The following is a 57,671-nucleotide window of genomic DNA, read 5'->3' on the forward strand; positions in this document are numbered from 1 at the left end:
TGTTTCCTGAGGCTTTCAAAAAAAATAATCAGGAAGACCCTCTGAAAACGCTTGATGAATTAATTGGAATGAAGGAAATCAAGCAATATATTCATCAGTATTATCATTATTTAAAATACCAAAAAGAACGAAAAGAGCTTGGCTTCCAAATGGTTGATGAGCCGGGACTCCATATGATTATAAGTGGTAATCCTGGAACAGGTAAAACAACCATTGCCAGACTGTTGGCAGCTATTTATCATGAACTTGGACTATTGGAAACAAACCAGGTCACCGAAGTAAATCGAGCGCACTTAGTCGGTTCCTACGTCGGACAGAGCGAGGAAAATACTGTCAACTATGTAAGGCAATCAGTGGGCGGGATATTATTTATCGATGAAGCATACAGCTTGAAACGGGAAGGTCAAAGCGGCAGTGACTATGGACAAGCTGTTATTGATACGTTGGTATCCAGTATGACCAGCAAGGAATATGCAGACCGGTTTGCGGTTATTCTGGCAGGTTATCCTGAAGAAATGCGACAGTTTCTTTGGGCAAATCCTGGTTTACGCAGTCGTTTTCCTGAGCCGAATCATATTACACTTCCCGACTTTAAAAATGACGAGTTACTACAAATTGCTGAAAAAACAGCATTAAGCAATGATTACTTTTTTACAGAAAAAGCGTTGCGTAAATTTGAAGGATTAATAGAGAAATCCAGAGTGGATGAGACCTTCGGCAATGCAAGGACAGTCAGAGACTTGGTGTTACGGGCTATTTTTCGAAAGGGGGCATATAAACAGCGTGCTGCCGGTGAAAACTGGCTCGACCATATGAGAATTGAGACCGAGGATCTCGAAGACTTGAACGATGAATCAGAAGACCAACAACCGATGCAACGTCTGGATAATCTTATAGGACTGGAAAATGTGAAAGAGGAAGTGAAAAAGCTATCTTCATTTGTCCGGATACAACAACAAAGAAAACAGCAAGGTCTGCCAACTGTTCCGATTCAATTACACGCAATATTTTCCGGGAATCCCGGAACTGGTAAAACAACCGTTGCCAACATTTATTCACGGATATTAAATGAATGCGGCTTGTTAAAAAGAGGACACCTGGTCGTTGCTTCGCGAAGCGACCTTGTTGCTGGGTTTGTCGGCCAAACTGCCATTAAAACAAAGCAAAAAGTCAGGGAGGCCCTTGGCGGTGTGTTATTCATAGATGAAGCATACAGTCTATACCGAGGGGATAAAGATTTCGGGAAGGAAGCCATTGACACCCTAGTTGACGAGATGACCAAGCACAATGAAAATCTGGTCGTGATACTCGCAGGCTATAGCAGAGAAATGGAGCAGTTCATTTCCAGTAATCCAGGGCTTGAATCCCGTTTTAAAAAATACTTTTACTTCCCGGATTATCAGCCCGAAGATTTGATGAAGATTACCAAGTCCCATCTCGAGGAATATCACTATCACTTAGAAGAAGAAGCGGATCATTACTTGAACGAGCAATATCAGGAACATGAAATTGATGGAAATGCCAGATTTGCAGTCAATCTAGTGGACGAAGCTGTTCAATTCCAGGCTCTTCGTATTATAGAAGAACAACAGGACACTGCTGAAGTGAATCAGCTTTTGACGAAAGAAGACTTTGCCCAGGCCTGGAGTACGATTAGGGGGAAAAGACCATGAAAACAGTGAAAACACCAATAAAGGTGAGATATCAAGAGACCGATCAAATGGGAGTCGTTTACCATGCCAACTATTTGGTGTGGTTTGAAATTGGCCGGACTTCGTTTATTGAAGAATTAGGGTTTAAATATCATGAAATGGAAAACTTAGGGGTTGTATCTCCAGTTGTGGATGCCGATTTATCATTCAAACAACCAATTCGTTACGGAGAAGAAGCATTTATAGATACTTGGATAAAAGAATACGATGGTTTGCGGGTTTCGTACGGTTATCGGATTTATAATGCAGAAGGAAGTACAGCAGTCACAGGTTCCACCAGGCATGTCGTGGTGAAAAAGGAATCTTTCCGACCGGTTTCCATAAGAAAATCCCTTCCAGACTGGCATCAGGCATACCTTGACGCCATGAAAGGAGAATAACGGATGGCTTTTGGATTGAAAAGGGAAGAGCTGAATCAGTGGAAAAAGGATGTAGAAAAAGGAAATATCGCTTTTCTTACTCACTTTTGGCTTGATTCCAGATTCCCTGGATGTGATACTGTTACAAAAGCAGGCTGTAGTGATGTGAATAAATTGATAAAGTGGGGGAAGCAGTACGGGTTGGATCCTCATTGGATACACCGCGATGATAAGTACCCTCATTATGATTTATTTGGTGAGAGACAAAAACAAATTTTAACTGCCGAAAAGCAGTGGAGTCAATTGGAAAAATTCCATATTTAAAGTGGTATATTTCCCGTTTGTGCACCTTTCTATTAACAGTGGATGGGGATAAAAGCATAGTGTGCAAAAGCAAAAATCGAACGATGTTTCGAACTACTGAGCATTCGAACTCGTTCGATTTTCTTTTTTGATTTTACTGCAGAATTACTTTCAAATCTTCCTAATGATTCTTTTTATTACTTGTATAGAAATTGCGGTTCCTCGGAGTCCATCTCAACTTGCAGGTCAGCGCCGTCGAAATACCAGGAATCATCTTCTTCTATAAAAAAATGAATCCCATTTACTGTTGAATCGGCAGTCGGGTTTTCAGGATCTTCCCTGGTTACACCGAGTGAAAACCCAGGCTGATGACCTCCGACTCCGCCGTAACGTACAAAGAAACGTACTTGCTCATTTTGATCTAATTCCAATTCTTCAATATACCATTGTGCGGCTGATTCTGAAATGATTAAATCCACTATTATCAAACTCCTTTCGAACCTGTTATCGTTTGTATTAACGAAATAAGTTATCCTAAAACCTATTTATTTCCTGTTCGACTATCGCCTGCTCTATAAAATTTTTGGAAAAACAAAAAGGTTTTTGTTGAAAAAAAAGAAATAGTCAAGAGGTTTCAATCTTTATATGTTTACTATTTATCTTTTTCAGACTGGTAATTCTGCTTGTCAGTCCGTTATGATTGTCAATAAAAAGAAGAAGAGGTGAGTATCATTTTTGACCTGTCATTCCTGCAATGGCTGATTGTGATTCTATGCGGGGTTTTCATCGGTTTTGCGAAGGCAGGAATACCGAGCTTGGGGATATTGGTAGTGACTGTCATGATGTTTGTCTTTCCCGCAAAGCAATCCGTCGGTATTTTGGTACCGATGTTGATTATAGGAGATATTTTTGCTGTTACTTATTATCGTAGGAATGTTGTATGGAAGTATTTGATTTCCTTGCTTCCATGGGTGTTGGCGGGGATTGTGGCAGGCTATTTTGTGTTGGACCATGTAAGCAGCGATCAACTTAAACCGTTAATCGGAAGCATCGTTCTTTCCATGGTTCTTTTACACGTATTTCGGAGCAAGCTGGGGGAAAGATTTAATCAGCTTCTGCCAGAATCGAATTGGTTTACCGTTTTCATGGGAATGTTGGGAGGATTCACCACGATGGTGGGGAATGCGGCAGGAGGGGTCATGGCTGTCTATTTGTTGGTCAAGGGCTTGCCGAAACAAGAGTTTATCGGGACAGGAGCCTGGTTTTTTCTATGTGTGAATGTAATCAAAGTTCCGTTTTACATCTCTTTAGGGTTGATTACCACCGACTCTGCTCTGTTCAACTTATACATGACGGCTGCGATAATTGCCGGAGGTTTTCTAGGTGTCTATCTTTTGAAGTTCATTCCCCAGAAAATGTTCCAGGTTCTTGTTTTGTGCTTTGCTGCACTTGGGGCTGTCAGGTTGTTGTTTTAGGCAGTTTTAGAAGAGGTTTGAATGCTTATGAAGAGGAGTAATCAATTAATGAAACATACGCAAAAAGAAAAAAACAGTAGGAATGATTTTTATGTGAGAAAAGTAGGAGTTGGAAAACCAGTAGTATTTTTGCCTGCGGCCGGATTTTCTGGGATGGAGGGGTTGAATATTGCAGACAGACTGAGTCCATCCTGCCAGTCACACCTGCTTGATCTTCCGGGGTATGGAAATAGTAAAGGAGTGAGCGAAAAGTGTACAGAGAAACGATTGGCTGACTGGTTGAAAGAATATCTTGATCAACAACACCTCCATTCTGCTGACATTATTGCCCATTCGCTAGGGGGAGGCGTTGCATTGTCATTCGCTGTTCATTATCCGGAAAGGGTGAATCGACTTATATTATTGGATGCTGGACATAAATCTTTTCCACGGTTTCCTTTCCAAGAATTCGGGCCCTTTGCGCTTTTGTTTCCTTTGTTAAATGTAGGTTACCATCTGAAAGGCTTTTCGTTTATGGAAAGGCTGACCGGGTTGTTCTCAGGAAGCGGTGCTAAGCAGGAAAACGAGGGAGAGAAGGTCGAGCGATTCTGTGAAATTGTCGGAATTGAAAATAGTACGTATGTACAGGAAGCTTTACGACACTCCCCAGAACTGACTGCTTCCGGTATGAATCTTTTATTCGGTTATTATAATCTCAATTTGCCAAAGCTTTTCAGGAAATTGACTGTGCCAACTTACCTAATATATGGAACTTTTGCAAACAGAAATCTTAAACAATATAAGTTGACCAGAAGAAGCATAGAAAGTCTGCAGAAAAAGCAAAATCTTCCGGTGAAATACGTGCCGGTTAACAGTGGACATTATGTGCACTGGAGTGGGGAAGAGATACTGGATAAATTGGCATTTATTATGGACCAGGATTCAGAAAAAGAAAGAGATCAAAACGAAATGTATCGCTCGATTTAGGCACCATTAAGCTGTAGAGAATACTCTCTTATTGTAGTGCTTCTTAATCGCTAAGGAAGATACTGGGCTTTCACGGTTTCAACTTTCATAAGTTAATTAACAGGAAAAATCAAAAAAGAAAAACCGAACGGATTCGAGTGCTTATGATTTCGAATCCTTGTTCGGTTATTGCTTTTGTCGCTAAATTTTTGCGTCAGCCAGTTTCGTCAAGTGTTATCGGATTGGCTTTGAAAATTTGCCTGTCCGGTTTCTGGTGGAATAGTGTCGGGAGGAACGGTACCATGAATGTATGCTGGTGCAGGCTGAAGTTGAGGGTTTTGCCCCATCGCTTCTGGTTTTGATACATACTCAAAGGAACCTTGACCATCCATGCTTTTTCCTTTTGCCCATCTGCCGTTTGAACTTTCCTCACCCTCTGAGAAGTTCATGAACGAATAAGAAACATCTTGTTTTTCAAGTTTTTGGGGAAAAGTACTCGGTACAATGGCTTTTTGATTAGCCTCCAGTTCTTCGATGGCAGCCATCCATTGATTCTGATGCATGGTATCCCTCGCAATTAAAAAGGAAAGCATATCTCGGACTCCGGGATCTGTCGTCGATTCATACAACCGGACGACCTGAAGGCGGCCTTGTGACTCCGCATTCAAATTTGCACGGAAGTCTGCCAGAAGGTTGCCGCTAGCAATGGTATAACGTGAATTCCATGGATAACCGACACTATCTGTGGGTGTAGCACCAAGTCCGGAAACAATAACATGCTGGGGATTCATGCCACCCAGTACTGCTTCGACAGCAGGGTTTTTGACGGCAGCCTCCTCCTGCTCCTTTGCCGGTGCGCCGTCTAACAATTGGGCAATCATGGTTGCGATCATTTCAACATGTGCTATCTCTTCGGTTCCGATGTCCAGAAGCATATCTTTGTATTTTTGTTCTGCACGGCAATTCCAACCTTGGAACAAATACTGCATCATCACCGTTATCTCCCCAAATTGGCCACCCAGTATTTCCTGTAGCTTTTTGGCATAAACGGGGTCTGGTCTTGTTGGTTTGGCATTGTATTGCAATTCTTTTATATGAGTAAACAATTATATCCCTCCAATCAGATTCACTGTGTATTATTCTTCATTCACACGGAAATATTCCGGAGGAGAGACAAAATAAAAACCCCCCGTTGGTACGAGAGGTTGAGGTCTTACTTTATTTTTCCGTTTTTTTCTCTGGAACCGGATCAAAACCGCCTGGATGGAAAGGGTGGCATTTCAACAACCTTTTGATTGTCAAAAATCCTCCCTTGATGACTCCGAACTGCTCCAATGATTCTAATCCATATTGGGAACATGTGGGATAAAAACGACATGTCGGAGGCTTTATGGGACTGATCACCTTTTGATACACCTTGATAAAAAGGATAAACAATCGTTTCATCCGCATCGCCTACGCATCTTTGTTTTTATCAAAGGATAACGATGCAACCGCGTCATGCAAATGGATTGATTCCTCATTTCGGCAAGAAATCGTGAATCTTTCCACAAACGGCAGTTCATACAAATCTGCAGCAACCAACCGTACAATATCTTCCACAAAACGCGGATTTTCGTATGCCTGTTCTGTCACCATTTTTTCATCAGGGCGCTTCAACACAGGATGGATTCTTGCACTGGCATTGCTTTCTGCAGCTTCCAACAGCGCTTCTTTCCAGTCTGTTTCATTCTCATCAAAATCTTCTGAAAGGACTGCTGTCATTTCCACTCTGCCTCGTTGGTTATGGGCGCTATATTCACTGATTTCTTTTGAGCAAGGGCAAAGTGTAGTGATGGTACCTGCCAGAGTGACTTCGATATAGTGACCCTTGTCTTGATCATAAGTCACTTTTATACCTGCATCCGCGTGATTTAACCCAGCTAATTCCGAGGAAGGGCCTTTCCGTTCGAAAAACCAAGGGAAACTCACTTCCATTTGGGCATCCTTTTGCTTTAACCTGATAGCTAAATCCTTGGTGAATCTCTTCAATGTGTCGATATCAATAGAGTAATTTTTTTTGTAATAGGCATCAAGCTGTTCGGTGAATCGGCTCATGTTCGTTCCTTTGCTATCCTTGTCAATGCGGGAAGTGAAACGGAATGTACCAATGGTTGTCTGATTGTTTGGTATTAAATTGCTTGTGATATTAATGGGATTTTTGACATTGGCAATTCCAACTGCATCTATATCGAACAAAAAATCTTTTTTTGAATTTTGTAGATCAGCCATTTTTTCCTTGTCGACAGGCTTTGTTTTCGGTCCAGGTTCCACAGAACCAAATAATTTATGTCGTTCTGGCTTGCTGGGCAATGTTTTTCTGTTTTTAAGTTCTGTATTGTTCATAGCAGTGGCTCCTTTCAACCATTTCAGCTACTAAAAGTATAGTAAACTGCAATTTATTATTCAATTTTTCAGCTTGTAAGCAGATTAATTTAAAAATTTTTATCAACATGTAATGATTATTAAGTAGTAGGTTGAAGCACAAATGGAAAAGGATCCGGCTGGTGCCTGATCCTCTCCTTTTTACATCCAGGTGATTTTTGGTTCGGTTTTATTGATGATCCGTTTAATATTGGCACGATGCCGGTAAAAAACAAAGATGGTCAATAAAGAAGTCGCAATTAACAACCCTGTTTCCTGGAAAATGATGGTGACCACAACGGTGACGACACCGGTAATCATCGAAGCTAATGATACATATTTCGTTAAGAACAGACTTAGAAAGAACGTTGCCAGTATAACAAGGAACAACAGTGGGTTTACTCCGAGAATTACTCCTCCAGAAGTAGCCACTGCTTTTCCGCCCTTGAATTTAGCGAAGACAGGGTACATGTGGCCAATGACCGCAAAAATACCAATAATTAAAGCATTGACATCATCCGTAAAGACTTGGGGAAGAATAACCGCCAATGTTCCTTTTAAAATATCGGAAACCGTAACAAGCAGGCCGGCTTTGACACCAAGGACCCTGAAGGAATTGGTGCCCCCAAGATTTCCGCTCCCATGCTGTCGGATATCGATTTTAAATCCGAGCTTTCCCACGATCAATCCGAATGGAATTGATCCGATAAGATATGCAATAACTGCAAAAACAATATAACTCATATGCAAAACTCCTTTTTCAATGCACAGCTTGTAATCTCATTTTATCACGAAGAGGAAACAGTTACATTAGAAACTTTGCCATTTGTTCAAAGTTGAAGATGAACCGTTCTGCGACAATGATCGGTTTGTATGAGTTTTCAATTTTATCTGCGAGGGTAAAGGGAAATAATCCATTAATTTAACAAGGGAGAATACCATGATTCAGTTTGAGAATGTTTCGAAAATTTATCCAGACGGCACTGAAGCTGTTAAACAGTTGAATTTGACTGTCGAAGAAGGGGAGTTACTAACCCTCATCGGACCGAGTGGCTGTGGGAAAACGACGACAATGAAGATGATCAACCGACTGATCGAACCATCAACAGGAATAATACGCATACATAACAAAAAGATCAATGACTATAACATCCATGAACTCCGCTGGAATATTGGATATGTATTGCAGGAAATAGCGCTTTTTCCACATATGACAATTGAAGAGAACATTATGATTGTTCCGGAAATGAAAAAATGGGAAAAACAAAAGATCCGGCGCAGAGTGGATGAACTGATGGAAATGGTCGGCCTTGATCCGGAAAACTTCAAAAAAAGAAGACCACAGGAATTATCTGGCGGTCAGCAGCAGCGTGTCGGCGTTTTAAGAGCTCTCGCAGCGGATCCGGATATCCTGTTGATGGATGAACCTTTCAGTGCGCTTGATCCAATAACAAGGGAGCAGTTACAAAGCGACATCCGTACACTTCAAAAAGAAATCAAGAAAACCATTGTATTTGTCACGCACGACATCGATGAGGCGATGGCTATAGGAGACCGCGTTTGCTTAATGAAAGATGGCGAAGTTGTTCAAGTAGACAGGCCCCAGCAGTTGATCCTACAGCCGCGTACTGACTTTGTAAGAAACTTTATCGGGGAGAAGAAATCTCCCTGGCAAACGGCTGTGGATGTGATTATGGATCACACTGGAAGCAGGGTGGTTTCCCGTCTGCAATATGAGCGTAAAAACTTCAAACCCAACGGTGTTTATATCATTGTGGATGAAGAAAATCAGTACATCGGCACTTATAAAGATGGCCAAAAACTGGAACATCCCGAACTACCCAATGACATGCAGTTAGTACAGACTACGGAAATTTTCCTCCGGAATGAGATTGATATATTGCCTGTTGTACAAAATAACAAAGTGATTGGGACACTATCCTACGGAGATATCGTCCATTACCTGGATAGTAAAACGACAATGGAAAACGGGGTGGTTCAGCAATGAGTCGCTTTTTGGAAGTTTTCCAGTCACGCCAATTCATGCTGTGGGAAAAAATTTGGGAGCATTTACAAATCTCCATCGTTTCTCTGTTAATAGCGGTTATTATCGCGGTACCCCTTGGTATTGCACTCACAAGGTCGAAACGGCTGGCAGAGCCAATCATTGGTGTTACTGCTGTTTTACAAACTATTCCAAGTCTTGCTGTTCTGGCTTTTTTGATTCCTTTTTTAGGAATAGGAAGGCAGCCGGCTGTCGTTGCATTGATTGCTTACGGACTTTTGCCCATCTTAAGGAATACATATACGGGGATTAAAGAGGTGAATCCCGCCCTCAAGGAAGCAGCTACTGGTATGGGAATGAATTCTTTACGTCGCTTAGCGAAAGTGGAACTGCCTTTGGCAATGCCTGTCATCATGGCTGGCATCCGTACTTCCATGGTATTGATTGTGGGCACTACCACCATAGCCGCTCTTATCGGGGCAGGCGGATTAGGAGAACTAATACTGCTTGGCATCGATCGGGGCGGGGAAATTAATTTGATTTTACTAGGGGCTGTACCGGCTGCGTTATTAGCTGTATTACTAGATTTTATTTTAAGAATAGTGGAGCGTACTTCCGTCAAGGCTGGTTTCCGTTCATTGGCAGCTGTTATGGTGGCGGCAGTATTGATCATCGTCAGTCCGTTTATCATAAATATGGAACAACGAACAGACTTGGTTATCGGAGGAAAGTTGAACGCGGAGCCGTCCATCTTAATCAATATGTATAAAATCCTTATTGAAGAAGAAACGGATTTGAAGGTGGAGCTGGAAGAAGGGCTTGGAAAAACTGCATTTGTATTCAGTGCCTTACAGGAAGGCAGTATTGACATTTATCCAGAATTCACTGGAACTGCCATTGTAACCCATCTGGAAGAGCAGGCGGTGAGCAACGATGCGAGAGAAGTATATGAACAGGCGAAAGAAGGGATGAAGGAACAGTACGACATGGCATTCCTGGAGCCGATGGCATACAACAATACGTACACATTAGCAACAACTCGTAAATTTGCGGAAGAAAATGAACTTGAAACGATAAGTGATTTGAAATCCATCGATGACGAAGTCACTGCTGGATTCACATTGGAATTCAATGACCGGGAAGATGGCTACCAAGGCATCCAGAAGTTGTATGGAATTGCATTCGGTGAAGTAAGAACGATGGAACCTGGTATCCGTCAAGGAGCGATTGCCAATGGACAAGTAGATATCATTGATGCCTACTCGACGGATAGTTATATGGTGGAATTGGATTTGAAAGCTTTAGAAGATGACAAAAATTTATTTCCTCCATATCAAGGTGCACCATTGATGAGACAGGAAACGCTTGACCGCTACCCAGAACTTGAAGCCATTCTAAACCAGCTTGCCGGAAAGATTACAGATGAACAAATGCGGGAAATGAATTACCAGGTCGATTATGAAGAAAAAAGTTATGAAGAAGTGGCTCGGAAATTTTTAAGAGATCAAGAACTGATTCATTAAAGAAAGGAGAAAAACCATGGCATACAAAGCTCCTGATAAACAGGAAATGAAAAAAATTTTAGAAGAAGCTAAAACCATTGCTGTAGTCGGTCTTTCTGACAAGCCTGAAAGAACTTCTTATCAGATTGCCAAGGCTATGAAGGAAGCAGGGTACCGGATTATCCCTGTCAATCCCGAAGTCGAAGAATCACTCGGCGAGAAAGCTTATGACACACTTGCCGAAGTGGAGGAAAATATCGATATTATCAATGTTTTCCGTCGTTCTGAATATTTGTATGACCTTGCAAAACAAGCAATCGAAACAAAAGCAGATGTTTTTTGGGCGCAGCAGGGTATTTTTGACGAAAAGGCGTATGAACTATTAAAGGATCATGGTTATACCGTCATCATGGATATGTGCATCAAGGTGGCCCATTCGATAACGATTGGAAAATAATTAGTAATACCATCCCCCCAATTTTTGGGGGGGTTTCTTATTATTCCAGCAAATAAAAACTGCGAATTAATTCTCTCATGGCCTCCTTCTATTTTTCACGAGAAGAGGTGTAGAGTGCCGCTGCGGAAAAATGGGAGATCCTCAAAAATGAAGACCGCATATTTTTCGTGCGGTGTAATGAAATGTATAGTTATGTTGCTTCTATTAAGCGTTAGGTTGAGTTTCTATCCTATCCGCATTATTGTGAAAAAATATTCTTTGATTAAAACTTTCATGATATGCTACCAAAGAGCCTTACTTTGTTGAGCATTTAACTTGAATTTATACGGCAGGGATTGACTTTGTTGATACTTTTTCCTTAGGATATAAAAGAGTATGCAGGGAGGTTTTTCCTTCTTGACGATTTGCGTATCTAGAAAAAAAGGCTAAAATAAGAAATACGCTTATTAATATTTCTTTTGGTATAGAGCATCCAAAAGATCGGACGAGGGCCGTTTTCTAAGCAATTCTTTACAGAAGCAAACATTTGTTCTATTATAATGCAAAGAGAGTAGTTGAAAGGAGCCGGTGTTCGATTGGTAAAAGAATCAATGCAATATTCGGATGATTCCATACAAGTCCTAGAAGGTTTGGAGGCTGTTAGAAAAAGACCGGGAATGTATATTGGCAGTACGGATTCCCGAGGCCTTCATCACCTCGTTTTTGAAATCGTCGACAATGCTGTCGATGAAGCACTGGCGGGCTATGGGGAGCAGATCCGGGTAACCATACATCAAGACAATAGTATTTCAGTAGAAGATAAAGGAAGAGGGATGCCGACCGGTATGCATAAAACCGGAAGACCAACCCCAGAAGTTATTTTCACCGTCTTGCACGCTGGGGGAAAATTCGGCCAGGGTGGATATAAAACAAGCGGCGGACTGCATGGGGTAGGTGCTTCCGTTGTGAATGCTTTATCGGAGTGGCTGGAAGTTACGATATATCGGGATGGCTATATTTATACCCAGCGTTTTGAAAATGGCGGAGTGCCTGTTACTTCTTTGGAGAAAAAAGGGGCAACTCGTAAAACAGGGACGACCATTCACTTCAAACCGGATACAACTGTATTCACTTCGACAACCTATCAATTCGAAATGCTTTCGGAACGCCTTCGTGAAGCCGCTTTTTTGCTAAAAGGACTGCAAATAGATATTTTAGACAAGCGCAGTGGCGAACAGGAATCCTACCAGTACCCCGATGGATTGAAGTCATTCGTAGCATATCTGAATGAAGAAAAGGATACATTGCATCCTGTAGTAGCATTTGAAGGGGAACAGCAAGAGATTGAAGTCGATTTTGCTTTCCAATTCAATGATGGTTTTGCCGAAAGCATGCTGTCTTTCGTCAATAATGTCCGCACAAAAGATGGCGGAACACATGAATCAGGTGCTAGAACAGCTATTACGCGAGTGGTTAATGAATATGCAAGAAAAAACAACTTGCTAAAGGAAAAAGACAAAAATCTGGAAGGAAACGATATAAGGGAAGGCTTCACTGCCATCGTATCGGTAAGAATACCGGAGGACAAGCTTCAATTTGAAGGACAGACAAAAGGGAAATTGGGAACGGCAGAAGCAAGATCAGCCGTGGATGCGGTTGTATCGGAAAAGCTCTCCTACTTCCTGGAGGAAAACGCTGATATCGCAGGGATGCTGATAAAAAAGGCAATTCGTGCTAAAGAAGCCAGAGAAGCAGCCCGAAAGGCAAGAGAAGAAGCGAGAACAGGTAAAAAGAAAAAACGAAAAGACGCTTTGTTAAGCGGGAAGTTGACGCCTGCTCAGTCTAAAAATGCAGCCAAAAACGAGTTATACCTGGTAGAGGGTGACTCGGCCGGAGGATCTGCAAAGCAGGGAAGAGACCGTAAGTTCCAGGCTGTTTTGCCTTTGCGGGGAAAAGTCATCAATACAGAAAAAGCAAAACTTGCCGATGTCTTTAAAAATGAAGAAATCTCCACGATTATTCATACTATTGGAGCAGGTGTCGGCGGTGACTTTAATCTAGACGACGTACAATACGATAAAATAGTGATTATGACGGATGCCGATACGGACGGTGCTCATATCCAAGTACTGCTTTTGACATTTTTCTACCGTTATATGCGTCCGCTAATCGAAGCAGGTAAAGTCTATATCGCACTGCCTCCGCTCTACAAGATTTCCAAAGGAAAAGGCAAAAAGGAGACCGTCCGTTATGCCTGGAACGAAGAGGAAATGAAAGTGGCGGCAAAAGAGCTGAAAAACGGATATATTTTACAGAGGTATAAAGGACTTGGCGAAATGAATGCCGACCAGCTATGGGAAACAACGATGAATCCGGAAACTAGAACGTTGATCCGGGTCACAATCGAAGACTTGACTAGAGCGGAACGAAGAGTGACCACTCTTATGGGAGACAAAGTAGAACCGCGGCGAAAGTGGATTGAGTCCCATGTGGAATTTGGACTCGAAGAAGAAACGAATATATTGGAAAATGAAAATATTCACACGTAAAACGAGTCGTTTGAAACGGGGGGAGCCTACTTGGCTGAAACAGAACAATATTTAGATTTACCCTTGGAGGATGTAATCGGGGACCGGTTTGGAAGATATAGTAAATATATTATCCAGGACCGGGCGCTTCCTGACGCCAGGGATGGATTGAAACCTGTACAGAGAAGAATTCTTTATGCCATGCATGAAGAAAGGAACACCCATGACAAACCGTTCCGTAAATCGGCAAAAACGGTAGGAACGGTAATTGGTAACTATCATCCGCACGGAGACAGCTCTGTGTATGAAGCAATGGTAAGATTAAGCCAGGAGTGGAAGGTACGCAATTTATTGGTGGAAATGCATGGGAACAATGGGAGTGTCGATGGTGACCCACCTGCAGCCATGCGTTACACAGAAGCCCGCCTGTCGAGCATTGCGTCTGAGTTAATAAGAGGCATCGAAAAAGAGACGGTTGATTTTGTTCCTAATTTCGATGACACGATCAATGAACCGGTTGTATTGCCGGCAAAGTTTCCGAATTTGCTTGTCAATGGTTCAACCGGTATTTCCTCTGGTTATGCCACCGAGATACCACCGCATAATCTCGGAGAAATTATTGATGCTGTCATCCGCAAAATTGACAAACCTTCTGTCACTTTGGATGAATTGATGCAAGTAATCAAAGGGCCGGATTTCCCAACTGGTGGAATCATCCAGGGTGTAGAGGGATTGAAGAAGGCCTATGAAACAGGTAAAGGAAAAGTTATCGTTCGCGGCCGGGCGACTATAGAAAAGCTTCGGACCAGCCGCGAACAAATAGTCATCGATGAAATCCCATACGAAGTTAACAAAGCAAGCCTGGTTAAACGGATGGATGAACTGCGAATCGACAAAAAAGTCGAGGGGATCGCCGAAGTTCGAGATGAAACGGACCGAACCGGTCTTCGGATCGTGGTCGAATTAAAAAAGGATGCCGATAGCGAAGGAATCCTGCACTATTTATATAAAAACACAGATTTACAAATTTCTTACCATTTCAACATGGTGGCGATCAAGGATAAAACCCCAAAACAGTTAAATCTGCAAATGATGCTGGAAGCTTATATTGATCATCAAAAAGATGTGGTGACCAGGCAGTCGCAGTTTGACTTGCGAAAAGCCAACGAACGTTCTCACATTGTCGAAGGTTTGATCAAAGCAATTTCCATTCTTGATGAGTTGATTGCTACGATCCGGGCCTCCAAAGACAAGCAGGACGCCAAAGCACGTATAAAGCAAGCATATGATTTTTCCGAAGCACAAGCAGAAGCTATCGTAAACCTCCAGCTTTATCGGCTTACCAATACAGATATCACATCTTTGGAGAAAGAAGCGGATGAACTGAGAGCCAAAATCAAAGAACTGGAAGAAATCCTTGGAAACGAAAAGAAGCTTTTAAAAGTCATCAAAGATGATTTAAAAAGCTTAAAAAAGAAGTACACAGAACAGAGACGAACCGTTATTCAACAAGAAATTGAAGAATTAAAGATTAATTTGGAAGTGATGGTAGCAAGCGAGGATGTGCTCGTTTCCGTTACCAAAGACGGTTATATCAAACGAACAAGCCTTCGTTCATATGCTGCCTCGAATGGAGAGGATCTGGCGATTAAAGAGGAAGACCATCTCATCGCCTTACAGGAAATCAACACGACGGATAAGTTACTGGTGTTTACGAATAAAGGAAGATATTTGTATTTGCCGGTTCATGAATTGCCTGATATCCGTTGGAAAGATCTCGGCCAGCATATTTCCAATATCGTATCTATTCAAAAAGATGAAACGCTTGTTAAAGCCATACCTATACGGGATTTCAATACAAGTCAATATCTCGTATTTTTCACGAAAAATGGAATGGTCAAGCGTAGTGAGTTGAAATTATATGAAGCACAACGCTACTCCAAGGCCCTGGTAGCTGTCAACCTTAAAGGAGATGATTTGGTACACAGCGTCCATCTCACGGATGGAAATGCCAATCTCTTTGTTGCTTCTGATAAAGGTTATGGCCTCTGGTTTGAAGAACAAGAGGTTTCACCGGTAGGACAGCGTGCTGCGGGTGTTAAAGCAATGCAATTGAAGGATGGAGAAACGGTTGTCGGTGGTGAAGTGTTTGCACCTGATTCCGATCCCAATATTGTTTTATTGACGCAAAGGGGCGCATGCAAACGAATGAAATTGACGGAATTTGAGCCGACAGGTCGGGCAAAAAGAGGATCGGTTATGCTGCGAGAATTAAAGCGAAAACCACATCGTATTACAGGTTTTTATCTTGTACAAGATCATGAAGCCCTCCAGTTTAAGACTGCGAGTGGGTCAATCCAGTCTGTATTGCCGCTCGACCTACCTAAAAGCGACCGGTACAGCAACGGATCCTATGTCGTTGATTCCGATGAAAAAGGGGAAGTTATAGAAGTTTGGCCGTCGACTAATTATGAACAGCCATTTTTAGAGGAAAATGAATCCTAATATGTGGCCGATTGAAAATGCAAGAAAAAACTCCTTTAAAGGCTAACGCTGTTTTTTTGCCACAACGTCACATAAGTATAGAAGCAGGTCGTGAGAGAAATTGATTTAAAATGTTTTTGGAGGCTGCCTTATAAGTATCTTTGGCTTGTGAGGCAGTCCTTTTTAGTATCGGAAAATTCGTATAAATGATAATTGTTTTTTTACTGATTTATGATAAAATGCTAACTGTGAGGAGGATTTCATACTCCTTCGCTTTATGTGCCGTTTCAGCAGCAATTACACTTCTCTTTGATCTCACCCTAGACAAAACATACATAATACCTTACCAACATTTTTTTTTAATCAATCAGAAAGCGCTTACAAAGTTCGAGGCAAAACGCAGATTTTATTGAACATTTAAAAAAAAGGGGGAAATTGGATGGATTTTGATTTAACAGAGGAACAACAAATGACGCAAAAAATGGTCCGAGACTTTGCACAGTCTGTCCTCGCTCCTCGAGCGGAAGAAATCGATACCTCTGCTATTTTTCCAGAGGATGTCTTTGAAGAGTTAGGCAAACTGGGACTCTTGGGAATTCCCTTTCCTGAAAAGTATGGTGGAGCTGGGGGAGACACTGTAACTTATACACTCGCAGTAGAGGAAATTGGACGGGTGTGTGGTAGCACAGGATTGAGTTACGCAGCAGCAGTGTCCCTGGGTGCAAGTCCGATTTTTTATTTTGGCACGGAAGAACAGAAAGAAAAATACTTAACCCCTTTGGCGACAGGACAAAAACTCGGCTCTTTCGGCTTGACTGAACCTAACGCAGGATCTGACGCAGGCGGTACCCAAACGACTGCGGTTTCTAAAGGTAACAGCTATATCATCAATGGTGAAAAATGTTTTATTACCAATGCTTCTTACGCTAGTACGATTATCGTGACAGCAGTAACAGGTAAGGATAAAAGCGATAAAAATATTATCTCTGCTTTCATCGTGCCGGCAGATTCTCCTGGAGTTACCATCACTAGTAGTTATCAAAAGTTGGGAGTTCGCGGTTCCAATACAGCAGCGATTATATTAGAGGATGTGGAAGTGCCGGCGGATCATTTATTGGGCGATCCGGAAAAAGGATTCAAACAGTTCTTATACACATTAGACGGCGGGAGAATTTCGATTGCAGCCTTATCATTGGGGATCGCCCAGGCATCCCTGGATAAAGCACTAGAATACGCTAAACAAAGAAAACAATTCGGAAAGCCGATAGCTGCTTTTCAGGCAGTTCAATTCAAGTTAGCAGACATGGCAATGGAAGTAGAACTGGCGAGAGGTATGGTACGAAAAGCGGCATGGTTGAAAGATCAGAACCGTTCTTTTGCGAAAGAAGCAGCTTTTGCCAAGTTGTTTGCTAGTGAAACTGCCACACGTGCAGCAAACCAGGCAATACAAATACTTGGTGGTTATGGTTATATGCAGGAATACCAGGTGGAACGTTATCTTCGAGACGCAAAACTGATGGAAATCGGGGAAGGAACCTCAGAGATACAGCGCCTTGTTATCGCGCGTCAGTTGGGTTGTTGAGTAAATCGCTAATCGGGAGGGCAAACATGTTCGAAAAAATATTGATAGCAAACCGTGGAGAAATTGCAGCCAGAATCATCAGATCCTGCAAAAAATTAGGAATAAAAACAGTAGCCGTGTATTCGGATGCCGATAGGCAAGCAAAGTTTGTCGATTTGGCTGATGAAAGTTATCATATCGGACCGGCTCCCGTCAGTAAAAGCTATATGAATATAGAGAAAGTAATAGCAGCGGCAAAACAATCAGGCTCTGAGGCTGTGCATCCCGGTTATGGTTTGTTGAGTGAGCAAGCCTCTTTTGCCGAAGCATGTGAATTGGAAAGCCTGACATTCATCGGTCCGAAACCTGCTGCAATCGAGAAAATGGGCAGCAAGGTGATGGCGAGACAAACAATGAAAGATGCCGGGATTCCGATTGTTCCAGGAAGCAGCAATCCTGTTACCGATGTTGAGGAAGCTGCAGCAATTGCTGAAAAAATCGGTTATCCAGTGATGATCAAAGCTTCAGCAGGCGGCGGTGGAATCGGGATGGTCCTGGCAGATAATCTACATACATTAAGGGAAAAATTCCCGGATACAAGTAAACGTGCTGCGATGCTATTCGGGGATGGCACGATGTTCATCGAGAAAGTCATACCCAGGGCGAGGCATATAGAAGTCCAGCTCCTTGCAGATTCATATGGGAATGTTGTTCATTTGTTTGAACGGGAATGTTCCATTCAACGTCGTCACCAGAAAGTGATTGAAGAAGCTCCATCGGGAACGGTTCAGCCAGCTTTACGCGAGAAATTGGGAATGACGGCAATGAAAGCTGCCCGGGCAATTGGCTATGAAAACGCCGGGACCATTGAGTTCTTGATGGATGAAGAGCAAAACTTTTATTTTCTTGAAATGAATACTCGTCTTCAGGTAGAACATCCGGTTACAGAAGAAATAACAGGAGTGGATATTGTCGAAGAACAGATTAAGATTGCGGCGGGGCACAGTCTCGGCATGAAGCAAGACAGCATGAAAATAAATGGTCACGCCATCGAGGTGAGAATTTATGCAGAGGATCCGTATACTTTTTATCCGTCTCCTGGAAGGATTACCAGCTTGAAATTGCCAGAAGGAAAAGGGATCAGGCATGAATTAGCTGTGAGAGAAGGTTCGGAAGTGACTCCATATTATGACCCCATGATAGGAAAACTCGTTGTCTCAGCTGCGTCCAGAAAAGAAGCTATCCGATTGTTGAAGGAAGCATTGGATCACTATCAGGTAGACGGGATAAAAACCAATATACCGATGCTGAAAGAAATTGTTCGTCATGAACAATTCGAAAAAAGCAACACCCTGACAAGTTTCATTGAAGACTATTACCTTAAGGGTTCCCATAATCAAAAGGAAAAGGAGAAAAGCAAATGACAGAAGTTCAAGCAACCATGGCCGGAAGTGTATGGAAAATCATCGCTGAAAAAGGGGAAACAATCAAGTCAGGAGAGGATATCGCCATTTTAGAATCGATGAAAATGGAAATACCCATTACAAGCACTTCAGATGGCGTGCTAAAAGAATGGAAAGTGACAGAGGGGGACTTTGTCGATGAGGGAGATACAATCGCCATCATCGAGTAACGGATTAGCCAGGGAGGCAAGATGATGAGTGAAATACCTAAGAAAATAAACGTGAAGGAAGTCGGGCCACGTGATGGTCTGCAAAATGAAAAGCTGATTTTACCTTCAAAAGATAAGATCGGCTGGATTGACGCATTATCCTCTACCGGGCTGTCTTATATTGAGATGACCTCTTTTGTTCATCCAGACTGGATTCCTCAGTTAAGTGATGCGCAAGAAGTTGCTGAAAGAATCCGGCGACATCCTGATGTTACCTATGCAGCTTTGGTTCCCAATCAACGAGGGTTGGAACGAGCATTAACAGCAGGTATCGATGAAGCGGCTGTATTTATGTCAGCAAGTGAAAGCCATAACCGGAAAAACATTAATAAAACCATTGAGGATACGTTTCCAGTTTTACAAGGGGTAGTTGACACAGCGAAATCGGAAGGGAAAACAGTCCGTGCGTACCTGTCGACAGTTTTTGGATGTCCTTATGAAGGAGCGGTGGCCGTAGACAAAGTTATGAAAATCTGCGACCGGTTGTTTTCTATGGGAATCGATGAACTCTCGTTAGGAGATACAATCGGAATTGCCAATCCACTGCAGGTAGATGAAATGCTAACAAAGCTGCTTCCCCGTTTCAAGGAAGGTTCTGTCGCCTTGCACTTCCATAATACAAGAGGGATGGCCTTAGCCAATGTCTGGTCCGCTTTGCAGCACGGAGTGACAACATTCGATGCTTCCTTAGGTGGATTGGGCGGCTGTCCTTATGCCAAAGGTGCATCTGGAAATTTAGCAACGGATGATTTGGTATTCATGCTTGAGCAAATGGGAGTGGAAACCGGAATTGACCAATCCAGATTAATGAATGCTGCGAATTTTATAGAAGAACGGCTTGGCAAGCCTTTATCAAGCCACCAAACTCAACTGCAACATTCGAAACAGGGGGGTGACCGGTTTGTCAGATGAACTGATAAGCTTGCAAAAACGGAATGAGCGTATTGCAGTATTGACACTTAACAGGCCAAGTGCTGCTAATGCTTTATCAAGGGAATTGCTCCATCAATTTAATGAGCGGCTAACACAGTTGGAGAGTGATCCGCTATTGCGTTGCCTGGTGATTACCGGTTCTGGAGAGAAAGCATTCTGTGCAGGTGCCGACTTGAAAGAAAGAAGCCAAATGACGGAAGAGCAAACAAGAGAAGCAGTCCAATACATCGGCAGCACGCTGCAGAGGGTCAGTGAATTGCCAATGCCGACAATCGCGGCGATAAACGGAGCCGCTTTCGGTGGTGGGTTGGAACTCGCACTTGCATGTGATTTAAGGATTTCTGCTTCACATAGTAAATTGGCTTTAACGGAAACTTCTTTGGGCATCATTCCCGGAGCTGGCGGAACACAGAGGTTAAGCCGTCAAGTAGGACCGTCCAAAGCAAAAGAAATGATATTTACTGCCAGGCCTGTAGACGCTGAAAAAGCTGAACAAATAGGACTAGTCGAATACGTCCATCACCCAGAGGAATTAATGGAAAAGGCAGAATTTTTAGCGGAAGAAATTTCTAAAAATGCCCCTATTGCTTTGAGACAGGCCAAACTGGCTATTAATAAAGGATTGGATATGGAAATTTCGGAAGGGCTGGTATTTGAGAAACAATGCTACCAGCAAACGATCAAGACAAAAGATCGATTGGAAGGACTACAAGCTTTTAAAGAGAAGCGGACTGCTGTATTCATTGGAGAATAGAGAAACTGGAGGAATGACCATGCAAATGGACAAAGCAGAAATAAAATCCTCACACCAAGATCGCATTAAAAAAGGCGGAGCAGAAAAATACCATGAAAAAAACCTAGAAAAAGGGAAACTATTTGTGAGAGATCGTTTGAAGGAACTGTTTGATGATGATGTTGAATTGGAAGACGGCTTGTTTGCCAACTGTATGGACCCAACGCTTCCTGCTGATGGAGTGGTGACTGGTATCGGCAAAATCCATGGCAAAACAGTATGTGTCATGGCAAACGATTCTACCGTCAAAGCGGGGTCCTGGGGAGCAAAGACTGTCGAGAAGATTGTCAGAATACAAGAAACCGCTGCAAAGTTAAATGTACCAATGCTTTATTTGGTTGACTCTGCCGGTGCCAGGATAACCGACCAAATCGAAATGTTTCCGGGTAGACGAGGGGCAGGGAGAATTTTTCACAATCAAATCAAACTTTCGGGAAGGGTGCCTCAGGTTTGTTTGCTGTTCGGTCCTTCGGCAGCAGGGGGGGCATACATACCAGCTTTTTGTGATATTGTCGTCATGGTAGATGGAAATGCTTCTATGTATCTCGGCTCTCCGCGTATGGCTGAGAAAGTGATCGGGGAAAAAGTTACACTGGAGGAAATGGGCGGTGCTGCGATGCACTGTTCCGTATCCGGTTGCGGGGATGTATTAGCTGCATCCGAAAAGGAAGCAATTGAATTTGCCCGTCATTATCTTCAGTATTTCCCGGATAATTATCAGGGGAGGCCGCCCCGTATATCGGCGCTTCCTCCGAAAACTAGCGAAAAAACGATCGGTGAGCTGATACCTGAAAATCAGAATGCTCCATTTGATATGTATGAGTTAATCAACCACATCATCGACGAAGATTCCTTTTGTGAAATAAAGCGGCTGTTTGCGCCAGAATTAATAACCGGTTTCGCCCGGTTGGACGGGGAAGCAGTCGGCGTAATCGCCAATCAGCCGAAAAGTAAAGGCGGCGTGTTATTTCCTGATTCTGCAGACAAAGCGGCAAAATTCATTCAACTCTGTGACGCCTTCCATATTCCTTTGCTGTTTTTAGCCGACATCCCCGGTTTTATGATCGGGACCAAAGTGGAGAGGGCAGGGATAATCAGACATGGCGCCAAAATGCTCGCTGCAATGAGCGAAGCGACAGTGCCCAAAATATCGGTTGTCGTTCGAAAAGCGTACGGAGCAGGATTGTACGCCATGGCCGGTCCTGCATTTGAGCCGGATTGCACACTGGCGTTACCTGGTGCACAAATCGCAGTGATGGGACCAGAAGCTGCTGTCAACGCCGTCTATGCCAACAAGATTGCAGAGCTGCCAGCAGAAGAAAAAGCTGAATTTATTCGTGCTAAACAGGAGGAGTATAAAGCCAATATCGATATATACCGGCTGGCATCGGAATTGGTTGTTGATGCTGTAATTGAACCAGAGAAACTAAGAAGGGAACTAATCTCTAGATTTGCTTTTTACAAAAACAAATCCGTACAATTCACGGAAAGAAAACACGGCGTTTATCCAGTTTGATAAAAGAGGAGAAAGAGTCTGGGACAAAAGCATCGTGATCAAAATAACAACCGAACATTCCACCATTCGTTCGGATTTATTTGATTAGCAAAAAGCAAACGTTCTACCCTATAAAAATTGCAACTTCCCACTCCGGCAAGGTCCTTCGCTTTCCGCGGGCACGGCTTCAGCTAACTTGGCAAAGCATACCGCTTTGCCAAGTGGATCTTCAGCTCGCACTCATCCCGCTGGAGTCTGCGTACCTTGCCTCCGTTGAAGGAGATTCCTTTTCTTCGGATGTGATTTCCGTTTTGCCTATTTCCGTTACAGATAGAAAGCTGAGCTGCATGGAAACCGCCTTTTTATGCTATTGGCCAATTTCCAAAGAATAAAGGAACTCTCATGCTGAATTTTCGTCTTCGTTCCTGTTTAGAGATACCTATCATCCAATAAAAGAATACGGTTCTATTCACTGTCTTGATCACGTGGAAATCAGAGCCCAAAAACATAGCGAAGGCAAGATACGGAGACTTCAACGGGAACAGCACGAGCTGAAAATCCCGCAAGAAAGCGGTTAGTGCTTTCTGAGGAAGTTGAAGCCGTGCCCGTGGACGCGTAGTATCTTGCCGTAGCGATTTGAAGCACACATCAAACGACAGGATAAAAGGAAGTCTAACCTTACAAAAAAACCGAGCGAATTCAATCAGCATTTAGAATTCGCTCGGTTTTTGCTTTGGTGGCCATGTTTTTGTCCCGGCCTCTTTCTTAATATGATAAATCATTTTAATTCCTTGAGTGCCTCTTTCATGGTTGCTATTCGACTATTATGCTTTATCAAGGTGGGGAAGACCATCCCATCGCTTTCCTGATTAGTTTTCTCGAAGAGCGGTTATTTCTTCAAGGATTTCCGGGTTGACAAGAGCGCTAAGATCACCCTGGGATTCACCGAGGAATACGGTCTTTAAAGCGCGTCTCATCACTTTGGCATTCCGTGTTTTCGGTAAATCAGATAGGAAATACAGCTGCTTGGGAGCTAGCGCTTTACCTAAACGGCTTCTCATATAGTTGAGTATTTCCTCTTTCTTCTGTTCGGTTGGTTGACAGCTACTATGGAGTACTGCAAAGGCCGCAGCTATTTCCCCTTTCAGCTCATCAGGCAAGCCAATCACTCCGGCTTCTGCAACAGCTGGGTGGCTTACTAAACAAGATTCGATTTCAGTGGGACCAATCCTTTTTCCGGCAATGTTCAATGTATCATCAGAGCGTCCGGTAATGGTGAAATAGCCATCTCTATCCTTGATAACCCAGTCTCCGTGAACCCATGTATCCTCCCAACGGTGCCAGTACGTATTCTCATATCGATGATCGGTATCCTTGTAAAATCCCTTAGTCATTCCCACCCATGGCTGTTGGATCACAAGTTCTCCGACTTCACCGGTAACTGTCTGCCCCTCTTGATTGAATACATTTGCTGCCATCCCGGGGAGTGCTGCATTGAAATTAGCAGGTTGGATCGGTTTTACCAATACATTTCCCAAGATTCCTCCTGAAGTCTCTGTTCCGCCAGAATAATTGAAAATAGGGACGCTTCCATTGCCGACTTCCTCGAAAAGCCAGTGCCATGGTTTTTCGTTCCAAGGTTCGCCCGTGGAAGCAAATAATCGCAGACTGCTCAGTACGTATGGTTCAATTGGTTGTGTACCGTGTTGCATCAAACTTCGGATTAGGGTAGGGGAAATACCTAAATGGGTTAGCCGGAGTTCATCCGTCAACTGCCAGAGCCGATCTGGCCCAGGATAATCCGGGGTACCTTCAAATAAGACAATAGCAGCTCGGTTTAGCAACCCGCCATATACTAAAAACGGACCCATCATCCATCCCATATCGGTAAGCCAAAATAATTTATCATCTGGTCTGACATCCATGCAAATTCCCGCATCGAATGCCGCTTTAATCGGAAAACCTGCATGGGTATGTACCGTTCCTTTCGGCTTCCCGGTAGTACCAGAAGTATAAATGATCATGAAAGGTTCTGAACTGTCTGTTTCTACAGCTTTGAAATCGCTGCTATTTTTCATAATGGTTTTCCATGCCACGTCTCTGCTTGTTACCGATGATTCCATCTCTCCAATTCTTTCCACAACAATCACTTTTTCGAGTGCATCGGATTGACCGACTGCTTTATCTGCTTCCTGTTTCATATTGACTATTTTTCCACGGCGGTAATAACCGTCTGCAGTAATTAAAAATTTTGCGCCAGAAGCTTCGAGTCGGGCTGATACAGCATCTGCCTTGTAACCGGAAAAAGCAGGTGTGAACACAGCCCCGATTTTCGAAATAGCCAGCATTGCAATTACCGTTTCTGGTATCATCGGCATATATAAAAAAATGACGTCTCCACGCTTTGCACCTAATTGCTTGAATCCGTTCGCTGCTGCATTTGCTTCTGCATTTAACTGCTCGAATGTGTAAACCTTTTTTTCCTGTCCGTCCCCTTCCCAAATGAGTGCAGTTCGGTGGCGGGTCGATGGGTTATCCGCCCATTTTTCCACTGCATTATAGGCAACATTTATTTTCCCTCCCACAAACCAATCGGGATACTGGACCCCTCTGGATAGATCAAGAGTGGTGTGGGGACTGGAAAACCAGGAAATATCCAGTTCTTGTACAGCCTCCTGCCAAAACCAATCAATTTTTTTAATTGATTCTTGATAAAAAGAATCATAATCGGAAAAACCAAGTTTCCGCATCCAACTCCCTAGCCGGGATTTTTGCAGAATATCCTTTGATGGTTCCCATGCCGCCTGTGTCGTATTTACCAAATCAACCGCCCTCCCTAATGTAAGTGCTTACATTTTCATTATACATTAAAGCGTTAAGTTTATCAGCGGTCTCTGCCATATAGGATGAAAGGAAAAAGAGCTTACTGATCAGCTGAGAAAAAGCAATATTATTCCAACTGTCCTACTTCCATGATACGCTATAAGAAGGCAGGGAAACGTTGTCTACTAAATTGTTGAAACACAAATCGATAAATTGAACCAATTATAAATAAAAACTTCGAGGTGTTAAAATGAAAATCAGCGAGTTTATGATTAGAGATGTTGTGCAAATTGAAGAGCATGTTACGATAAAGGATTTATTAGAAATTCTTGTCGCAAACAAAATCGGCGGTGTTCCTGTCGTAGATAAACAGGGAGTGCTGCAAGGAATGATCAGTGACGGAGATGTCATCCGCTTTTTACAGCCGCAGGGAAGGACCATATACGATATTTACACCCTTGTCCTTGTGAGTGAACGTCAGGAACTGAAAGATAAATTAAAAAAATCGATTCATCTCCCGGTAGAAGATATGATGAGAAAGCAAAAGCTTTATACGGTAAAGCCGGAGGATAATCTGGAAAAGGCACTTGAAATCCTGGCGGAGCATGGTTTTAAGAAAATACCAGTAGTAAACGATGCCGGCAGAGTAGTCGGAGTAATCAGCAGAGGAGACTTAATCCGCTATATTTCTAATCAGTTAATCAAGGAATTGGACTAGCATGTAAAAGGGATATTTTCTGTGTGATGGCTTTACTACTTGCAGAAGACTAGAATAAAAAAATCTAACGATAGAAAAGGAAATATAAATGAAAAAAGTCACCACAAGTTTTTTAGAGTTCAGAGGAAGTCACGCGCAGTTCGGGTTTGAACAAGGCAAAAGACTAAAGGACTCCGCTTTGGAAAAGAATTACCAACGCGTCAACCAACCCAGGAAAAGACCAAGATATGTTGTCGACGTTAATAAAGCCAAGAAGACCATCAAAGCATACATGCCTCATTTATGGGAAGAGCTCGAAGGGCTTTCACAAGGTCTCGAGCTCCCGATGGAGGAGACAGTGCGAAATTACAGTGGATACCAGCAGGAGTGGCACCCTTCTGGTTGTTCGATTTTGACCGGGAGTGACTACCTGGTGCGTAACTATGATTATCATCCTAAGACGTATGAAGGTCGTTTCGTATTATTTCAACCCCGGGACGGCTATGCGACCATTGGCCCCAGTCAACGAATCACCGGAAGAGCTGACGGGATGAACGAACACGGATTAAGTGTCGGCTATAATTTTGTCCATCGTCGGAAACCAGGGGATGGCTTTATTTGTAATGCAATCACACGAATGGTATTGGAAACCTGCAAAAACAGCGAGGAAGCTGCTGATATGTTGAAGCGGGTTCCTCACCGGCATTCCTTTAATTATGTTTTATTCGATCGATTCGGAAAGGCGAAAGTCGTCGAAGCCACGCCAAGAGGGGTTGTTGTCAAAGATGAACCATTGAGCACAAATCATTTTGACATCTTAGAAGAGGAAAACCGTCATCATTTAGATGATTCCAAACGGAGGGAGAAGCTGTTATTAGATGAAAAGGGCAAGCTGACTTCTTCCTATGAAGCATTCCGGTTATTCAATGACAAAGCTAGGGGGATTTTCTCCGAAAAATATACACAATGGGCTGGTACGCTGCACACATCTGCCTACCTTCCGGAGAAGCTGGCAGTATGGTTTGCCGTTGGCAGCGACCGGGAACCATTCATTTTATCATTTAAGGATTGGTTACAAGGGAAGGACACAAAAATCAAACAATTAATTGGATACTTAAACACAGATGAAGAACTGCCGTTTATGGAATCTTGATTAGTCTGGATTTTTCCATTGTGGTCAATTTGATTTATTGCACGTATAATAACCTTGTTAGGAAAAATGGTCGTTTTATTCGAGGATCTTGCTTTTTTCCACAGCTTGGTAAAGAGCTTTGTTTAGAAGGAGAAGCATAAGCTTTTGGAAGCGGAGGCAAAGCACATAGAATCCTTGAAAACAACAATCGATTTTGTTCGTGCGATGTTAAGCTGGCGAAACATTCCTTGAGAATGGACAGTATGCTCGGCTAGAAACAGCTGTTTTTCGCACAGGGGATTTCCACAGCGCCGTAATGCTACTTATGGACAAAAAGGGCGCCAAGAGAAAATTACTTCGCAGTTTCATTCAATTGCACCATTATACAAGACAATGAAGTAACTTCTCTGTATTTCTGCATTGTAAACTTATTAATCCAGCAAAAAAGGGAGCATGAACATAAATGAACAGCACAGTAAGCCAATCTACAACACAACAAGTTGCGGGAATGTATGCGAAATTCACGGACGCCGGACAAACAGAATTAGCAGACAAAGCGCTTGACTTGTTGGAAAAAATTGATTCCCATGAGTTTGTCATTTGTTTTGCAGGACACTTTTCAGCCGGTAAGTCAACGATGATCAACAAGTTACTTGGCAATGACCTTTTACCTTCCAGCCCAATTCCCACTAGTGCAAATGTCGTGAAAATACAGGCTGGAGATGGAACTGCCCGTGTGTTTTTTAAAGAGGGAGGTCCATTGTTGTATAAGGAGCCTTATGATTTTGACACGATTCAAGCGCATTGTAAAAATGGGGATGCGATAAAACGAGTCGAAATAGCTACCAAGAATCCGCATCTCCCGAACGGAGTTGCCTTGTTGGATACTCCAGGGATCGATTCATCAAACGATGCAGACAGAGTAATAACGGAATCCTCCCTGCATTTAGTGGATGTGCTTTTTTATGTGATGGATTATAATCATGTTCAATCAGAGGTAAACCTTTCGTTTATGAAACAGGCCCAGCAAGAAGGAAAGCGCATTTATATCATCATTAACCAAATTGATAAACATCAGGAACAGGAATTGGGACTTCAACAATTTAAAAATAGTTTAACGGAGACGCTTAACAATTGGAAGCTGGAGCCCGAAGCTGTTTTTTATACTAGCTTGAAAGAAACGGGACACACCTTTAGTCAATTTCAGGCATTGCAAACTGAAATGAAGCAGTTGATGAAGGATAAAATAGATTTAGTAGAGGAAACCGTAATATTGTCCACGGAAACACTGGCATCAGATTATTTAAACGGTTACCAAGAAAAAATAGATCAGGAAAAAGCGGAATATTATCAACAATTATATCAATTGGACGGCCAGGAAGATGCGGAATCGGTAGAAGAGGCTAAGGAAGAATTGAAAAGGCTCGAAACACTGCCTGAACAGGCAGAAAAGGAATTGAAAAATACAGTGGATTCAACGTTGAAGAACGCCTACCTTATGCCATTCGATCTTCGGGAACAGGCAAAGGGGTATTTGGAAGCGATGCAGCCGAAGTTCAAGCCAGGTATATTTTCCGGCAAGAAAAAAATTGAACAAGTTCGCGAGCAACGATTGCAAGCATTTCATGAGTCGCTCACCAAAACAATCGAAGCAGCCATTGACTGGAAAATCCGTGATAAACTGCTGGAAACCGTCAAACACTTACAAATACATGACGCTTCCTTAATCAAATCGATTCAGCAATTCTCGGTACAATTTCCCAAAAAGCGCTTAACGGAATTGATAAAGCCTGGAGCGACGTTAAACGGTGAATACTTGCTGGTTTATACAGACGATGTCTCTCAAGCCATCAAGCAATCGGCCAAACAACTGGCCTTAAGTATTATTGAAGAAGCGTCTGCCATTGTCCGGCAACAAGCCGAATCAGATCAGTTCCAACAACAGCAAGCTGTAGAACGGGCCGAGCAATATCATCAAATAGAAGAAAAGCTTTTGAAACTCGATGAACGATTTCAAGAAGAAAAAATAGACTTATACCAGACTCGGAACGACCAACCGTTTATCAGCCAGACATTGGAGACAATGAGACGGCAAATTCAGGATAAGAAAGAGGCCGTTCGCTTTCGGGAATCAGATAAAGAAATAATCCTGCCGGAAGATTCTGGAGTTCCTCGTGAACCAGCATCAATGGAAGCGGAAATGGAGTTGCCTGGGCATCTGTCGGTAAAGGAAACCGTCAAAAAAGTTGAACAGACGATGGAGGAAGTCAAGGACGTAAAAGGATTCCATGCAATTTATCAAGATTTAACCGTTAAACGGGAGAAGCTGACAAGGCGCGATATTACGATCGCTTTGTTCGGGGCTTTCAGTGCAGGAAAGTCTTCATTCGCGAATGTACTGATAGGGGAGCGCGTTTTACCTGTTTCACCGAATCCGACCACGGCAGCAATCAATAAAATTTGCCCGCCCACAAACGAATTTCCTCATGGGAGTGTAAGGGTCAAATGTAAAAGTGAGCGGGAAATTTTTAATGAAATATCAGCCATTTTGGATGAAACAAACGGAAGGATGCCAAAATTTCAAGGATTGTCGGAAATAATCGAGTGGCTGCAGCAAAACGATGGAGTCAATCTAAATGGCTTGAAAGAAATGCACCGATCATTTTTGACAGCTGTGATGGAAGGCTACAGCAAATTAAAACAGCAGTTGGGAAGTGTACAGCTCGTATCGCTGAAGGAGTTTCCCTTATTTGTCTCAGACGAATCCCTTGCTTGTTATGTAGAATGGATGGAGTTATTCTATGACTGCCCACTAACACGCCAAGGCATTACATTGGTGGATACACCTGGAGCTGACTCGATTAATTCGAGACATTCTGATGTTGCTTTTCAATACATTAAGCAAGCAGATGCCATTTTGTTTGTCACGTACTATAACCATCCCTTTTCCAAAGCGGATCGCGACTTTTTAGTTCAACTCGGCAGAGTGAAGGATGCCTTCAGTCTTGATAAAATGTTTTTTCTCGTGAATGCGGCAGATTTGGCTAGCAGCCAACAGGAATTGCAACTTGTAACCAACTATATTGCTGATCAGCTGCTCGGTTTCGGCATCAGGAATCCGCGATTGTACCCGGTGTCCAGCCACTTGGGCATGAAAGAAAAGGAAAGAAAGGGAAAAGAGTCAGGTAATTCCGGTATGGATGAATTTGAAACAGCGTTTTATCAATTTCTAAAAGAAGAGATGATGCAATTGATCATCCATTCGTCGATGCATGATATACAACGGACGGAAAGTCAACTGGCAGCATATATCAACACGGCGAATTTGGACCAGCAGGAAAAAGAGCGTAAAAAACAACATTATCAAGCAAATAGAGAAAAGATGGAAAAAGTCGTAGAAACGTCGGACTCTAAGCTTGTAAAAAAAGAAATTGACCAAAAACTGGAAAAACAGCTGTATTACGTCCACGAAAGGCTGTCGATTCAATTCACTGATCGCTTTAAAGAGTCGTTCAACCCTGCAACGATTTCAGGGGATGGTAAAGAAGCAGATCGTGACTTGCAGCTGGCACTGAACACGTTGCTGAAAGACATCGGCTTTGAACTCGCGCAGGAACTTCGTGCGGTTTCCCTGCGGATGGAGCGTTTTATGAATCAAAAAGCTGAGGAATGGAGCATGCAGCTACAGCACACTTTTTCCAATATCCAGTCTGATCTCATTTTTTCCGAAATAACAGAATATCCGTTTGAGACACCTGCTTTTTCACCAGCCATGGAGGAGGTAGATTTCCAGCGGTTTAAGCCTGCGCTCGCCCTGTATAAATCAGCCAAGCACTTTTTTGAGAAAAACGGGAAAGAAAAAGTGAAACAGCGTCTCCAGGAAGAGCTTGATCCGATGGTGGAACATTACCTTTTGGACAACAAGCAAAAAATTTTAGACTGGTACAACGAACAATGGAATAGCTGCTTAGCGGAGATAAAAGCAGAATATTTGGAGTCAATCTCGCAATACTTCGAGGGATTGCTTCATAGTTTAGCGGATGACGTTGACGTCGATGAATTGGATACTAAGAAACAAAAAATTGCAGCCTTGCTGACCTGAGATGGTTATTCATTTCCTGCGAAAAGGTTTAAAGTCTGGTAAGAACGTAAATGTACTAAATAGGAATGATAATTTCATCAAGGAGGCAAACCATGGCTGACAAAGATAAAGTAACAAACGACCAAAGCAAAGAACTGTCTGAAAAAAATTATCAAGGAGAAGACTCCAAAGATACCGACGTGGAAAAGGGTTTGGATAAAACACATAAACAAGTCGAAAGCGGTCTAACGGACGGCACGATAGACCGCAGTGAAGAAAAGGATAAACAGGGAAAGACAAAATAAATGGACAAAAAAGTGCAGTTCTCTTGAGGGAGAGAGCTGCACTTTTTAATGATAAAATAGAATAAAACTATCTTTGTCCACTTTGTTGTAAAGATTCATATGGAAAAACACTGAAAAAGCATGTTCAGTTAGATGAGTTGCTAATGCCTTCAGGAAAAGCGTAATGAAGATCAGGTAAGTCTTCAAATCCCCGTGCAATATGATCTGCTTGATGACTATCGGAGCCTGGAACAAGTGGAATGCCTAACGCATATGCTTGTCGAATAAACTTTTCCGCAGGATAAATGGATTGACAGTACTCTTTATACAAACCCGCTGTATTGATGTCTAATTCCATTCCATTTTCGGCCATTAGGGAAAGGATTTCTACGATTTCCTGTTCAAATTTTCGAGCGGGTGGAAAAGCCTGTATAAATTTTTCCACGAGTGTGATATGCCCTAGCCGTTTCGGTTTGTACCGTCCCAATTCACTCGTAATGGCTTGTTGGAGCGTACGATAGTATACTTGGTAAACAGCTTCAACGGAACCAAAAATGGAGACGATGGAAGCAAATTCTTCGACACTGTAATCCAGGCAAACAAATTTGCCTTCAGGACTGCGGAGCATGTGTACCGAAAGAATGGCATCGTCGATCCGTGGTCCCCATTTTTCCAATAGCGAACAGGTTTCCTTTTCGAACCCAGCTATAAAGTCAACTTCCAATCCAACTTGGATAACTAATTTATCACGGTATGTCTTTTTCAATTGCTGTGCTTCCTTCAAATAGGTTTCAACAGATTTTGCCGGCATACTGCTGTCTTCTGTTGGAGCAGGATCGGAAAAACCAGCAGGAAGCGGTGCGTGCTCGGTAAAGGTTAAATGAGTAAGTCCTGACTCTATTGCCTGTTTAACATAAGCTTCCATCCTATCTTTGGTGCCATGTGGGCAAAACGGGGTATGGACGTGAAAATCGCCGCTAATATTCATGTGTTACCGCCTCTCTTCGTTCTAAATTTCTAGATTTGTATCAAGCTTTCAAAGCCATTGTTTTCTTTTAAAGCTACATGGCCCATCTTGTTGACGGTAAAGTAGAAGTGTGATAAATTCATCTTAACAAGTTACTTTACCTAAGTAAAGTGGTAGAGTGGTAAAAAGGTAAAGGATTTATACGGAAAGAGGTGTTAATATGTTTTTGCCAGCAGGAAGCCAGGACGAAGTTGGACAACAAATAAACAAGCGATTTCGGGCATTTGAAATTTTCACCAAAATTACCGAAAGGCGAAACTATCAACCGATTTCAACGCCGGTCGTCGAATATGCTCAAACCTTTACTAATTCATTCGCAGGAATGGCTTTGCAGCCGATGCTAAAATGGTTTAACCATGAGGGAGAAATCGAGGTGCTTCGGCCCGACTGGACAACAGCTATAGCCCGGGCATTAGTGAAACAGCCACATTCAGAACATAAATGGTGCTACCAGGGGTCTGTATTCCGCAGTGACAAACAAGGAATGGAAAGCAGGCAGGCCGGAATAGAAATCGTGCATGCTCCTTCATTTTTGGGAGAAAGTGAATCCTTGCTTACAGCAGTTGATTATTTAAATGCATTAGAGGTGGATGACTACTTAATCGAGTTGGGGCACTCAGAAATTTTCGAAGAACTGACAGCACCATTAAAACTTGATCCTTTTCAATCGGAGAAACTGAGACTAGCGATGCATGACAAACGAAAAGATGAAGTTTTCCATTTGGCAAGCCATGCAGGTTCACAGACAATCGCTGAAGAATTGACAGAACTGGTAGATGCATACGGGTCTGCAAAAATGCTGGAAGACTATGAAAAACACTGGAAAAATAATCAGCGTCTCCTCGAAATCGTCCGGCATCTGAAAAGCTTGGCAAAGTTATTGAGTGACTGTGGCATCAATGAAATTTTGGTGGATTTAGGAAGGGTGAAGAATCTTCCTTACTATTGTGGAACGATGTTTAGGGGCTACCTCAGGGAGAATGGCTCCACTTGCTTTTCAGGAGGCAGGTACGACAAATTATATGAGCAATTTGACGAACGCCATTCAGCTGTAGGACTTGCATTCGACGTGGATATATTATCAGGACAACTTGCCCCTGCACAGAACCGGGAGAAAATTTGCCTTTGGGCTTCACCGGAAAGCCATGCATATGCTGAAAAGATCCGTACAGATTTTCCTGATAAGATTGTAGACATCCGTTACGACTTACCGGACAACGAGTCATCGCATTATGACCGGATAATCGAAATAACGAAAAAAGAGAATCGTTGGAAGGTGTTGGAACGATGAAGCCGTGTATTGCATTAACCAAAGGGCGTTTGGAAAAACAATTTCTTGAATTTTTTCAATCATTGGAATATGACGTCATCCCGTTGATGAACAAGGGAAGAAAGCTAAGGGTTGAAACGGAAGATTTCCAGTTCGTGTTTGCAAAAGGGGTGGATGTCACAACGTATGTAGAACACGGAATTGCTGACTTGGGAATAGTCGGCGAAGACATCCTAGCCGAATTTCAGCCCAATGTCTATAATTTGCTGCCTCTTCCATTCGGCAAGTGCCGGATGGCACTTGCCGCAGAAGCAGGAATTAACTGGCCCGAGCGTAAACGTACAATTGCAAGTAAATATCCTAACATTACCAAAGAATTTTTCAGACAAAAAGGAGAATCGGTCGACGTCGTAAAACTAGAAGGTTCAGTCGAGCTCGCTCCGATTCTCGGATTGGCCGATGGAATTGTCGATATCGTGGAAACCGGTACGACTTTAAAAGAAAATGGGCTGGTCATAAAAGAAGAGTTTCATCAGTATAGTGCGCGATGCATCGCGAACCGTTCCTCTTTAAAATTAAAGAAGGACCTGCTGGCACCTGTAGTAGACACATTGCAGAAAGGAGTGCCTGTCCAATGATTCCCATTTATTCGGCTGAAAAATATAAGGAGCTGTTCTTGAAAAGGAAAATGCGCAGTCGGCTTGATAACGATATTTTACAAACTGCTAAACAAGTAATCGATGATATTCGGACAGATGGTGACGAAGCTTTAAAACGATATGTGAAAAAATTTGATGGGGAAGTACCTGTCGCTTGGCGGGTTGAAGAGCAAGAACGGCAGCAGGCGTGGGAGACGGTATCTGAAGAGGTTGTCGCTTCGTTGAGGGCCGCTGCTGACAACATTAAATCCTTTCACAAAAAACAGTTGCAAAATACACGGTTTATGGATATGACTGAAGATATTATGTCCGGACAATTATACCGGGCTATTGAACGGGCGGGAATCTATGTACCAGGCGGTACAGCCAGCTATCCATCAACAGTATTGATGAATGCGATACCTGCTGTTCTGGCAGGCGTCAAACAAGTGATCATGGTGACACCAGCAAGAAATGGAGAAACCATCTCACCGGTATTGTCGGTTGCCGCAGACATTGCGGGAGTCGATTCTATTTACAAAATCGGCGGAATACAGGCTATAGCAGCATTGGCTTATGGAACAGAATCCATTCCACCAGTAGATAAAATCGTCGGTCCGGGCAATGCCTATGTAGCTGCTGCCAAGTCATTGGTTTTTGGGGATGTAGGCATCGACATGATTGCCGGACCCTCTGAAGTGTGCATAATTGCCGATGAGACGGCTGATCCAGCATTTGTCGCAGCAGACATGATCGCCCAGGCTGAGCATGATAAAGCTTCCAAGGCGGTGTTGTTCACTACTTCTCACAGCTTAGCCGAAACGACTAGTGCACAGATAAAACAGCAATGCACCAGCCTGCCAAGACGGGAAATTGCCGAAGCTTCCTTATCAGAAAATGGAGCAATTGTACTGGTGGACGATTTAGACGAGGCGTTTACACTGGCAAACCGGCTTGCCCCTGAACATTTGGAAATTCAGACAGCTGCACCGCTTCAACTGCTGGGAAAAGTTCAAAACGCAGGTTCTGTTTTCCTCGGCAGTTATACGCCGGAAGCATTGGGCGATTATTACGCAGGGCCCAACCATGTATTGCCAACAGCTGGCACAGCAAGATTCTCATCCGGCTTGTCTGTAGACGATTTTATAAAAAAAACAACCTTTCTTTATTATTCGGAAAAGGCTTTGCAAACAGCGTCCGCCCATGTGTGCAATGTAGCAGAAACAGAGGAACTTGAGGGGCATTCACGAGCGGTGAAACAAAGAGCGGGCAAGAGAGGGGGGAGTGGAAAAAATGAGAACAGCGAGTAAACAAAGAAAAACCAATGAAACGGAGGTCAATGTCGATTGCAATCTTGACGAGGCAACTGTTGTGTCAGTCTCAACTGGAGTGGGATTTTTTGATCATATGCTTGAATTGTTTGCCCGTCATGGAAGAATTGGACTCAAAGTAGAAGCAGACGGTGACTTACATATTGATAGTCATCATACTGTGGAGGACGTGGGCATTGTTTTGGGGCAAACCATACGGACTGCTCTGGGAGATAAACAAAAAATCAACCGGTATGGCCACGCGTATGTGCCAATGGATGAATCACTTGGTTTTGTGGCTATCGATATTAGCGGGAGGCCGTTTCTCGTTTTTGATGCAGCGTTTTCTGCTCCGAATTTAGGAAACTTTGATACAGAATTGGTAAGGGAGTTTCTTCAAGCATTTGCTTTTCAAGCAGGGATCACCTTGCATGCGAAGGTTATTCATGGTTCCAATACGCATCATAAAATAGAAGCAATCTTTAAAGCTCTCGGAAGGGCTTTTGCTGAAGCGGTTGCCATCAATCCGCAAATTGATGGAGTGAATTCTACAAAGGGGCTCATCGAATGATTGCGATTGTTGACTATGGAATGGGGAATGTAGCAAGCGTGTCGACAGCTTTGCGTAAGCTCGGGTATGAAGCGATGATCACCGATGACAGGGAGGCATTGCAGAAGGCCACCCACATTGTCCTTCCGGGGGTGGGGTCTTTTCAAGCGGCCATGGAAGAAATAGAGGAAAGAGGGTTAAAGAACCTGCTTCGTGAAATGGCAGAGAAAAAACCTTTCTTAGGTATCTGTCTGGGAATGCAACTTTTGTTTGATGAAGGGTTTGAAGGTGGAGAAACAGAGGGGCTTTCTATCCTCCCCGGCACGATCAATAAAATGGAAACAGAACATATCCTGCCGCATATTGGGTGGAATGCCTTGGAAGCCGAAGGAGAAGGGAATCCGTTCTCGCAATTCACAGGAAAGCACGTTTACTTTGTCCATAGCTTTGCTGTAAAAACAAAGGAAGCTTATATTGCGGCAACAGCTGATTATGGGATGACTGTTCCGGCCATTGTGAGAAAGGGAAATGTTTATGGTATTCAGTTTCATCCAGAAAAAAGCGGAGAAGTCGGCATCGATATTTTAAAGACATTTCTTCAGGAGGCAGCAAAATGAAAATTATCCCAGCAATAGATTTAATAGATGGAAAATGCGTCCGTTTATATCAAGGAGATTTTTCCCGTACTACCCAAGTGGGGATGGAGCCGGAAGCACAGCTGAATGCATTCATCCGCGACGGAGCCGATATGATTCATATTGTTGATTTAGAGGGTGCACGGAGTGGCAAAGGCAGCCAGCTGGAACTTATCACTCGCCTGTGTGGTTTATCATCGGTTCCGATCGAAGTCGGCGGCGGGATCAGGAACATGGAAACGGTAGAGCGTTTACTAGAAGCAGGTGCTTCCAGATTGGTTCTCGGAACTTCTGCACTTGAAGACGGTGCTTTTTTGAAAGCTGTCCTGAAAGCATACCCTGAACATATTGTCATTGGGATCGATGCTAAAGCTGGCAAGGTCGCAGTAAGAGGATGGGAAACGGTTTCGGAGATTGACTTTATCGATTTTGCCAGAAAAATGGAAGAACTAGGGGTTAAAACAATCGTGTTTACCGATATTTCCAAAGACGGCACTTTGAGTGGTCCTAATTTACAATCTTTACAGGAAATTTCCCAAGCCGTGGACTGCAAAATAGTTGCTTCCGGTGGAATTAAAGATATGGAGGATATCCGCAACTTGGAAAAAATCGGAATCGAGGAAGCGATTGTCGGAAAAGCGATTTATGATGGACGAGTCTGGATAAAGGGGGATGTCGGTTGATTGTCAAACGAATTATCCCGTGCCTGGATGTAAAAGAAGGAAAAGTAGTGAAAGGAACCAATTTTGTTTCGCTTAGAGAATTGGGAGATCCAGTTGAAATGGCATCTGCTTATTCCCAGGCAGGCGCTGACGAAATTATATTTTTGGATATTTCAGCTACCAATGAGGGAAGGGAGACGATGATTGATATTGTCAAAAAGACAGCGGAAACAGTATTTGTCCCCTTTACTGTAGGGGGAGGGGTAAAGTCGATCGATGATGTAACCAGGCTTCTACAAGCTGGAGCGGACAAAGTGGGAATGAACTCGGCAGCTGTCGCAAATCCTGCTTTGATTCGGGAAGCTGCCAGTCGTTTTGGTTCTCAATGTGTGGTTGTAGCCGTGGATGCAAAACGTTTTGAAAATAGTTGGCATGTCATGACTCATGGCGGCACCAAGGATAGTGGTATTGATGTGTTAGAGTGGGTAAGAGAAGCAGAACTGCAAGGTGCAGGGGAGATTTTACTGACAAGTGTTGACACCGATGGGGTGAAAGACGGATTTGACCTTGAATTGACCAGGGCTGTAGTGGGAGCTGTCCGCATCCCCGTGATAGCCTCAGGTGGTTGCGGCGAGCCCGAGCACTTCAGTGAAGTGTTCCGGGAAACCGATGTTTCCGCTGCTTTGGCTGCATCCATCTTCCATGAAGGAACTTTTTCGATTGACCAAGTAAAGCAAAGCTGTGCGGAACAAGGAGTGGATATACGTGAAGCCGGACTTTTCTAAAGGATTACTGCCTGCAGTCATCGTAGATGATTTGTCAGGAGACGTATTAATGGTTGCTTATATGGATGAAACAGCTTATCAAAAAACGATGGAAACGGGACAAACATGGTTTTATTCCCGTTCCCGTCAGGAATTGTGGCATAAGGGGGCTACTTCTGGAAATTATCAATCTGTCCAATCGGTATTTCTGGATTGCGACCGAGACACACTACTGGTACGGGTGAATCCTCAAGGACCAGCTTGTCATACGGGGAAAAGAAGCTGCTTTTTCTATGAAGTGACTGGTGAAGGGATAAAGGAAGTACAGAAAGAAAAAGGAAAGAAAAATATTTTTGATCAAGTAATAACAGAAATCCAGAATCGGAAAGCATTCCGTGTAGAAAACTCTTATACCAACTATCTTTTTGATAAAGGCATCGATAAAATCGGAAAAAAAGTGATTGAAGAAGCCGGCGAGGTTGTCATAGCAGCTAAAAATAACAATAAACCAGAAGTCATAAACGAAGTAAGTGACTTATTGTACCACAGTCTTGTTTTGCTCGCAGAACAGGATGTTCCACTTGATGCTGTAAAAAAAGAGCTGGACAGAAGAACGAACAAAAAGGGAAACAGTAAAGGCGACCGGCCTGAAATTGAAAATTGGTGAGGAAGGAAAAGCACGTTGGCCCATGGTGGTTAACGTGCTTTTTGTTGAACAAAGAAGGCGGCTGGTTGGCCCATTTGGAGTGGTGATAGTAAAATAGGACTTAGCAAAAAAATAATGAAGAACGGGGGATAAAACAGTGGAGATGAAAATCGGGGAACACATTGGAGTTTTTCGTACATATGAGTCGGAAGACTTTGATCAGATCCAGAACCTGAACAAAAAGGAAGGATGGAATAATCTAGTCGCCAATTGGGAAACGACAAAACGGGCATGGGAGCAATCATCAATCGCTTACGTTTTGGAAGATAGAGGAAAAGTGGTCGGATATGTCAGAGGTTTGACGGATTCAGCAGTCACATTGTACATTTGTGAACTGCTGATTGCAAAGCCATATCGCGGGACGGGCCTCGGCAAAAAAATAATCGACCAAGTCTTCCATTTTTATCCGGAGACAAGAATGGAGATGCTGGCAACAAGCAGCTCAAAGAAATTTTATGAAAAGAGTGGCTTCCGCCCGTTTTATGGCTTTAGAAAAACGATAGAGGAATAATACTACAAACCACCATGAAAAAGGAAGGTGAACAGCAATGAGGTTGAGCATTCTGGACCAATCACCCGTGTCACGGGGAGAATCCCCGGCACAAGCGTTACAACATACAATCAAACTTGCTCAGGAAACAGAAAGGCTGGGTTTTACCAGGTACTGGGTTGCCGAGCACCATAGTACCAGCGGTCTGGCTAGTACTTCTCCGGAAGTCTTGATCGGTCAAATCGCTGCACGTACCGAAACAATCAAGGTAGGGTCTGGAGGTGTCCTCTTGCCCCAATACAGTCCGCTTCATGTAGCTGAAAACTTTAAAATGTTAGAGGCCTTTTACCCTGGCAGAATCGACTTGGGACTGGGAAGGTCGCCAGGTGGAAATCAGACAACAAGAATGGCGCTGACCGATGGACAGAAAAAAAGTCTTAGTTCCTTTCCGCGGCAGACCGCGGATTTACAAGGTTTTCTACATAATTCGCTGCCAACAGATCATCCGTATAAAACCGTGAAAGCTGGTCCGCGCATCGATACTGCACCGGACATGTGGATATTGGGACTTTCAGAGAGGGGGGCTAAAAATGCCGCCAACCTTGGGGTGGGTTTCACGTACGGACATTTCATCAATCCAGAGAACGGAAAGGCTGCCATCGAAGCATACAGGGAACGATTCAAGCCATCAGCTTTTCAATTTGAACCCAAAGTAAATGTCTGTGTGTTTGTGGTTTGCGCGGATACAGAAAAACAAGCGGAAGAATTAGCGATCAGCCAGGACGCATGGCTGTTGAATGTCGGGAAAGGAAGGGATACAAAGGTACCGTCAATCGAAGAAGTGAAAAAAAGGTCTTTTTCGATCGAAGATCAAGAAACAATAGCAAAGAACCGAAAACGTGCGGTTATCGGGAACCAAGAACAGGTAAAGCGACAATTGGAGAAACTGGCAGAGGAATACCAAACGGATGAGCTGATGCTTATAACCAATATCTATGATTTCCAAGCAAAGCTTCATTCTTATCGGCTATTGGCAGAAACCTTTTCTTTGTCTGATTAAAAAAGAATACCATAAATTTATTATGTAAACTAAATTGTCGAATGGTATTAGTTGAATAAAAGAGAAGGTTCCACCAATAAAATAGAATGAAATGGTGTCGCCTTCTCATTATCCAGATTATATGATTGTTGCTTTGTATGACTAATCATAAACTCCTTTTTCTTGGCTTATCTCTGAAATATAAGAGCTGGTTACAGTAAATAAGCTGCCTGAAGAGGTTGACCTGTATGACTCAAGCCCAATGGTTTTCGATAAATTCGTCTCTTCCCGATTTAGCCCTGTCTTCCTGATAGTATTTTTTATTTTTCTTATAAAAGTCCTGATGGTACGTCTCAGCACGATAAAAGGTACTTGCAGGTAGGATTTCTGTTACGATGGGCTGTTGGAATCGACCACTGTCTATGATGGATTGCTTCGATTGTTCCGCCAATTGCTTTTGTTCTTCATCATGGTAGAAGATGGCGGCACGGTACTGACTGCCCCTGTCATGAAATTGTCCTCCATCATCTGTCGGGTCAACCTGCGGCCAGTATATGTCCAGCAGCTGCTGAAAAGAGAAAACATTCGGATCATAGCTTATTTGAACCACTTCAAAATGGCCAGTCTTACCTGTTTTCACTTGTTCGTAGGTCGGATGTTTAACATGCCCACCCATATATCCTGACACGACTTGATGAATGCCCTCAAATTGGTCGAACGGTTTCACCATGCACCAAAAGCAACCACCTGCAAATGTAGCCAAAGCGGTTTGTTTACTCATGTTCTGCCACCTTCTGTTCTTCTGAATTGTAAAATTAACTATATCACAGGGAAAAGAAATCTATCAATTTAATTGTTTTGGCCAACTTTTCTACGTAAGGGGATTTGTATGTTAAAATATAGATTGGTATGATTTAATTCACTGTATATTAAGGGAGAAAATGATATGGATAAACAAAATAGCGTTTTATTAGTCGATGGAATGGCATTGTTATTCAGGGGTTTTTATGCCACTTCCTTCTCAGGTAATTTCATGGTAAACAGCAAAGGAATACCGACGAACGGTATTTTTGGTTTTTTAAAATATTTCTTGGATGCTGTCGCTACATTTCAACCAAGTCATGTCATCTGCTGCTGGGACATGGGCAGTAAAACCTTCCGTAATGAGCTTTATGCCCCTTATAAAGCCAACCGAGGAGAACCGCCGGTCGAGCTGATTCCTCAATTCGATTTGATAAAAGAAGTGATGGAAGCTTTTGATGTTCCGAATGTCGGCACGAAAGGATTTGAAGCCGATGATTGCATCGGAACGCTCGCTCGACAGTATGGCAAAGAACATCAAGTAGTCATTTTGACCGGGGACCAGGATATTCTCCAGCTGGTGGATGATCAAGTTTCCGTGGCTATCATGAAAAAGGGGCAAGGGAATTACGCAGTATATAAAAAGGATACATTTCATGAGACGAAGGGAATCTCTCCTTATCAAGTAATTGAGATGAAAGCGTTGATGGGAGATACATCAGACAATTATCCAGGTGTGAAAGGGATAGGTGAAAAAACAGCTTTGAAATTGTTGATGGAATTCGGTTCTATTGAGGAAATTCTTGCTAATCTGGAAAAACTTTCGAATGGCATCCGAAAAAAAATAGAAGAAAATCTGGATATGCTTCATTTATCCAGAAAACTGGCAGAAATTCACTGTGAGGTACCAATTGAATGTGCACTGGAAGATGCTATTTGGGAAGTGAACACGGAAATGATCCACCATAAATTTGCAGAGTTGGAACTCCGTGGTTTCTCTAAAATGCTTAATCAGGTCGGATAAAACCAGGTATCAACCCGGCTTTTGTTGTGGATAGGAGGAGAAAAAGTGCTGATCGGTAATCATGAGGTGCACGGCAAAGTGATCGATAACGCAACCAGGTGTGAACACTATCATTCGGAACTTGATATCATTGCGATCAAGTTCGCCTGTTGTCATGCGTACTATCCTTGCTATCGCTGTCATCAGGAAACAGCCGGACATGCCGCAATAGTATGGCCGAATACAGATGGTAAGAAAAAAGCCGTATTATGCGGAAATTGTCACAGAGAACTGACCATTGAAACGTATAAAGGAACAGATATTTGCCCTTATTGTCATGCTGCTTTTAATCCAGGTTGTAACTTGCACTATCATTATTATTTCGGATAAAAAGCCAACAATTCTGCCAAACTATAGGTGGAGGTGTTTCATAATGGCTAGAGAAAAAAAGCGTGACAGAGGACAGACAGCGCCTAGTGTAAATTCCCAAGGGCTTACAGAAGATACTGCAGATCAAAGGCCGCATTCTGATTTAGAAGCAAAGGCAAAAAAAAGCAATACCAAAAGGTAAAAGTGGCCATCAGGCTTATTATCTTTTGGAGGACAACGTTCCCATTTAATAGAAGAAAAAATATTAATAGACAGCGAGGCAGGGCCGAAAGCATAGCCGTCAAAGCAGAACCGAACGATGATTCGAGAATCCTAAGCATTCGATCTCATTCGGTTTTGCTTTTTTTACCATCAGATTTAATAATATCCTCAAGTTGCGGAAGTTCGGTTATTGCAATTGATTTGTGTTCTGTCCCACTCATTTTTTAGCATAGTATAAGAAGAGATTTTACTGAAATTGTTCCAGCACGGAAAAGAAGTCCTGGACAAACTGGTAAAAAACTTTTTCCGAAGGAGCGAGATTTCTGGTTGCCGGCTTTATAATTCCAACTGTACGTCTTAAATGCGGTGTATCAATCGTTATTTTTTTCGTGAATCTCGGGGTGGACTCAGAAAAGACACTCTCCGGAAGAAGCGTGACGCCAATACCTGCTGATACAAGCCCTTTAATCGCATCCAAATCTTCTCCTTCCGAAGAGATCCTAGGCGTGAATCCAGCCTGGCGGCATCCGTCCATGGCAATTTTACGCAGAATAAATCCTTCTGGAAACAGAACAAACTCTTCATTTCTCATATCTCTTAAATGCAAGCTTTGTCTCTCTGCCAATCGATGGGAAGCCGGTACAAGTGCCGAAATATCCTCAGAAAAAAGAATCCGTCCATCTATTTCCGGATCGTTCGTCAATACCGGCCCCAAAAAGGCTAAATCCAATTCCCGTTTCTTCACAGCATCCACCAAATAATTATAAGAACCTTGTCTCAGCTGGAAAGCGATATTCGGGTACTTTTTCTTGAATTCCGAAATGACCGCAGGCAGCAAATGGCTGGCCAGACTGGTCGGAAACCCAATTTTAATCGTTCCCCGCTCCGGATCCAGGTGTTCATCGATTTGTTTTTTTGCATGATCGATGGCTTTCATCGCTGTTTTGGCATGCGTCAAGAATATTTTTCCTATTTGTGTCAGTTTTACATTGCGGCCTTCCCGCTCGAATAAAGCAACTCCTAATTCCGCTTCCAGATTGGCAATCTGACGGCTGATGGCCGATTGGGCCACATGCAGATGGACAGCAGCTTCTGACACATGTTCCCTTTCTGCAACTTCCATGAAATACCGTAATTGTCGTAGTTCCACAGGCTCACCTTTTTCATTTATCTCGAAATGAGATAGTTTTAATCTATATTATATATTGTTTGGATGAATAAGAAAACCTACAATAGAAATAAGACACCTTAATTGGAATAGAGTGAACGGGGGCGTATATTATGACGTTTAATCAGATGCCTAAGGCACAAGGCTTATACAATCCTGAATTTGAACGTGATGCATGTGGAATTGGATTATATGCTCATATCAAGGGATTAGCAACACACGATATTGTGAAAAAAGGATTGCAAATGCTCTGCCAGCTTGACCATCGCGGCGGTCAGGGAAGCGACCCATTGACTGGTGACGGTGCTGGATTGATGGTTCAAGTTCCGGATACTTACTTCCGCAAGGTATGTACGGATATGCAGTTGCCGGAGTCAGGTAAATACGGTGTAGGCATGGTATTTTTTTCTAAAGATGAAAACGAACAAAAGCAAGTAGAAGGCTATGTAAACCATATTATCGAACAAGAAGGGCAGAAACTGCTTGGCTGGCGGGATGTCCCTGTGAATGTCAGAAATATCGGAATAAAAGCCCAAGAGACTTGTCCGGTAATCCGACAAGTATTCATCGGGGCTGCAGATGATTTAATCGACAATCTGGCTTTCGAACGCAAACTGTATGTCATTCGAAAGCAAGCAGAAAACTGGGCCCGTGAACAGGAGTATCGCTTCTACTTTGCCAGCTTATCCAGCAGGACAATTGTCTACAAAGGTTTGTTAACGCCTGAACAAGTAGATGAATTTTATTTGGATTTACAAGATGAATCGTTTGTCTCGGCGTTTTCTTTGGTACATTCAAGGTTTAGTACAAATACTTTTCCGACTTGGGAAAGAGCGCATCCTAACAGATATTTGATCCATAACGGAGAAATCAATACGATGCGTGGAAACACGAATTGGATGAAAGCGAGAGAGAAACAATTTGCTTCCAAAGTATTCGGAGAGGATTTGCAAAAAGTCTTGCCGATTCTCCATGCTGAGGGAAGTGACTCTGCTGTGTTGGATAACGCATTAGAGTTTTTCACCTTGGCAGGAAGAAAGCCGGCTCATGCTGCGATGATGCTGATACCAGAACCTTGGAAAAAAAATCCGCATATTTCTGCCGAAAAGCGAGCGTTTTATGAATACCACAGTACTCTGATGGAACAATGGGATGGTCCGACTTCGATCACCTTTACTGATGGTCGCCAAATCGGTGCAATACTTGACCGGAATGGTCTTCGGCCAGCCCGTTATTATGTCACCAAAGACGATTATATCATTTATTCTTCAGAGGTTGGCGTTATCGATGTGGAAGAAGAAAATGTGTTATATAAAGACCGTCTGAGTCCGGGGAAGATGCTGCTTTTAGACTTGGAAGAAGGAAGGATTATCTCGGACGAAGAGATCAAGTCAGAAATGGCTCAAGAAAAACCTTATCAGGAATGGCTGGATAATCAGCTTGTAAAAGTTTCGAATCAAGTCGAACAAGCAGATGCTAATCCTGCGGCCGATTTATTTACGCGTCAGAAAGCTTTCGGATATACGTATGAGGACGTCTATAAATATCTTGTACCGGTCGTAAAAGAAGGAAAGGATCCGATCGGTTCGATGGGTAGTGATATGCCGCTGGCTGTACTTTCCGACAGGCCGCAGTCCTTGTTCAATTACTTCAAGCAATTGTTTGCCCAAGTAACAAATCCGCCGATCGATGCATACAGGGAACAAATCGTGACGTCGACCATGACATATCTAGGCCCTGAAGGGAACATCCTCCACCCTGATCAAAGCAACTGCCACCGGATACAACTGGAAACACCGGTGCTGTCCAATCTTCAGCTGCAGGAATTCGTCGAAGATAAATATGAGGGTTTCAGAAGCAGAAAAATAGCTTCTCTGTTTGAAGAAAGCTTAGAAGAGGGATTGCAAAATCTTTTTGAAAAAGCAGATCAGGCAATAGCCGAAGGAATCAACCTGCTTATCTTATCGGATAAGGAAATGACCGAACAGAAAACAGCTATTCCGGCATTGCTAGCTGTCAGTGCCTTGCATCAATATCTTGTGCGACAAGGGAACAGGACGAAAGTCAGCATACTGATGGAAACAGGTGAAACACGCGAGGTCCATCACTTTGCAGCTCTGATAGGGTACGGAGCCGATGCGATCAACCCGTACCTTGTGTTTGAAACATTCAAGCAGGTGATTGCCGAAGGAAACCTGGAATTAAGTTACCAGGAAACAGCGGAAAAATACATCGCAGGCATTACGGAAGGCGTAGTAAAAGTGATGTCAAAAATGGGAATATCTACTATTCAAAGTTATCGGGGAGCGCAAATTTTCGAAGCTGTCGGTATTAGTAAAAGAGTAGTCGATGAGCATTTTACTGGAACTGCTTCCCAAATAGATGGTATCGGCCTAAAAACGATTGGTTCGGAGGCAAAAAAACGGCACGATGGTGCTTTTGCTGAAACAATAGATGAAACACTTGACTCCGGAAGTGATTTTCAGTGGAGAAAAGGCGGCGAACATCATGCATTTAATCCTAAAACGATCCACACGTTACAGTGGGCTTGCAGACGAGGGGATTATAATTTGTTCAAGGAGTACTCCAAAGCCGCCGATGGAGAAAGGCTTAATTTTTTAAGGAATTTGTTCACCTTTAAATCGGACAACAAGGCAATCCCTCTAGAAGAAGTCGAATCTGTCGAAGCGATTGTCAAACGGTTTAAGACGGGTGCCATGTCTTTCGGTTCTTTAAGTCAGGAAGCACATGAGTCTTTGGCGATAGCAATGAACCGTTTAGGAGGAAAAAGCAACAGTGGAGAAGGAGGAGAAGATCCCCGGCGGTTTATTCCGGATGAAAATGGAGATTCTCGCAAGAGCGCGATTAAGCAAATAGCTTCTGGGCGTTTTGGCGTAAAAAGTCATTATTTAGTGAATGCAGAAGAATTGCAAATTAAAATGGCCCAAGGAGCGAAACCGGGAGAAGGCGGCCAGCTTCCAGGCAACAAGGTTTATCCTTGGGTTGCGGATGTCCGCGGTTCAACACCTGGTGTTGGGTTGATTTCACCTCCTCCGCACCATGATATCTATTCGATCGAAGATTTGGCACAGCTTATTCATGATTTAAAAAATGCCAATCGTGAAGCAAGAATCAGTGTCAAATTAGTGGCTAAAGCTGGAGTAGGAACCATTGCTGCAGGTGTAGCCAAGGGGGCGGCAGATGTCATTTCCGTCGTCGGATATGATGGCGGCACTGGTGCTTCCCCTAAAACAAGCATCAAACATACCGGGCTGCCTTGGGAGCTTGGATTGGCAGAGGCTCATCAAACGCTGATGCTCAATGGACTTAGAGATCGCGTGGTATTGGAAACTGATGGAAAGTTAATGACAGGCAGGGATGTCGTCATGGCTTCCCTGCTCGGTGCTGAAGAGTTTGGGTTTGCCACTGCTCCCCTGGTCGTATTGGGTTGTGTCATGATGCGTGCCTGCCATCTGGACACTTGCCCAGTAGGGGTTGCCACCCAAAATCCTGAATTACGGAAAAAATTCATGGGTGATCCAGATCATATCGTAAACTATATGCGTTTTGTTGCACAGGAAGTACGCGAAATCATGGCTGAATTAGGTTTCCGTTCTATCGATGAAATGGTCGGGAGAACAGAAGTTTTAGAAATAAGCGAACGTGCGTGCCAACACTGGAAGGCAAAAGATCTAGATTTAACGCGGCTCATCCACCCTGTTGAAGGGGTAAGAACTGTCCAGACGGCTCAGAACCATAAGTTGGAACAATCTCTGGACCTTACAAAAATACTTCCAGCTGTACAACCGGCATTGCAGCGTCAGGAAAGGGTAGATGTCTCCTTCCCGATCCGCAATACCAATCGAGTAGCAGGGACTATCACTGGCAGCGAAGTATCGAAGCTGTATGGTGAAGAAGGTTTACCAGAAGATACGATTACGTTGAGATTTACCGGATCTGCAGGTCAAAGTTTCGGCGCTTTTGTTCCGAAAGGTATGTCTCTCCTATTGACAGGTGACGCTAATGACTATGTCGGAAAAGGGTTATCTGGAGGGAAAATTGTTGTTTCTGCTCCTGCAGAATCGACAGTCTTTGCCGATAGCAATGTTATTGCGGGCAATGTGGCTTTTTATGGCGCTACTTCCGGCGAAGCCTATATAAACGGTCTCGCGGGCGAACGATTTGCTGTGCGTAACAGTGGTGCAAAAGTGGTAGTCGAAGGGATTGGCGACCACGGATGCGAATACATGACTGGTGGACGCGTCGTCGTTCTCGGCGAAGTCGGAAAAAACTTTGGAGCAGGTATGTCAGGTGGTATCGCCTATGTTTACACGGATGATAGGGAGCGGTTCGAGTATTTAACGAATAAAGAAATGATCGAATTCGAGATGCTTGAACATGAGAAAGAAATCGAAGAAGTGAAAGCGATGGTAGAAAACCATTATCATTACACTTCCAGCAGTAAAGCAGCCGCCATTCTATCTGACTGGGATCATGCAGTCGGTAAGTTTGTCAAAGTCATTCCAAAAGATTACAAACAAACATTGGAACATATCGAGGGGCTGAAAGCATCTGGATTATCGGATGAAGATGCGAAAATGGAGGCGTTCAACGCCAAGAAAGACAAAAAGGTCATCCCTGCACAGAAAACAAAAAAACAGGTAGTTGTACACTAAGAAAGGAGACTAGAATATGGGAAAAGCAACAGGTTTTATCGAAATTAAGCGGGAAGAAGCAGCCGAACGGGACCCAAAAAAACGCTTAAACGATTGGAAAGAATATTCTGCTCCTTTCTCGGATGAACTAATGAGCAGACAAGGGGCACGGTGTATGGACTGCGGTACTCCTTTCTGCCATATCGGCACTGAAATCAACGGGGCTACCTCCGGTTGTCCCGTCTATAATCTGATTCCCGAATGGAATGATTTAGTTTACCGTGGAAAGTGGAAAGAAGCATTGGAACGTTTGGAAAAAACGAACAATTTTCCAGAGTTTACCGGACGGGTTTGTCCGGCACCATGCGAAGGGTCTTGTACGGTGGCTATTTCCGATCCAGCTGTCACCATTAAAAATATCGAACGGGCGATTATCGATAAGGGATTTGAAAATGGCTGGATCACTCCCCGGATCCCAGCGAAGCGCACCGGGAAAACAATCGCTATTGTCGGTTCAGGACCCGCAGGAATGGCAAGCGCTGACCAACTAAACCAGGCAGGTCATACGATAACTGTTTTTGAGAAGGCTGACAGACCAGGTGGATTGCTAATGTATGGCATTCCGAATATGAAGCTCGAAAAAGAGGTAGTAGAGCGTAGAATCGACTTGTTAAGACAAGAAGGAATTGACTTTGTTACCAGTACAGAAGTAGGGAAAGACATCACGGCTGAAGAATTGAAAGCTAAGTATGATGCTGTCATTGTTTGCACGGGCGCTCAGAAACAGCGTGATTTACCATTACAAGGAAGAGAAGCTGAAGGAGTTCACTTCGCAATGGATTACTTGACGGCTTCCACAAAAAGTCTGCTTGGAACAAAATTGGAAGAAGGAGAATGGATAGATGCGGAAGGGAAAGATGTCATCGTAATCGGCGGAGGAGACACAGGCGCTGATTGCATCGCCACTGCATTAAGGCAAAATTGTAACAGTATTGTGCAATTTGGCAAGCACCCTCAACTTCCTTTGGCACGAACTGAAGATAACGCTTGGCCGGAGTTTCCAAAGGTTTTCAGTGTCGATTATGCACATAAAGAAGCAGAAGCAAAATTCGGGGAAGATCCACGGCAATACTCCATTCAGACGAAGAAATTCGTCAAGGACGAGAATGGTAAATTAAAAGAATTGCATACAGTGCAAATGAAAAAAGTCACCGACGAATCCGGCATGTTTGTGTATGAGGAAGTACCAGGCACGGAAAAAGTATGGCCAGCACAGCTCGTCTTAATCGCAATAGGGTTTGAAGGGCCTGAACAACCGGTTCTCCAGCAGTTTGGCGTTGATACGGATAACCGGAAAGTTAAGGCTGTTTATGGCGAATTTTCTACTAATGTGGAAGGTGTATTCGCTGCTGGCGATGCACGCAGAGGGCAAAGTTTGATTGTTTGGGCAATTAATGAAGGCAGGGAAGTAGCGCGGCAGGTTGATCACTATTTAATGGGGTCTTCCTCGCTTCCTTCTGTTGCTGCTATGTAAATGATGGTAGGATAGAGACCTTGTTTCCTGATAGGAAAACAAGGTCTTTTCTCTCATGGTTGATTTGTCGGAGCTATGTATACCGTTGAGAAGAAAGCATTTAAACTATAAAAAGAGTTTTTTCTGGTTGTTTTTCCTTCCTATTTCGTACTACAATGTTTTTTACAAACAATTTTGAAAAAAGGCTCTTTTGAATAGGTTGTTGTTTTAGACAAATGAAGGAGGAATCTGCGAACTAGTGGGTTTTCATTGTATTTTCTTTTGCAAGGGGGGTACGCCTATTCCGGCAGCATATTAGTACTCAACCTGGAACTCACATATGGATATCACTTAAAATCGCAGTTTTTAACCAGGTGTGCTATAAAGCAACAAACCATACAAAAAAGCTTTGAATAATAACTACATATAAGCAGGGAGTCATGAACATGGAAAAAATCAAAATTACGAAATCAGAAACAAGCAAAACGAAACCTACGACTGATCAATTGGAGTTTGGAAGAATTTTTACAGACCATATGTTCATCATGGATTATTCTACAGAAAAAGGCTGGCATGATCCGAGAATTATCCCCTATCAGCCTCTGACACTTGATCCAGCATCTATCATTTTCCACTATGGTCAGACGGTGTTTGAAGGGTTGAAAGCCTATTTGACACCTGATAAAAAGGTTAAACTGTTTCGTCCAGAAAAAAATATGAAGCGTTTGAACCGATCAAATGATCGATTGTGCATCCCTGCCATTGACGAAACATTAGCCTTGGATGCGATCACAACATTGGTCGCGTTGGACAAAGACTGGGTACCTGCTGCAGAGGGAACTTCCTTGTACATCAGACCGTTTGTCATTGCTACGGAACCCTATCTTGGAGTTGCGCCTTCACAAAGTTATCAGTTTATCATCATCCTTTCACCAGTGGGTGCCTATTATAAAGAAGGAATCAACCCAGTTAAAATTGCAGTAGAAAACAAATTTGTCAGAGCTGTATCCGGAGGAACGGGTGAAGCGAAAACCGCAGGAAATTATGCTTCCAGTTTAAAGGCACAAGAATTGGTAGCGGACAAAGGGTATGCACAAGTACTTTGGCTGGACGGCGTAGAAAAGAAATATGTTGAGGAAGTAGGCAGTATGAACGTTTTCTTCAAGATAGACGGGGAAGTCATCACCCCTGCCTTGAACGGCAGTATCCTGGAAGGCGTCACCAGAAGTTCTGTAATCGATTTGTTGAAACATTGGAATTATCCTGTTAGCGAACGACGAATTTCTATTGAAGAAGTCTTTGAGGCTGCAAAAAATGGCAAATTGGAAGAGGCTTTCGGTTCAGGAACAGCCGCAGTCATTTCTCCGATAGGCGAATTATCCTGGAATGGGGAAAATATTGTAGTGAACGGAGGTAAAACCGGTAACGTTGCCAAACAGCTTTATACGACATTGACCGGAATACAGACAGGAAAACAGGCGGATCCATTTAATTGGACGATAAATATTGAGTAACGCAAAAGTGGCATAATAGGGACGACAGATATAAACACGAGGAAGAAGGTCAGCGATGAAGTTAAGTATTTTGGATCAAGCGCCGATTTTTCCCGGACATACAGCACGTGAAGCTTTACTTGCGGCCGGTGAGCTTGCAAAACTAGCCGACGAATGGGGATATACTCGTTACTGGATGGCAGAGCACCATGATAGGCAGGATATAGCTTGCTCCGCTCCGGAGACGATACTGGGTTTCCTGGGTGCTATCACGGACAACATCCGAATAGGCTGCGGCGCCGTTCTGCTGCCTCACTACCAACCATACAAGGTGGCAGAAGTTTATAACCTGCTTGCTGTCTTATACCCAGGGAGAATCGACATTGGGATAGGTCGTGCACCCGGTGGATCTCCGGAGGCATCCATTGCTCTTTCGGGCAATTTTTTAGAGAATGTCAAAAAAATGCCGGAGAAAGTAACAGAATTACTTCATTTTGTACGAGATGATTTTCCAGAAAACTCTTTTTTTGCCGATACGAAAGCGACACCACTTCCGGATAATCCTCCGATTCCGTGGACACTTGGTACGAGTGAAAAGAGTGCCGAATTGGCAGCACAAAACGGTACTGGTTATGTCTTTGGTCAATTCATGAGCGATAAGGATGGAGCTGCGGCTGTAAGACGATACCAGAATCTCTTTGAACCGGGACCGGAATTCAGCTCTCCATATACCATTTTAACTGTCAATGCTCTGTGTGCAGCCACTCAAGAAAAAGCGGAGGATGTTGCGTACGCTGTCATACATAATAAAGTATTGGCGGAAAAACAATTAGTGAACGATAACGGTGTTTTAAACGAAGAAGACGAACAGAAAGTACAAAACTTGTTAAAAAAAGTCGTGGTGGGAACCCCTGACTTTGTCAAAAGGAAATTTGAAGAACTCCAATCTTGTTTTCAAGCAGATGAAATCATGGTGGTTACTTATACAAATGACTTCCAGCAACGAAAAGAGTCCTATCGGTTAATATACGAAAACATCCTGAAAGGGAACAATCAGCAATCGTAAGCAGGCAGTAGTGGGCTCTAATTATAAAGGCTAGACAGCAAAAACCGTACGATGTTTCGAAAGCATAACTTTCGAGATCGTTCGGTTTTCCTTTTTTGTAAAACCAGCATTTAATATATATGGTTCTAAACTGAATGTGGTGGTATGTCCAGCTTCAGCGCCTACCCCCTCGAGGCCTTAAGCCATTCCTCTGTGTGGCAACATGCGCCACGTCGAGGCTTATGCTTTCTAAGGATGTTGAAGCCATCTCAGTGGAAGCGTTGTATCCTACCCTGCGGATTCATATGTCTCATCCTCTTTTTCATTCCCCAAAATAAGACACTGTTCTGGCAACTACATGATAGAAAAATAGGAAAAATCCATTTTCTTTCTTCTGTTTATTGCATGGAGGTATAAAAAATTTCCGCTTTTTCTTTTCCTTTATAGCAGTCTTCCGCAAAATTCGCTGTGAATTTTTTTCTTTCTATATGTTTAACAAGTTTAAACAGTGGTAACTAGTATTTAAGGTTACCATTACTAGAGTAACCAGCTACTACATATTTCGGAAGGAGGAACAAGATGGCGGATAATAACAGCAATACAAAAATGTCACGCCGGAAATTCATTAAAAACTCCGGCTATGTAGCAGGAGGTGCAATTGGAGGCGGTCTGCTGGGAACATTGGTGACAACCAGTGTGACAAACAATGGAAGCCAGACAGCATCCAATACAACGGATGGAGGTTCCAATCAGACGAACTTTAACAAAGCCTTGATGTACTTTACCAGACAAGAAGATTTTAACATACTTAGCGCAGCAACGGAAAGGATCTTCCCGGAAGACGATAATGGACCTGGCGCCATAGAATTGGGAGTTCCTTACTTCATTGATCACCAATTGGCTGGTGCGTACGGACATAACGATAAAGAGTACATGCAGGGACCGTTTTTTGAAGGATCCGATTTTCAGGGCTATCAAACGAGACTGAAACGACATGAAGTGTTTGATGTAGGGATACAAGCAATTGAAAAGCAAAGTCAACAAGACTTTGACGCATCTTTCGTTGATTTGGAAGGAAAACAACAGGACGAAATTCTCCAAAAATTCCAGGATGGAGATGTGGATCTCAAAGGGGTCACTCCAACCACATTTTTTGAGCTGCTTCGTTCTGCAACAATCGAAGGCGCTTATTCTGATCCGTTGTATGGCGGAAACGGAAACATGGCCGCTTGGGAAATGAAACAGTTTCCGGGAAGCCGGATGAGCTATCTCGATGAAATCGAGAAAGAGGACTTCATTGAGAAAGAACCACAGGCTTTAAGAGCGCATATCTCATCATAATTTGCATAGGGGGATGAAAAAATGGCAACACAATTGGATAAAGTCGAAGTAGTAACAGTCGGAGTAGGCTGGACAGGCGGAATTATCGCCGCAGAACTGGCTAAAGAAGGCGTGAAAGTAGTCGGACTTGAGCGGGGGAAAGAGCGGTCGACGGAAGACTTCCAAATGGTCCATGATGAATACAGGTATGCAATTCGTTATGATTTAATGCAGGACCTATCCAAAGAAACACTTACATTCCGAAATAACAGGGACGAACGTGCCTTGCCGATGCGACAGTTAGGTTCCTTTCTGTTAGGAGAAGGTTTGGGAGGGGCCGGTGTTCACTGGAATGGCCAAACCTGGCGCTTTTTGCCGTATGATTTGCAAATTAAGTCGATGACTGATGAAAAATATGGCAACAAATTAGGTGACGATTATACTTTGCAAGACTGGGGCATTACCTATGAAGAATTAGAACCTTATTTCTATCAATTTGAACAAACTGCAGGTATTGGCGGAGAAGATAATCCGATGGGGGCTCCAAGAAGCAATCCTTATCCAAATCCGCCGATGGTTGATACGCCGATCACAAAGAGATTTAAAGAAGCAGCGAAAAATCTGGATTTGCATCCTTTCCAAATGCCTTCTGCCAATATGACAGAAAACTATGAGAATCCGGACGGACAGAAAATGTATAAGTGTCAGTATTGCGGATTCTGTGAACGGTTCGGTTGCGAGTATGGTGCAAAAGCTTCCCCTAACGTAACGGTTATCCCTACAGCGCAAGCCACCGGCAACTTTGAATTAAGAACGGGTGCAAATGTTACGGAAATCCTGCATGATGGCAATCGGGCCACAGGGGTACGATATGTCGATGTACAAACAGGCGAAGAATTTGAACAGCCTGCTGACATCGTTGTTTTAACCAGCTATGTGATGAACAATACACGTCTTTTGTTACAGTCGGAGCTTGGACAACCATACGATCCGGAAACAGGAAATGGCGTAATCGGAAAGAACTATTGCTATCAGATTCTTCCAGGGGCAACCGGTTTCTTTGAAGAAGAGAAGTTTAATACCTATATGGGCGCAGGAGCACTAGGTGCTAGTGTCGACGATTATAACGGTGACAATTTTGACCACTCGGATGTGGATTTCATTCACGGTGCATCTGTTTCAATAACACAGACCGGTAAACGGCCGATTAACAATAACACGGTACCGAGTGGTACTCCAAACTGGGGACAGGAATTCAAGTCTCAGTCGATTAAATATTATCACCGTACCCTTTCTGTAGGCGGACAGGGAGCATCCATGCCACATCGAGATAATTACTTGAGCCTTGATCCAGATTATAAAGACGCTTACGGAAATCCGCTGCTTCGGTTGACGTACGATTACACCGAACAGGATCGCAAGCTACATGAATATATTTCCGAAAAATGCGCGGAGATACTGAAAGAAATGGGGGCGGACAACGTAGAGCCTCGTTCTATCAGTGATCATTATAATATTGTCCCTTATCAGACTACACACAATACCGGCGGAGTTATTATGGGCGACGATCCTGAAACATCAGCAGTCAATAATTACTTGCAGATGTGGGATGCGGACAATGTTTTTGTAGTAGGTGCCTCCGCCTTCGCGCATAATGGCGGCTATAACCCTACCGGAACAGTAGGAGCACTTGCATACCGTGCTGCTGAAGGCATTCTTAAATTCCGAGATGAAGATAGTCAGCTTGTACAAGCAAAGAAAGATAGCCAGTTAGCATAAGAAGCAAAGCTTTATTAAAGCTATCAAAAGGAGAGATAAACGATGGGTTTCACTAACATTGGAATTCCCGGATTGATTATCATTTTGGTTGTTACCTTGATAATTTTTGGACCGAAGAAGCTTCCGGAAATCGGCGCAGCTTTTGGACAGACACTGTCCGAATTCAAGAAGTCGGCAAGTCATCTAATGAGTGATAATGACGAGTCATCTAACAGCAAAAAAACGGTTGATGCCCCTGAGGAAGAAAAAAAAGATTTACCATCTTAACGAATTAAGGGGAGAATGACCATGATGCAACAAGCGCAGGTTGAAGAACAGACGCTCGTAGAGCATATAACGGATTTACGAAAAGCAATCATAAACTCAGTCGTTTTTTTCGCTGTATGCTTTATTGTTATCCTGCTATCCATCAATCAAGTTATTCCGATTTTAACTGATCAGGAAAAGCTTGTTATGCTTGGACCACTTGATGTTGTTAGATTTTATACAGGAATTGCCGGGAGTCTTAGTCTCGGTTTTTCCGCTCCGTTTATCGGATACCAAATTTGGAAATTTGTAAAGCCAGCTCTTACGGAAGAAGAGAGCAAAACAGCGATATCTTTTATTCCAGGTATTTTTCTAAGTTTCGTGGCCGGTTTGGCTTTTGGTTTTTTTGTCATTTTTCCTACTGTTTTTGGTTTTTTGATGAATTTGGGGACTCAAAATTTTGATATGATGATCACAGCAAAAGAGTACTTTTCTTTTATGCTGATGACTTCGATTCCACTAGGATTTTTATTTGAAGTTCCGCTGGTATTGATGTTTCTGACTGCAGTTGGCCTGGTAACACCGGACAAGCTTGGGAAAGTACGTAAATACGGTTACCTGCTGATGGCAGTGGTTTCTGCTTTAATCACTCCGCCAGATGTTATATCGCAAATAATCGTGTTAGGTCCTTTGATTGCCCTTTATGAGCTGGGTGTGTTGTTGTCCAAAGTAATGTATAAGCGAAAGTTAAGGACAGAAGCAGAAAATGAAGCATCTTGATTATTGCTAAGTTATTTTTTAACTTATAAATGATTTACAAGGAGGAAAAGGCTAACATGATCAAAAATAAAAAATTCTTACTAATGGCTTCTCTATTCGCGTTAGCATTGCTGCTGGCAGCTTGTGGTGGCGGTGGCGGAGACAGCTCCGGAGGTTCCGATTCCGGCGGCTCAGAAACAGCCGAGTCTGGTGATCCGTCGAACGGGCAGTCCGTGTATGAAAATAACTGCTTATCTTGCCATGGTGAACAAGGTGAAGGAGCTAGCGGACCAAACTTGCAGGAGTCTGAAGTAGCACAGGAACAAAGCCAAGTCGAAGATAAAGTGCGAAACGGCGGAAACGGCATGCCTTCATTTGAAGGAGACCTTTCCGATTCTGAAATTGCCGATGTGGCAGCATATATTTCAGAGGAAGTCGCACAATAAGGAAACATTGCAGACAATGTCTGTTCAAAGCTTGCAAGGAAATCCATGATTTCCCTGCAAGCTTTTATTTATGAGGTCAAATGAATAAGGAAGTGTTTACTCTTTCTGCTTTGAAATTATACCAGGCCATGCCTGGTA

The 57,671-nt window shown here is 43.1% G+C and carries 51 protein-coding genes (1 of these 51 only partly in view); 42 read left to right on the top strand and 9 right to left on the bottom strand.

What is annotated here, in order from left to right:
* The 3 genes in view from ERJ70_RS09555 to ERJ70_RS09565 are tightly spaced (at most 3 nt apart) and all read left to right on the top strand, a layout consistent with a single transcriptional unit that may run on beyond the window.
* Positions 1-1,673: the 3' portion of an AAA family ATPase gene (locus ERJ70_RS09555; protein ID WP_245208163.1), read on the top strand. 625 nt of this gene lie to the left of the window's left edge; only the last 1,673 of its 2,298 coding nucleotides appear in the window; the start codon falls outside the window, past its left edge; the stop codon is at positions 1,671-1,673.
* A complete protein-coding gene (locus tag ERJ70_RS09560) occupies positions 1,670-2,092 on the top strand; it encodes an acyl-CoA thioesterase (protein WP_209368869.1) in 423 nt (140 codons plus the stop codon). Before ERJ70_RS09555 ends, ERJ70_RS09560 begins: the two co-directional genes overlap by 4 nt.
* A gap of 3 nt (positions 2,093-2,095) precedes the next feature.
* Complete coding sequence (locus ERJ70_RS09565; RefSeq protein ID WP_209368871.1) at positions 2,096-2,395, top strand: hypothetical protein; 300 nt, start codon at positions 2,096-2,098, stop codon at positions 2,393-2,395.
* 176 nt (positions 2,396-2,571) lie between these two features.
* Here the strand turns inward: ERJ70_RS09565 and ERJ70_RS09570 are convergent, their stop codons facing one another.
* Positions 2,572-2,853 (bottom strand): HesB/YadR/YfhF family protein, encoded by a 282-nt coding sequence (locus ERJ70_RS09570; protein WP_209368872.1) that lies wholly within the window; start codon positions 2,851-2,853, stop codon positions 2,572-2,574.
* A gap of 243 nt (positions 2,854-3,096) precedes the next feature.
* On the opposite strand from ERJ70_RS09570, the gene ERJ70_RS09575 reads away from it, so the two are divergent.
* Both ERJ70_RS09575 and ERJ70_RS09580 read left to right on the top strand, forming a co-directional pair.
* On the top strand, positions 3,097-3,849 hold the full coding sequence (locus ERJ70_RS09575; protein ID WP_309507423.1) for a sulfite exporter TauE/SafE family protein: 753 nt from the start codon (positions 3,097-3,099) through the stop codon (positions 3,847-3,849).
* Positions 3,850-3,897: 48 nt separating this feature from the next.
* Positions 3,898-4,815 carry an alpha/beta hydrolase gene (locus ERJ70_RS09580; RefSeq protein ID WP_209368874.1) on the top strand — a complete coding sequence of 306 codons (918 nt, stop codon included), beginning with the start codon at positions 3,898-3,900 and terminating at the stop codon, positions 4,813-4,815.
* Between the two features lie 206 nt (positions 4,816-5,021).
* Here the strand turns inward: ERJ70_RS09580 and ERJ70_RS09585 are convergent, their stop codons facing one another.
* From ERJ70_RS09585 to plsY, 4 genes are all read right to left on the bottom strand, one after another.
* Positions 5,022-5,900: a manganese catalase gene (locus tag ERJ70_RS09585; protein WP_209368876.1), complete on the bottom strand. Its 879-nt coding sequence runs from the start codon at positions 5,898-5,900 to the stop codon at positions 5,022-5,024.
* Between the two features lie 112 nt (positions 5,901-6,012).
* The gene (gene yidD / locus ERJ70_RS09590) at positions 6,013-6,240 is read right to left on the bottom strand and encodes a membrane protein insertion efficiency factor YidD (RefSeq protein WP_209369269.1); all 228 of its coding nucleotides are present in this window, start codon (positions 6,238-6,240) and stop codon (positions 6,013-6,015) included.
* 9 nt (positions 6,241-6,249) lie between these two features.
* Positions 6,250-7,179 carry a GTP cyclohydrolase FolE2 gene (folE2, locus tag ERJ70_RS09595; RefSeq protein ID WP_209368878.1) on the bottom strand — a complete coding sequence of 310 codons (930 nt, stop codon included), beginning with the start codon at positions 7,177-7,179 and terminating at the stop codon, positions 6,250-6,252.
* Positions 7,180-7,359: 180 nt separating this feature from the next.
* Positions 7,360-7,941: a glycerol-3-phosphate 1-O-acyltransferase PlsY gene (gene plsY / locus ERJ70_RS09600; protein ID WP_209368879.1), complete on the bottom strand. Its 582-nt coding sequence runs from the start codon at positions 7,939-7,941 to the stop codon at positions 7,360-7,362.
* A gap of 196 nt (positions 7,942-8,137) precedes the next feature.
* Between plsY and ERJ70_RS09605 the strand changes: the two genes are divergently transcribed.
* The 11 genes from ERJ70_RS09605 to ERJ70_RS09655 all read left to right on the top strand — a co-directional run bounded on the left by ERJ70_RS09605 (position 8,138) and on the right by ERJ70_RS09655 (position 22,627).
* Positions 8,138-9,205 carry an ABC transporter ATP-binding protein gene (locus ERJ70_RS09605; protein WP_209368881.1) on the top strand — a complete coding sequence of 356 codons (1,068 nt, stop codon included), beginning with the start codon at positions 8,138-8,140 and terminating at the stop codon, positions 9,203-9,205.
* Positions 9,202-10,725, top strand: coding sequence for an ABC transporter permease/substrate-binding protein (locus ERJ70_RS09610; RefSeq protein ID WP_209368883.1), 1,524 nt, complete (start codon positions 9,202-9,204; stop codon positions 10,723-10,725). The genes ERJ70_RS09605 and ERJ70_RS09610 overlap by 4 nt, the downstream gene beginning before the upstream one ends.
* Before the next feature lie 16 nt (positions 10,726-10,741).
* Positions 10,742-11,161, top strand: coding sequence for a CoA-binding protein (locus tag ERJ70_RS09615; protein WP_209368885.1), 420 nt, complete (start codon positions 10,742-10,744; stop codon positions 11,159-11,161).
* Between the two features lie 590 nt (positions 11,162-11,751).
* Entirely contained in the window at positions 11,752-13,689 is a 1,938-nt protein-coding gene (parE, locus tag ERJ70_RS09620) for a DNA topoisomerase IV subunit B (protein ID WP_209369271.1), read from the top strand.
* Positions 13,690-13,719: 30 nt separating this feature from the next.
* Positions 13,720-16,173: a DNA topoisomerase IV subunit A gene (gene parC, locus ERJ70_RS09625; RefSeq protein WP_209368887.1), complete on the top strand. Its 2,454-nt coding sequence runs from the start codon at positions 13,720-13,722 to the stop codon at positions 16,171-16,173.
* A gap of 418 nt (positions 16,174-16,591) precedes the next feature.
* Entirely contained in the window at positions 16,592-17,734 is a 1,143-nt protein-coding gene (locus ERJ70_RS09630) for an acyl-CoA dehydrogenase family protein (RefSeq protein WP_209368889.1), read from the top strand.
* A 26-nt stretch (positions 17,735-17,760) separates the two neighbouring features.
* A complete protein-coding gene (locus tag ERJ70_RS09635) occupies positions 17,761-19,137 on the top strand; it encodes an acetyl-CoA carboxylase biotin carboxylase subunit (RefSeq protein WP_209368891.1) in 1,377 nt (458 codons plus the stop codon).
* Positions 19,134-19,346: an acetyl-CoA carboxylase biotin carboxyl carrier protein subunit gene (locus tag ERJ70_RS09640; RefSeq protein WP_209368892.1), complete on the top strand. Its 213-nt coding sequence runs from the start codon at positions 19,134-19,136 to the stop codon at positions 19,344-19,346. The genes ERJ70_RS09635 and ERJ70_RS09640 overlap by 4 nt, the downstream gene beginning before the upstream one ends.
* 24 nt (positions 19,347-19,370) lie before the next feature.
* Positions 19,371-20,297 (top strand): hydroxymethylglutaryl-CoA lyase, encoded by a 927-nt coding sequence (locus ERJ70_RS09645; RefSeq protein ID WP_209368893.1) that lies wholly within the window; start codon positions 19,371-19,373, stop codon positions 20,295-20,297.
* Entirely contained in the window at positions 20,278-21,072 is a 795-nt protein-coding gene (locus tag ERJ70_RS09650; RefSeq protein WP_374099798.1) for an enoyl-CoA hydratase, read from the top strand. Before ERJ70_RS09645 ends, ERJ70_RS09650 begins: the two co-directional genes overlap by 20 nt.
* A gap of 25 nt (positions 21,073-21,097) precedes the next feature.
* Positions 21,098-22,627 carry an acyl-CoA carboxylase subunit beta gene (locus tag ERJ70_RS09655; protein WP_374099814.1) on the top strand — a complete coding sequence of 510 codons (1,530 nt, stop codon included), beginning with the start codon at positions 21,098-21,100 and terminating at the stop codon, positions 22,625-22,627.
* 848 nt (positions 22,628-23,475) lie between these two features.
* On the opposite strand, the gene ERJ70_RS09660 is transcribed toward ERJ70_RS09655, so the two are convergent.
* Positions 23,476-25,428 carry an AMP-binding protein gene (locus ERJ70_RS09660; RefSeq protein WP_245208164.1) on the bottom strand — a complete coding sequence of 651 codons (1,953 nt, stop codon included), beginning with the start codon at positions 25,426-25,428 and terminating at the stop codon, positions 23,476-23,478.
* A 251-nt stretch (positions 25,429-25,679) separates the two neighbouring features.
* On the opposite strand from ERJ70_RS09660, the gene ERJ70_RS09665 reads away from it, so the two are divergent.
* From ERJ70_RS09665 to ERJ70_RS09680, 4 genes are all read left to right on the top strand, one after another.
* A complete protein-coding gene (locus ERJ70_RS09665) occupies positions 25,680-26,147 on the top strand; it encodes a CBS domain-containing protein (RefSeq protein WP_209368896.1) in 468 nt (155 codons plus the stop codon).
* Positions 26,148-26,235: 88 nt separating this feature from the next.
* Positions 26,236-27,279 carry a C45 family autoproteolytic acyltransferase/hydrolase gene (locus ERJ70_RS09670; protein WP_209368897.1) on the top strand — a complete coding sequence of 348 codons (1,044 nt, stop codon included), beginning with the start codon at positions 26,236-26,238 and terminating at the stop codon, positions 27,277-27,279.
* Between the two features lie 442 nt (positions 27,280-27,721).
* Positions 27,722-31,360 (top strand): dynamin family protein, encoded by a 3,639-nt coding sequence (locus ERJ70_RS09675; protein WP_209368898.1) that lies wholly within the window; start codon positions 27,722-27,724, stop codon positions 31,358-31,360.
* A 92-nt stretch (positions 31,361-31,452) separates the two neighbouring features.
* On the top strand, positions 31,453-31,644 hold the full coding sequence (locus ERJ70_RS09680; RefSeq protein ID WP_209368900.1) for a DUF4025 domain-containing protein: 192 nt from the start codon (positions 31,453-31,455) through the stop codon (positions 31,642-31,644).
* A 124-nt stretch (positions 31,645-31,768) separates the two neighbouring features.
* Here the strand turns inward: ERJ70_RS09680 and hisJ are convergent, their stop codons facing one another.
* Positions 31,769-32,611, bottom strand: coding sequence for a histidinol-phosphatase HisJ (gene hisJ, locus ERJ70_RS09685; RefSeq protein ID WP_209368902.1), 843 nt, complete (start codon positions 32,609-32,611; stop codon positions 31,769-31,771).
* 199 nt (positions 32,612-32,810) lie between these two features.
* On the opposite strand from hisJ, the gene ERJ70_RS09690 reads away from it, so the two are divergent.
* From ERJ70_RS09690 to ERJ70_RS09735, 10 genes are all read left to right on the top strand, one after another.
* Positions 32,811-33,941, top strand: coding sequence for an ATP phosphoribosyltransferase regulatory subunit (locus ERJ70_RS09690; RefSeq protein ID WP_209368904.1), 1,131 nt, complete (start codon positions 32,811-32,813; stop codon positions 33,939-33,941).
* Entirely contained in the window at positions 33,938-34,558 is a 621-nt protein-coding gene (gene hisG, locus ERJ70_RS09695; protein WP_209368906.1) for an ATP phosphoribosyltransferase, read from the top strand. The genes ERJ70_RS09690 and hisG overlap by 4 nt, the downstream gene beginning before the upstream one ends.
* Positions 34,555-35,868 (top strand): histidinol dehydrogenase, encoded by a 1,314-nt coding sequence (gene hisD / locus ERJ70_RS09700; protein ID WP_209368908.1) that lies wholly within the window; start codon positions 34,555-34,557, stop codon positions 35,866-35,868. The genes hisG and hisD overlap by 4 nt, the downstream gene beginning before the upstream one ends.
* A complete protein-coding gene (gene hisB / locus ERJ70_RS09705) occupies positions 35,852-36,439 on the top strand; it encodes an imidazoleglycerol-phosphate dehydratase HisB (RefSeq protein ID WP_209368909.1) in 588 nt (195 codons plus the stop codon). The genes hisD and hisB overlap by 17 nt, the downstream gene beginning before the upstream one ends.
* Positions 36,436-37,035, top strand: coding sequence for an imidazole glycerol phosphate synthase subunit HisH (gene hisH, locus ERJ70_RS09710; RefSeq protein ID WP_209368910.1), 600 nt, complete (start codon positions 36,436-36,438; stop codon positions 37,033-37,035). Before hisB ends, hisH begins: the two co-directional genes overlap by 4 nt.
* Positions 37,032-37,736, top strand: a complete 705-nt coding sequence (gene hisA, locus ERJ70_RS09715; RefSeq protein ID WP_209368911.1) for a 1-(5-phosphoribosyl)-5-[(5-phosphoribosylamino)methylideneamino]imidazole-4-carboxamide isomerase — start codon at positions 37,032-37,034, stop codon at positions 37,734-37,736. The genes hisH and hisA overlap by 4 nt, the downstream gene beginning before the upstream one ends.
* Positions 37,733-38,500 (top strand): imidazole glycerol phosphate synthase subunit HisF, encoded by a 768-nt coding sequence (gene hisF / locus ERJ70_RS09720; RefSeq protein WP_209368912.1) that lies wholly within the window; start codon positions 37,733-37,735, stop codon positions 38,498-38,500. Before hisA ends, hisF begins: the two co-directional genes overlap by 4 nt.
* Positions 38,481-39,146 (top strand): bifunctional phosphoribosyl-AMP cyclohydrolase/phosphoribosyl-ATP diphosphatase HisIE, encoded by a 666-nt coding sequence (gene hisIE / locus ERJ70_RS09725; RefSeq protein ID WP_209368913.1) that lies wholly within the window; start codon positions 38,481-38,483, stop codon positions 39,144-39,146. The genes hisF and hisIE overlap by 20 nt, the downstream gene beginning before the upstream one ends.
* Positions 39,147-39,288: 142 nt before the next feature.
* A complete protein-coding gene (locus ERJ70_RS09730; RefSeq protein ID WP_209369274.1) occupies positions 39,289-39,696 on the top strand; it encodes a GNAT family N-acetyltransferase in 408 nt (135 codons plus the stop codon).
* A gap of 37 nt (positions 39,697-39,733) precedes the next feature.
* Positions 39,734-40,735: an LLM class flavin-dependent oxidoreductase gene (locus ERJ70_RS09735; RefSeq protein ID WP_209368914.1), complete on the top strand. Its 1,002-nt coding sequence runs from the start codon at positions 39,734-39,736 to the stop codon at positions 40,733-40,735.
* Between the two features lie 232 nt (positions 40,736-40,967).
* Here ERJ70_RS09735 and msrA read toward each other — a convergent pair whose 3' ends face one another.
* Complete coding sequence (gene msrA / locus ERJ70_RS09740; RefSeq protein WP_209368915.1) at positions 40,968-41,495, bottom strand: peptide-methionine (S)-S-oxide reductase MsrA; 528 nt, start codon at positions 41,493-41,495, stop codon at positions 40,968-40,970.
* Between the two features lie 165 nt (positions 41,496-41,660).
* Between msrA and ERJ70_RS09745 the strand changes: the two genes are divergently transcribed.
* Genes ERJ70_RS09745 through ERJ70_RS09755 form a run of 3 tightly spaced genes read left to right on the top strand, consistent with a single transcriptional unit; the run spans position 41,661 to position 43,089 of the window.
* Positions 41,661-42,539 (top strand): 5'-3' exonuclease, encoded by an 879-nt coding sequence (locus ERJ70_RS09745; RefSeq protein WP_209368917.1) that lies wholly within the window; start codon positions 41,661-41,663, stop codon positions 42,537-42,539.
* A 45-nt stretch (positions 42,540-42,584) separates the two neighbouring features.
* Positions 42,585-42,908, top strand: a complete 324-nt coding sequence (locus ERJ70_RS09750) for a CHY zinc finger protein (RefSeq protein WP_374099799.1) — start codon at positions 42,585-42,587, stop codon at positions 42,906-42,908.
* A 43-nt stretch (positions 42,909-42,951) separates the two neighbouring features.
* Entirely contained in the window at positions 42,952-43,089 is a 138-nt protein-coding gene (locus ERJ70_RS09755; protein ID WP_209368919.1) for a hypothetical protein, read from the top strand.
* Between the two features lie 267 nt (positions 43,090-43,356).
* On the opposite strand, the gene gltC is transcribed toward ERJ70_RS09755, so the two are convergent.
* Complete coding sequence (gene gltC / locus ERJ70_RS09760) at positions 43,357-44,259, bottom strand: glutamate biosynthesis transcriptional regulator GltC (protein ID WP_074597238.1); 903 nt, start codon at positions 44,257-44,259, stop codon at positions 43,357-43,359.
* A 131-nt stretch (positions 44,260-44,390) separates the two neighbouring features.
* Between gltC and gltB the strand changes: the two genes are divergently transcribed.
* The 9 genes from gltB (at position 44,391) to ERJ70_RS09805 (ending at position 57,533) form a co-directional block, all read left to right on the top strand.
* Positions 44,391-48,953: a glutamate synthase large subunit gene (gene gltB / locus ERJ70_RS09765; RefSeq protein WP_209368920.1), complete on the top strand. Its 4,563-nt coding sequence runs from the start codon at positions 44,391-44,393 to the stop codon at positions 48,951-48,953.
* A gap of 16 nt (positions 48,954-48,969) precedes the next feature.
* Entirely contained in the window at positions 48,970-50,466 is a 1,497-nt protein-coding gene (gltD, locus tag ERJ70_RS09770; protein WP_209368922.1) for a glutamate synthase small subunit, read from the top strand.
* Positions 50,467-50,885: 419 nt separating this feature from the next.
* On the top strand, positions 50,886-51,959 hold the full coding sequence (locus tag ERJ70_RS09775; RefSeq protein ID WP_209368923.1) for a branched-chain amino acid aminotransferase: 1,074 nt from the start codon (positions 50,886-50,888) through the stop codon (positions 51,957-51,959).
* Positions 51,960-52,014: 55 nt separating this feature from the next.
* Positions 52,015-53,004, top strand: coding sequence for an LLM class flavin-dependent oxidoreductase (locus ERJ70_RS09780; RefSeq protein WP_209368924.1), 990 nt, complete (start codon positions 52,015-52,017; stop codon positions 53,002-53,004).
* 558 nt (positions 53,005-53,562) lie between these two features.
* Positions 53,563-54,324, top strand: a complete 762-nt coding sequence (locus ERJ70_RS09785) for a gluconate 2-dehydrogenase subunit 3 family protein (RefSeq protein WP_209368925.1) — start codon at positions 53,563-53,565, stop codon at positions 54,322-54,324.
* Positions 54,325-54,345: 21 nt separating this feature from the next.
* Positions 54,346-56,082, top strand: coding sequence for a GMC family oxidoreductase (locus ERJ70_RS09790; RefSeq protein ID WP_209368926.1), 1,737 nt, complete (start codon positions 54,346-54,348; stop codon positions 56,080-56,082).
* Between the two features lie 42 nt (positions 56,083-56,124).
* Positions 56,125-56,349, top strand: coding sequence for a twin-arginine translocase TatA/TatE family subunit (gene tatA, locus ERJ70_RS09795; protein WP_209368927.1), 225 nt, complete (start codon positions 56,125-56,127; stop codon positions 56,347-56,349).
* A gap of 21 nt (positions 56,350-56,370) precedes the next feature.
* On the top strand, positions 56,371-57,108 hold the full coding sequence (gene tatC / locus ERJ70_RS09800; RefSeq protein ID WP_245208165.1) for a twin-arginine translocase subunit TatC: 738 nt from the start codon (positions 56,371-56,373) through the stop codon (positions 57,106-57,108).
* Positions 57,109-57,164: 56 nt separating this feature from the next.
* Positions 57,165-57,533, top strand: coding sequence for a c-type cytochrome (locus ERJ70_RS09805; protein WP_209368928.1), 369 nt, complete (start codon positions 57,165-57,167; stop codon positions 57,531-57,533).
* Positions 57,534-57,671: the final 138 nt, after the last annotated feature.

The organism is Sediminibacillus dalangtanensis, from assembly GCF_017792025.1.
Classification (GTDB): domain Bacteria; phylum Bacillota; class Bacilli; order Bacillales; family Amphibacillaceae; genus Sediminibacillus; species Sediminibacillus dalangtanensis.

Bases quoted from the DNA above. Each gene is read 5' to 3' on its own strand.
- ERJ70_RS09560 (WP_209368869.1), top strand. From the start codon at position 1,670: ATGAAAACAGTGAAAACACCAATAAAGGTGAGATATCAAGAGACCGAT.
- ERJ70_RS09565 (WP_209368871.1), top strand. From the start codon at position 2,096: ATGGCTTTTGGATTGAAAAGGGAAGAGCTGAATCAGTGGAAAAAGGAT.
- ERJ70_RS09580 (WP_209368874.1), top strand. From the start codon at position 3,898: ATGAAACATACGCAAAAAGAAAAAAACAGTAGGAATGATTTTTATGTG.
- yidD (WP_209369269.1), bottom strand. From the start codon at position 6,240: ATGAAACGATTGTTTATCCTTTTTATCAAGGTGTATCAAAAGGTGATC.
- folE2 (WP_209368878.1), bottom strand. From the start codon at position 7,179: ATGAACAATACAGAACTTAAAAACAGAAAAACATTGCCCAGCAAGCCA.
- plsY (WP_209368879.1), bottom strand. From the start codon at position 7,941: ATGAGTTATATTGTTTTTGCAGTTATTGCATATCTTATCGGATCAATT.
- ERJ70_RS09605 (WP_209368881.1), top strand. From the start codon at position 8,138: ATGATTCAGTTTGAGAATGTTTCGAAAATTTATCCAGACGGCACTGAA.
- ERJ70_RS09610 (WP_209368883.1), top strand. From the start codon at position 9,202: ATGAGTCGCTTTTTGGAAGTTTTCCAGTCACGCCAATTCATGCTGTGG.
- ERJ70_RS09615 (WP_209368885.1), top strand. From the start codon at position 10,742: ATGGCATACAAAGCTCCTGATAAACAGGAAATGAAAAAAATTTTAGAA.
- parE (WP_209369271.1), top strand. From the start codon at position 11,752: ATGCAATATTCGGATGATTCCATACAAGTCCTAGAAGGTTTGGAGGCT.
- ERJ70_RS09630 (WP_209368889.1), top strand. From the start codon at position 16,592: ATGGATTTTGATTTAACAGAGGAACAACAAATGACGCAAAAAATGGTC.
- ERJ70_RS09635 (WP_209368891.1), top strand. From the start codon at position 17,761: ATGTTCGAAAAAATATTGATAGCAAACCGTGGAGAAATTGCAGCCAGA.
- ERJ70_RS09640 (WP_209368892.1), top strand. From the start codon at position 19,134: ATGACAGAAGTTCAAGCAACCATGGCCGGAAGTGTATGGAAAATCATC.
- ERJ70_RS09645 (WP_209368893.1), top strand. From the start codon at position 19,371: ATGAGTGAAATACCTAAGAAAATAAACGTGAAGGAAGTCGGGCCACGT.
- ERJ70_RS09655 (WP_374099814.1), top strand. From the start codon at position 21,098: ATGGACAAAGCAGAAATAAAATCCTCACACCAAGATCGCATTAAAAAA.
- ERJ70_RS09665 (WP_209368896.1), top strand. From the start codon at position 25,680: ATGAAAATCAGCGAGTTTATGATTAGAGATGTTGTGCAAATTGAAGAG.
- ERJ70_RS09670 (WP_209368897.1), top strand. From the start codon at position 26,236: ATGAAAAAAGTCACCACAAGTTTTTTAGAGTTCAGAGGAAGTCACGCG.
- ERJ70_RS09675 (WP_209368898.1), top strand. From the start codon at position 27,722: ATGAACAGCACAGTAAGCCAATCTACAACACAACAAGTTGCGGGAATG.
- ERJ70_RS09680 (WP_209368900.1), top strand. From the start codon at position 31,453: ATGGCTGACAAAGATAAAGTAACAAACGACCAAAGCAAAGAACTGTCT.
- hisJ (WP_209368902.1), bottom strand. From the start codon at position 32,611: ATGAATATTAGCGGCGATTTTCACGTCCATACCCCGTTTTGCCCACAT.
- ERJ70_RS09690 (WP_209368904.1), top strand. From the start codon at position 32,811: ATGTTTTTGCCAGCAGGAAGCCAGGACGAAGTTGGACAACAAATAAAC.
- hisG (WP_209368906.1), top strand. From the start codon at position 33,938: ATGAAGCCGTGTATTGCATTAACCAAAGGGCGTTTGGAAAAACAATTT.
- hisD (WP_209368908.1), top strand. From the start codon at position 34,555: ATGATTCCCATTTATTCGGCTGAAAAATATAAGGAGCTGTTCTTGAAA.
- hisB (WP_209368909.1), top strand. From the start codon at position 35,852: ATGAGAACAGCGAGTAAACAAAGAAAAACCAATGAAACGGAGGTCAAT.
- hisH (WP_209368910.1), top strand. From the start codon at position 36,436: ATGATTGCGATTGTTGACTATGGAATGGGGAATGTAGCAAGCGTGTCG.
- hisA (WP_209368911.1), top strand. From the start codon at position 37,032: ATGAAAATTATCCCAGCAATAGATTTAATAGATGGAAAATGCGTCCGT.
- ERJ70_RS09730 (WP_209369274.1), top strand. From the start codon at position 39,289: ATGAAAATCGGGGAACACATTGGAGTTTTTCGTACATATGAGTCGGAA.
- ERJ70_RS09735 (WP_209368914.1), top strand. From the start codon at position 39,734: ATGAGGTTGAGCATTCTGGACCAATCACCCGTGTCACGGGGAGAATCC.
- msrA (WP_209368915.1), bottom strand. From the start codon at position 41,495: ATGAGTAAACAAACCGCTTTGGCTACATTTGCAGGTGGTTGCTTTTGG.
- ERJ70_RS09745 (WP_209368917.1), top strand. From the start codon at position 41,661: ATGGATAAACAAAATAGCGTTTTATTAGTCGATGGAATGGCATTGTTA.
- ERJ70_RS09755 (WP_209368919.1), top strand. From the start codon at position 42,952: ATGGCTAGAGAAAAAAAGCGTGACAGAGGACAGACAGCGCCTAGTGTA.
- gltB (WP_209368920.1), top strand. From the start codon at position 44,391: ATGACGTTTAATCAGATGCCTAAGGCACAAGGCTTATACAATCCTGAA.
- gltD (WP_209368922.1), top strand. From the start codon at position 48,970: ATGGGAAAAGCAACAGGTTTTATCGAAATTAAGCGGGAAGAAGCAGCC.
- ERJ70_RS09775 (WP_209368923.1), top strand. From the start codon at position 50,886: ATGAACATGGAAAAAATCAAAATTACGAAATCAGAAACAAGCAAAACG.
- ERJ70_RS09780 (WP_209368924.1), top strand. From the start codon at position 52,015: ATGAAGTTAAGTATTTTGGATCAAGCGCCGATTTTTCCCGGACATACA.
- ERJ70_RS09785 (WP_209368925.1), top strand. From the start codon at position 53,563: ATGGCGGATAATAACAGCAATACAAAAATGTCACGCCGGAAATTCATT.
- ERJ70_RS09790 (WP_209368926.1), top strand. From the start codon at position 54,346: ATGGCAACACAATTGGATAAAGTCGAAGTAGTAACAGTCGGAGTAGGC.
- tatA (WP_209368927.1), top strand. From the start codon at position 56,125: ATGGGTTTCACTAACATTGGAATTCCCGGATTGATTATCATTTTGGTT.
- tatC (WP_245208165.1), top strand. From the start codon at position 56,371: ATGATGCAACAAGCGCAGGTTGAAGAACAGACGCTCGTAGAGCATATA.
- ERJ70_RS09805 (WP_209368928.1), top strand. From the start codon at position 57,165: ATGATCAAAAATAAAAAATTCTTACTAATGGCTTCTCTATTCGCGTTA.